Annotated in this window: 40 protein-coding genes; 11 read left to right on the forward strand and 29 right to left on the reverse strand. The window is 65.8% G+C overall.

Annotated elements, in window-relative coordinates:
• Window positions 1-124 precede the first annotated feature (124 nt).
• The 3 genes from K7I12_RS13765 to dkgB all read right to left on the reverse strand — a co-directional run bounded on the left by K7I12_RS13765 (window position 125) and on the right by dkgB (window position 3366).
• On the reverse strand, window positions 125-1411 hold the full coding sequence (locus tag K7I12_RS13765; protein ID WP_231664473.1) for an MATE family efflux transporter: 1287 nt from the start codon (window positions 1409-1411) through the stop codon (window positions 125-127).
• Window positions 1412-1620: 209 nt separating this feature from the next.
• On the reverse strand, window positions 1621-2511 hold the full coding sequence (locus K7I12_RS13770; RefSeq protein WP_031384424.1) for a prenyltransferase: 891 nt from the start codon (window positions 2509-2511) through the stop codon (window positions 1621-1623).
• A gap of 39 nt (window positions 2512-2550) precedes the next feature.
• Window positions 2551-3366, reverse strand: a complete 816-nt coding sequence (dkgB, locus tag K7I12_RS13775) for a 2,5-didehydrogluconate reductase DkgB (protein WP_031384425.1) — start codon at window positions 3364-3366, stop codon at window positions 2551-2553.
• 189 nt (window positions 3367-3555) lie between these two features.
• Between dkgB and K7I12_RS13780 the strand changes: the two genes are divergently transcribed.
• The gene (locus K7I12_RS13780) at window positions 3556-4677 is read left to right on the forward strand and encodes an NAD(P)/FAD-dependent oxidoreductase (RefSeq protein ID WP_231664467.1); all 1122 of its coding nucleotides are present in this window, start codon (window positions 3556-3558) and stop codon (window positions 4675-4677) included.
• Between the two features lie 45 nt (window positions 4678-4722).
• On the opposite strand, the gene K7I12_RS13785 is transcribed toward K7I12_RS13780, so the two are convergent.
• The 19 genes from K7I12_RS13785 to leuC form a co-directional block, all read right to left on the reverse strand.
• Window positions 4723-5574: an ABC transporter permease gene (locus K7I12_RS13785; protein ID WP_031384427.1), complete on the reverse strand. Its 852-nt coding sequence runs from the start codon at window positions 5572-5574 to the stop codon at window positions 4723-4725.
• A 4-nt stretch (window positions 5575-5578) separates the two neighbouring features.
• Window positions 5579-6832, reverse strand: a complete 1254-nt coding sequence (locus K7I12_RS13790) for an ABC transporter permease (protein ID WP_035575339.1) — start codon at window positions 6830-6832, stop codon at window positions 5579-5581.
• Between the two features lie 72 nt (window positions 6833-6904).
• Complete coding sequence (locus tag K7I12_RS13795) at window positions 6905-8035, reverse strand: extracellular solute-binding protein (RefSeq protein WP_051907495.1); 1131 nt, start codon at window positions 8033-8035, stop codon at window positions 6905-6907.
• 114 nt (window positions 8036-8149) lie between these two features.
• On the reverse strand, window positions 8150-9280 hold the full coding sequence (locus K7I12_RS13800; protein ID WP_031384430.1) for an ABC transporter ATP-binding protein: 1131 nt from the start codon (window positions 9278-9280) through the stop codon (window positions 8150-8152).
• Window positions 9281-9637: 357 nt separating this feature from the next.
• Window positions 9638-10834, reverse strand: coding sequence for an O-succinylhomoserine sulfhydrylase (locus K7I12_RS13805; protein WP_031384431.1), 1197 nt, complete (start codon window positions 10832-10834; stop codon window positions 9638-9640).
• Window positions 10835-10844: 10 nt separating this feature from the next.
• Window positions 10845-12362, reverse strand: coding sequence for an amidophosphoribosyltransferase (gene purF, locus K7I12_RS13810; protein WP_031384432.1), 1518 nt, complete (start codon window positions 12360-12362; stop codon window positions 10845-10847).
• A gap of 6 nt (window positions 12363-12368) precedes the next feature.
• Window positions 12369-12983 (reverse strand): CvpA family protein, encoded by a 615-nt coding sequence (locus K7I12_RS13815; protein WP_035575342.1) that lies wholly within the window; start codon window positions 12981-12983, stop codon window positions 12369-12371.
• Window positions 12980-13699: an SPOR domain-containing protein gene (locus tag K7I12_RS13820; protein ID WP_031384434.1), complete on the reverse strand. Its 720-nt coding sequence runs from the start codon at window positions 13697-13699 to the stop codon at window positions 12980-12982. The genes K7I12_RS13815 and K7I12_RS13820 overlap by 4 nt, the downstream gene beginning before the upstream one ends.
• A gap of 21 nt (window positions 13700-13720) precedes the next feature.
• Window positions 13721-15082 carry a bifunctional tetrahydrofolate synthase/dihydrofolate synthase gene (gene folC / locus K7I12_RS13825; protein ID WP_051907496.1) on the reverse strand — a complete coding sequence of 454 codons (1362 nt, stop codon included), beginning with the start codon at window positions 15080-15082 and terminating at the stop codon, window positions 13721-13723.
• Window positions 15083-16051, reverse strand: coding sequence for an acetyl-CoA carboxylase, carboxyltransferase subunit beta (accD, locus tag K7I12_RS13830; RefSeq protein WP_031384436.1), 969 nt, complete (start codon window positions 16049-16051; stop codon window positions 15083-15085). It abuts the gene before it with no gap.
• Between the two features lie 84 nt (window positions 16052-16135).
• Window positions 16136-16939 (reverse strand): tryptophan synthase subunit alpha, encoded by an 804-nt coding sequence (gene trpA, locus K7I12_RS13835; protein ID WP_031384437.1) that lies wholly within the window; start codon window positions 16937-16939, stop codon window positions 16136-16138.
• A gap of 171 nt (window positions 16940-17110) precedes the next feature.
• A complete protein-coding gene (gene trpB / locus K7I12_RS13840; protein WP_031384438.1) occupies window positions 17111-18325 on the reverse strand; it encodes a tryptophan synthase subunit beta in 1215 nt (404 codons plus the stop codon).
• A gap of 27 nt (window positions 18326-18352) precedes the next feature.
• Window positions 18353-18973, reverse strand: coding sequence for a phosphoribosylanthranilate isomerase (locus K7I12_RS13845; protein WP_031384439.1), 621 nt, complete (start codon window positions 18971-18973; stop codon window positions 18353-18355).
• A 63-nt stretch (window positions 18974-19036) separates the two neighbouring features.
• Window positions 19037-19972: a tRNA pseudouridine(38-40) synthase TruA gene (gene truA, locus K7I12_RS13850; protein ID WP_231664468.1), complete on the reverse strand. Its 936-nt coding sequence runs from the start codon at window positions 19970-19972 to the stop codon at window positions 19037-19039.
• Between the two features lie 44 nt (window positions 19973-20016).
• Complete coding sequence (locus tag K7I12_RS13855; RefSeq protein ID WP_031384441.1) at window positions 20017-22410, reverse strand: type IV pilus assembly protein FimV; 2394 nt, start codon at window positions 22408-22410, stop codon at window positions 20017-20019.
• Window positions 22411-22615: 205 nt separating this feature from the next.
• Complete coding sequence (gene asd, locus K7I12_RS13860; RefSeq protein WP_031384442.1) at window positions 22616-23728, reverse strand: aspartate-semialdehyde dehydrogenase; 1113 nt, start codon at window positions 23726-23728, stop codon at window positions 22616-22618.
• Between the two features lie 163 nt (window positions 23729-23891).
• On the reverse strand, window positions 23892-24971 hold the full coding sequence (leuB, locus tag K7I12_RS13865) for a 3-isopropylmalate dehydrogenase (protein ID WP_031384443.1): 1080 nt from the start codon (window positions 24969-24971) through the stop codon (window positions 23892-23894).
• Between the two features lie 403 nt (window positions 24972-25374).
• The gene (gene leuD, locus K7I12_RS13870) at window positions 25375-26022 is read right to left on the reverse strand and encodes a 3-isopropylmalate dehydratase small subunit (protein WP_031384444.1); all 648 of its coding nucleotides are present in this window, start codon (window positions 26020-26022) and stop codon (window positions 25375-25377) included.
• 3 nt (window positions 26023-26025) lie between these two features.
• Complete coding sequence (leuC, locus tag K7I12_RS13875) at window positions 26026-27465, reverse strand: 3-isopropylmalate dehydratase large subunit (RefSeq protein WP_231664469.1); 1440 nt, start codon at window positions 27463-27465, stop codon at window positions 26026-26028.
• 216 nt (window positions 27466-27681) lie between these two features.
• On the opposite strand from leuC, the gene K7I12_RS13880 reads away from it, so the two are divergent.
• Window positions 27682-28557 carry a LysR family transcriptional regulator gene (locus K7I12_RS13880; RefSeq protein WP_031384446.1) on the forward strand — a complete coding sequence of 292 codons (876 nt, stop codon included), beginning with the start codon at window positions 27682-27684 and terminating at the stop codon, window positions 28555-28557.
• A 14-nt stretch (window positions 28558-28571) separates the two neighbouring features.
• On the opposite strand, the gene phaC is transcribed toward K7I12_RS13880, so the two are convergent.
• The 5 genes from phaC to prmB form a co-directional block, all read right to left on the reverse strand.
• The gene (gene phaC / locus K7I12_RS13885; protein WP_422723646.1) at window positions 28572-30383 is read right to left on the reverse strand and encodes a class I poly(R)-hydroxyalkanoic acid synthase; all 1812 of its coding nucleotides are present in this window, start codon (window positions 30381-30383) and stop codon (window positions 28572-28574) included.
• 275 nt (window positions 30384-30658) lie between these two features.
• Window positions 30659-31132 (reverse strand): phasin family protein, encoded by a 474-nt coding sequence (locus tag K7I12_RS13890; protein ID WP_031384448.1) that lies wholly within the window; start codon window positions 31130-31132, stop codon window positions 30659-30661.
• Window positions 31133-31249: 117 nt separating this feature from the next.
• A complete protein-coding gene (locus tag K7I12_RS13895; protein ID WP_031384449.1) occupies window positions 31250-31600 on the reverse strand; it encodes a hypothetical protein in 351 nt (116 codons plus the stop codon).
• A gap of 146 nt (window positions 31601-31746) precedes the next feature.
• Complete coding sequence (gene aroC, locus K7I12_RS13900) at window positions 31747-32832, reverse strand: chorismate synthase (protein ID WP_031384450.1); 1086 nt, start codon at window positions 32830-32832, stop codon at window positions 31747-31749.
• A 36-nt stretch (window positions 32833-32868) separates the two neighbouring features.
• Entirely contained in the window at window positions 32869-33810 is a 942-nt protein-coding gene (prmB, locus tag K7I12_RS13905; RefSeq protein WP_031384451.1) for a 50S ribosomal protein L3 N(5)-glutamine methyltransferase, read from the reverse strand.
• A gap of 192 nt (window positions 33811-34002) precedes the next feature.
• Here prmB and K7I12_RS13910 point away from each other — a divergent pair, with 192 nt between their 5' ends.
• Entirely contained in the window at window positions 34003-34578 is a 576-nt protein-coding gene (locus tag K7I12_RS13910; RefSeq protein WP_031384452.1) for a Smr/MutS family protein, read from the forward strand.
• Between the two features lie 25 nt (window positions 34579-34603).
• On the opposite strand, the gene K7I12_RS13915 is transcribed toward K7I12_RS13910, so the two are convergent.
• Window positions 34604-35710, reverse strand: coding sequence for a patatin-like phospholipase family protein (locus K7I12_RS13915; RefSeq protein WP_084173556.1), 1107 nt, complete (start codon window positions 35708-35710; stop codon window positions 34604-34606).
• A gap of 11 nt (window positions 35711-35721) precedes the next feature.
• A complete protein-coding gene (locus K7I12_RS13920) occupies window positions 35722-36615 on the reverse strand; it encodes an alpha/beta fold hydrolase (protein WP_051907498.1) in 894 nt (297 codons plus the stop codon).
• Window positions 36616-36919: 304 nt separating this feature from the next.
• Between K7I12_RS13920 and K7I12_RS13925 the strand changes: the two genes are divergently transcribed.
• The 8 genes from K7I12_RS13925 (at window position 36920) to K7I12_RS13960 (ending at window position 45938) form a co-directional block, all read left to right on the forward strand.
• Window positions 36920-37867, forward strand: coding sequence for an AEC family transporter (locus tag K7I12_RS13925; protein ID WP_031384455.1), 948 nt, complete (start codon window positions 36920-36922; stop codon window positions 37865-37867).
• 237 nt (window positions 37868-38104) lie between these two features.
• Window positions 38105-38845 carry a GntR family transcriptional regulator gene (locus K7I12_RS13930; RefSeq protein ID WP_031384456.1) on the forward strand — a complete coding sequence of 247 codons (741 nt, stop codon included), beginning with the start codon at window positions 38105-38107 and terminating at the stop codon, window positions 38843-38845.
• A gap of 78 nt (window positions 38846-38923) precedes the next feature.
• On the forward strand, window positions 38924-39889 hold the full coding sequence (locus tag K7I12_RS13935; protein ID WP_231664470.1) for a C4-dicarboxylate TRAP transporter substrate-binding protein: 966 nt from the start codon (window positions 38924-38926) through the stop codon (window positions 39887-39889).
• 90 nt (window positions 39890-39979) lie between these two features.
• Window positions 39980-40471: a TRAP transporter small permease gene (locus tag K7I12_RS13940; protein ID WP_031384458.1), complete on the forward strand. Its 492-nt coding sequence runs from the start codon at window positions 39980-39982 to the stop codon at window positions 40469-40471.
• The gene (locus tag K7I12_RS13945; protein ID WP_031384459.1) at window positions 40468-41757 is read left to right on the forward strand and encodes a TRAP transporter large permease; all 1290 of its coding nucleotides are present in this window, start codon (window positions 40468-40470) and stop codon (window positions 41755-41757) included. The genes K7I12_RS13940 and K7I12_RS13945 overlap by 4 nt, the downstream gene beginning before the upstream one ends.
• Before the next feature lie 32 nt (window positions 41758-41789).
• The gene (uxaC, locus tag K7I12_RS13950; RefSeq protein ID WP_231664471.1) at window positions 41790-43211 is read left to right on the forward strand and encodes a glucuronate isomerase; all 1422 of its coding nucleotides are present in this window, start codon (window positions 41790-41792) and stop codon (window positions 43209-43211) included.
• A gap of 40 nt (window positions 43212-43251) precedes the next feature.
• A complete protein-coding gene (manD, locus tag K7I12_RS13955) occupies window positions 43252-44463 on the forward strand; it encodes a D-mannonate dehydratase ManD (RefSeq protein WP_231664472.1) in 1212 nt (403 codons plus the stop codon).
• Between the two features lie 11 nt (window positions 44464-44474).
• Window positions 44475-45938: a mannitol dehydrogenase family protein gene (locus K7I12_RS13960; protein ID WP_031384462.1), complete on the forward strand. Its 1464-nt coding sequence runs from the start codon at window positions 44475-44477 to the stop codon at window positions 45936-45938.
• The last annotated feature ends 233 nt before the right edge of the window (window positions 45939-46171 follow it).

The following is a 46171-nucleotide window of genomic DNA, read 5'->3' on the forward strand; positions in this document are numbered from 1 at the left end:
TTCAAGGCCCAGGCCAAGGGTCAGAATCTGCGTACTGTTCATGTCCTGCCTCCTGTCCATGTGGAGGTCATATCCTGGCCCAGTTCAAGGGACGAATTCCACACCCAACGACGAAGAGCCAATATCAGTTTATAACACTGGTACGCCTGCCGCGTTCGTCGATCGAGCGCCTGAACATCAAATAAGCCAGCCCGCCGGCCAGCCCATTGCCGATGGCCGCACCCAACGCCGTGCCGGCGATGCCACCCCATTGGGTACCCAGCCATAGACACGGCAGGTAGCAGGCAAACAACCGCGCGCAGGACAGCAGCATGGCCCGCAGCGGCCAGCCCAGCGCATTCGAGGCCGACACCACCAGCATGCACAGCCCGAGCAACGCATAGCTCGGCAACAGGCCGCGGATCAGCACACTCAGCTCGCCACGTACCTCAGGATTACCCGAGAGCGCCATCGCCACCCAGGGCGCGAACAGTGCCAGCACGCCGCCCAGCGCCAGTTGCCACAGAACCGCCACCTTGAACGCCAGCGCCATCAAGCGGCGAATCTGCGGCCAATCGCCGGCGCCGTAACAGCGCCCCAGCCAGGGCGGCAACGACATGGTCAGCGCCAGCACCACCATCAGCGAAACGGTTTCCAGGCGACTCGCCATGCCCCAGGCGGCCACGCTGGTTGGGCCCAGCGAGGCGACGATCGCCGTCGCCAGCATCGCCGCCAGCGGCGGCATCAGCTGGCTGACCATGGCCGGCCCGGCGATCGCCGTGAAGGGGCCCAGCGAACGCCGGGCCTCCCCGACCAGCCCGTGACGCGCCAGCCAATCGGTCTTGCCCAGCCGACGGCCCAGAATCACCAGCCCGGCGCCGAATGCCAGCGCCGTGGCCCAGGCGGCACCGGGCAGGCCCAGCCCCGGCCAGCCACCGATGCCGAAGATCAGCAATGGATCGAGCAGCAGGTTGATCAGGCTGGTGATCACCATCAGCTTGCCGGGCAAGCGGGTATCGCCGTGCGCACGGAACAGGCTGTAACCGAAATACAGCGCCGCCCCCAGCCAGGCGGCCAGCAACTGCGGCGCCCAGTAGCTGCGGATCAACGGCAGTAGTTCGGGCGCGGCGCCGAGTTGGCGAAACAGCGGCTCCTGGGCGCTCAACAGCACCAGTGCCAACAGCGCGATGATTGCACCACCACCCAGCAGTACCAGACTGCCCAGCCGCCTTGCGCGAGCCTGCTCATCGGCGCCCAGCGCCCGCGAGATCAACGCGGCGATGGCGATACCCAGCCCTACCTGCACGCCGATGATCAAGAACGACAAGGGAAAGGTGAACGACTGCGCGGCCAGCGGTGCGGTGCCCAATCGGGCGATGAAAGCGCTGTCGACCAATTGGAAACCGAGCAGCGACAATACCCCCAGCGCCATGGGCCAGGTCTGTTGCCAGAGTTGTCGAGGCAGCGTCGCGGCCACTGGAGCTCCTTGCGAATCAAGGGGAGCGCATTCTGGCATGGGAGCGAGGTCTTATCGATCTGCCACGGCGATTGCCGCGAGCGAGCGGCATCGCAAGCCGGCTCCGCGTGTCGACTGGCTATCGTTCCTTGCGAATCGGCGACCCGAGGCGGCTCTGCCCTTCGTCATTGCCACCATAATCCGACAGACAACAGTGCGAGCGTCGAGAGCAGCGTCGCCACATTGACGCCCATCACGCGCATCAGTGCCTCGCGATCTTCCAGCACGCAAGGTAGACGCAGGACCACCCACAGCGCCGCGGGAAGCGTGAGCCAGGCCAGCCAGACCCCCGCCGGCAGCAGTTGGCTTACCCGCCCCAGCGCGATCAGCGCGTAGCCGCCCAGCAGCAAGGCCCCAACCCACCGCGAGGCGCGGGGCAAGCCCAGCACGATGGGCAGATGGCGGCGACCGATACGCCGGTCGGCCTCCCTATCGGGAAACTGGTTGATCAGCAGTAGTTCACTGACCAGCAGCAGCGCGACCATCGAGGCAATCAGCGCCCCCCCATCGAGTTGCCCGCCTGACGCGACCAGGCTGCCCAGCACCATGCTCGGGCCGAAGCCCAGCCCCGGCGCCAGCAGGCATAACGGCGGCGAGCGGGTAATCCAGCGTGTATAGGCCACTATCAAGACCACGCCGCTCAGGCCCAGCACCAGCATCGGCCAGCCTCGCAGCCACAGGAAGTAGATACCGATCGCCACGACGACCGCCAGCATGCAGCATGCCGTGATCAATACGCCGGGTGCCGCCGAGGGCGTTTCTGGCAACGCACCGCTGCCGCCGGAGAACGGGGTTCGCCGGGTGAGCATGTCGAGGCCGGAGCGAAAATCGTCATACTCGTTGAGCAGGTTGACGGCTACATGAGCAAGCAGCCCGCCGATCAGCACCAGCACCACCTCGAGGGGGTCGAGGACGACCGACTGGCGAGCGGCGAGGCTCACCCCCAGCACTACGCAAAGCGGCGCCAATACTAGAAAGTCGGGGCGAGAGGCCCGCGCCACCGCGATGGTCGACATGCAGACCCCTTGATTGCCCCAGGTGAAGGCCCGGCTCGCTCAGGCGTCCCACTTGGGTGCGAAATCCGGGTTGGCGATCCGCTCGCCCACATCCAGACGCTCGATGCGCGCCATCTCGTCATCGCTCAGGGTCAGCTCGAGCGCCGCCAGGTTGGCTTGCTGATGCTCGGGCCGGGTGGACGAGGGAATCACCGCGATATCGCGCGACGCAACCCAGGCCAGCGCGACTTGGGCCGGCGTGGCGTCGTGATCGTCAGCGATCTGGCGGAGCACCGGTTCGTTCATCACCTTACCGACGGCGAGCGGCATGTAGCCGGTGACCTCAAGCCCCTTGGCCTGGCTGTGCTCGACCAGCGTTCGGTTGGCCAGGAATGGATGGACTTCGATCTGGTTGGTAATCAGATGCTCGCCTCCCGGTACCGACAGTGCCTCATCGAGATGCGCCAGGGTGAAGTTCGAGACGCCGATGTGCCGGGCCAGTCCCTTCTCGCGTGCCGCGTTGAGCGCGCCGATGTATTCCGCCATGGGTATCTCGTCATTGGGCGACGGCCAATGGATCAGCGCCAGATCGACCCGCTCGACGGCGAGCTTGCGACAGCTTTCCTCGAGGCTGGCGATCAGCTCATCGTGACGAAAGCGATCCCACCAGACCTTGGTGGTCAGGAATATCTCGTCGCGAGGCACGCCGCTTTGCTTGATGGCCTCGCCGACCGGCTGCTCGTTATCGTAGATCTGGGCGGTATCGATGTGTCGATAGCCGAGCGCAAGAGCCGACTTGACCGAATCGATGACCTGCTGGTCCTTGAGGCGATAGGTACCGAGACCGATGCGCGGAATGATGTTTGATTGGGCCATGCTAGCCTCCCTGCCTTTTTCGGAGCGTTCGTCGGCCAGCAGGACCGACATTATTGAAATTGAGGTCGGCGGCCGGGCATTTCAAGGCCGTTAGAGGTCTAGCGATCGCCGCGGAGCGAACTCGGCACGCCACTGCCAACTCGTGTCCGAAGGCATTAGACTGAAGTTTCCTGTCGAGTGGGGATGATGATGAGCGAAACCGCGAATGTCGTGCTGGTAGGCGCCGGGCATGCCCACCTGCACGTCGCCGGCCATGCCCGTCGCCTGATCGAGCGCGGTGCGCATGTGACGCTGATCTCTCCCGGCGACTTCTGGTACTCCGGCATGGCCACCGGCATGCTCGGCGGCGACTACGAGGCCAGCCAGGACCGGCTCGACCCGGCATCGCTGATCAGGGCCCAGGGCGGCGAATTCATCGCCGACCGGGTGAGCGGTATCGACCGCCAGCGGCGTCAGGTGCAGCTCGTCGGTTCGCCACCGCTCGCTTATGATCTGCTGTCGTTGAACCTGGGCAGTCGCGTCGATCCCTCAACGATCTTCGGCCTGTCGAGTGGTGACAACGTCTGGCCGGTGAAACCCATCGCAACTCTGTGGCGGCTGCGCCAGCAGCTCGAATCGGCGCTCGCCGGCAACGCCGAAGCGCCGCGCCTGGCGGTCATCGGTGGCGGACCCACCGGAGTCGAACTGACCGCCAACCTGGTCGCGCTCTACGCCCGCTACGGGCGCGAACCTGGCATCACCCTGGTCAGCGCCAGCGAAAGATTGCTGCCCAACGCACCACGCGCCGCCGGCGCGTGGATCGAGCGACGCCTGGAACGGCGTGGAGTGCGCCTCGAACTGGCCGCCTCGGCCGTGGGCTATCAAGCCGGCGAGCTGCGCCTCGACGACGGCATGCGTCTGAGCGTCGAGCATGTGGTGCTCGCCAACGGTTTGATCGCCCCTGAGCTTACCGGCGAGCTTGGCCTTGCCTGCGATTCGCGCCAAGGCCTGGCCATCACCCCGGCGCTGCACAGCCCCGACGACTCGCGCATCTTCGCCGTCGGCGACTGCGCCTGGCTCCGCCATGCACCTTGCCCCAAGCTCGGCGTATTCGGGGTCCGTCAGGCGCCGGTGCTGCTCGACAATCTCTGCGCCTGGCTCGCCGGCGAGCCGCTGCGCGACTACCAGCCGCAGCGCCGCTATCTATCGGTGCTCAATCTCGGCGATGGGCGCGGCCTGGCACTCTGGGACCGCTGGTGGTGGAAAGGCCGCCTGGCCCTGCAACTCAAGCAGCACCTGGATCGGCGCTTCATGGCCCGCTGCGGTGCGTGAAGACCGAGCCCGCGGCAGGGCCGGGCGCGCGGTAAGCGTATCGGGCTAGCCCGGCGTCATGCCGCGCATCCGCTCGCTGCGTCGGCGCAGCAGTTCCAGCGTGGTCAGCAGCAGCATCGACAGCAGCACCAGCATCGTCGCCACCGCGAGGATCGTCGGGCTTATCTGCTCGCGAATCCCCGACCACATCTGGATCGGCATGGTGCGCTGCTCGGGGCCGGCTATGAACAGCACCACCACCACCTCGTCGAACGAGGTGATGAAGGCGAACAGCGCCCCCGACACCACACCCGGGGTGACCAACGGCAAGACGACCTTGAAGAAGGTCCGGGTGGGGTTGGCGCCCAGGCTGTGCGCGGCACGGTTCAGGGTGGTATCGAAGCTCGACAGCGTGGCGGTCACCGTGATTACCACGAAGGGAATGCCCAGCACCGTGTGGGCGAGGATCACTCCCAGGTAGGTCTGCGCCAGATTGACCTTGGAAAAGAAGAAGAACATCGCCGCCGCCGAAATGATCAACGGCACGATCATCGGCGAGATCAGCAATGCCATCACCGCGCCACGTGCCGGCATGTGTCGGCTCGACAGACCCAGCGCGGCGATCGTACCGAGCATCGTGGCCAGCAACGTCGCAGCGATGCCGACGATGAAACTGTTCTTGATCGAATTGAGCCATTCGCTGGAGGTGAAGAAATCCTGGTACCAGCGCAGCGAATAGCCGTCCGGATCCAGCTGCAGCATAGCCTTGGTGAAGGTGAAATAGGGTTCGGCATTGAACGACAGGGGGATGACCAGCAGCAGCGGACCGATCAGGAACAGGAAGACCAATCCGCACAGCCCCAGGAAGACATAGTGCCAGATGCGTTCGCCACGCGTGGCGTAGGATGGAAGCGCCATTGCGTTACCCCAGCTTGACTTTGTCGACGCCAATCAGGCGATTGAAGACCAGGTAGCAGACCACCACCACGAACAGCAGGATCGAGGCGATCGCCGCCGCCAGCCCCCAGTTGAGCGAGGTCTGCATGTGGTAGGCGATGGAATTGGTGATGAAGCGCCCCGATTGCCCGCCGACCAGCGCCGGCGTGATGTAGTAGCCGATCGACAGGATGAACACCAGTATTCCGCCGGCGGCAATCCCGGGAATGGTCAGCGGAAAATACACCCGCCGGAAGCACAGCAAGGGCTTCCCGCCCAGCGAGCGGGCGGCGTGCATGTAACTCGGCGGAATGGTCTTCATCACCGAGTACAACGGCAGGATCATGAACGGCAGCAGGATATGGGTCATGGCGATGATCGTCCCCGTCTTGTTGTAGATCATCTGCCATCGCGCCTCGTCGGCGATGATCCCCAGCGCCACCATCAGATCGTTGAGCACTCCCTGCGACTGCAGGATGGCGATCCAGGTGGTGGTACGCACCAGCAACGAGGTCCAGAACGGCAACAGCACCAGGATCATCAACAGGTTGGAATGGCGCAGCGGCAAGTTGGCGAGCAGGAAGGCGACCGGGTAACCGAGTATCAGGGTCGTCAGCATGATGACGCCACTCATCCAGAACGTTCGCCAGAACAGCGTTCCGTAAACCTGCATGTAATCAGGCACCGCGACGATCTCGCCATCGGGGGAATACTGATGATCGACGGCTGCCAGGTAGTAGGACAGTGTATAGGGCGACGACTCGCGCTTGATCACCCGCCAGGTCGCGAGTTCGCCCCAGTCGTCGTTGATATCGATCAGGGCGGCTTTATAGGGTGCTTCCAGCTTGGCGACACGCCGCGCGGTACCCATCAGCGCCGACCGCATGCCGGATTTCTCGTAGTTGAGACGGCTCGCCACCAGCCCCAGGTTGCGCGCCTTGGCGCCCGCCTCGAGATCGGCGGCCAGCGCGGCGAAGGCCGGCTCGTCGGGTAGCGACTCGCCATCCCAGTCGGCCAGCGCCTGGCTGGTCTGCGGCAGCGCGGTGGAGACTTCGGGGTTGTCGACGCTGCGCCACAGCATGTCGAACAGCGGCATGACGAAAGCGATGATCAAGAACGCCAGCAGCGGCGACACCAGCAGCAGCGCCTTGAGCTTCGAACGCCGCACGGCACGGCGCAGACTGGTCTTAAGCGGTACGCCATCGGCGGTTTTCAGGGGAGCGGTGGGAGATTCGGACACGCGGGTCTCTCCGGAAAGGATTCGAGCCTACCAAGGAGCCACGCCACCCCGGCCGGGGTGGCGTGGCGGAACTTACTGGGCCAGCCAGGCGTTGAAGCGCTGGGTCAGTTCGTCGTTGTGGTCGGCCCAGAACTCGTTGTCCTTGGGGATAGCGGTTTCGAAGTTGGGACCGTAGGTGGGCATGTGCGGCTTCATCTCGATATCGGTACCGGCCAGGGTGGTTACCATCTTGGCCGATGACTTGCGCGCCGGGCCATAGGAAATGTACTTGGCCTGATCGGCCAGCCGCTGGGTATCGGTGGCGAAGTACAGGTAGTCCTTGACCTTGTCGAGCTTGCCGGTGGGCACCACCCAGCCATCGAGCTCGAACACCTGGGCGTCCCAGATGATCTCGAACGGCTGGCCCTCGTTGGCCGCGGCGTTGAAGATACGACCGTTATACGCCGAGCCGAAGGCAACTTCCTGGTCGGCCAGCAGTTGCGGCGGCTGGGCACCCTCTTCCCACCAGATCACCTGATCCTTGATGGTATCGAGCTTGGCGAACGCACGGGCCACGCCCTCTTCGGTCTCGAGCACGTCGTAGACATCTTCCGGCGCCACGCCGTCGGCGACCAATGCCCACTCGAGGTTGTTGATCGGCTTGCGCATCAGCGTGCGTTTGCCCGGATAGTTCTCGAGATCGAAGACGTCGGCGATGGTGCTGGGCTGCTTGTCCTCGGGGAACATCTCGGTATTGAAGGCGACGATGTTGGAATAGACGATCGAGGGTACGAAACACTCATCCAGCGAATTCTCGATGAAGTCTTCGCTGGGCGGCGTGCCGTCGGGTGCGTCGGCCAGCAGCGCATCGTGATCGAGCGGTTCGATCAGCCCCTCGGCGCAGGCGATCAGGGCATCCGCCGGCAACATGTCGACCAGATCCCAGGTCACGTTGCCCGCCTGCGACTGCGCGCGCAGCCCGGCCAGGGCATTGCCGCTACGGTCGATGTTGACGATCTCGTCGCCGGACTTTTTCATCCACGGCTCGTTATAGGCTTTCTGCTGGCTCATGCTGTAGGCCCCGCCCCAGGAGACGATATTCAGCGTCTCGGCCTGCGCGGATACCGCCAGCGTCAACGTGGACAGCCCGAAGGCACCCGCCACGGCGCCCTTGATCAACGTATCCTTGATCAACGTTCCCTTGAAGAGTCTTGTGTTGTTCATGCGGTGTTTCTCCAGTTGTTGTTATCACGCCATCCTGCAATGTCCGGCGAGCGGCAGCGCCACGCCGCCGGGCGACATCGCTTTCGGTTACCTCAGCTCGAAGCAGTGTTCGACTCAGGCATCCAGAGCCCGGCAATCGGCGCTCGACCAGCCGATCTCGACCGTTTCCCCCGGGCGCAGCACGCTGTGACCGTCGGCGTTGGGGGTCTTGATGATGAACTCGTCGTTGCCGCAGACCGACAGCCGTGTACGCAGATGGTCGCCGAGATAGATCACCTCCTGGACTTTCGCCGAGAAACGGTTCTCGAATTCACGACTGTCTTCGCGCAGCAGGCTGACCCGCTCGGGACGTAGCGACAACGTGGTCCGGACGCCAGTCTCGGCGACCGCGACCGGCGTGGCGATCACCGTCTCGCCGCTATCCAGGCGTACCTGGCAGCGCTCGCCAGCGAGCTCGGTGACTTCGCCGCGCAGGCGATTGTTCTCGCCGATGAAATAGGCGACGAAGGCGTTTTCAGGCTGCTCATAGAGGGTGTCCGGCGAAGCCAGCTGCTGGACCACGCCATCGTTGAACACGGCGATGCGATCGGACATGGTCAGCGCTTCGGTCTGATCGTGGGTGACGTAGAGCATGGTCACCCCCAGCTCGGCATGGATACGCTTGATTTCGTATTGCATCTCCTCGCGGAGATTCTTGTCCAGCGCCCCGAGCGGCTCGTCCATCAACACCAGCTCGGGCTCGAAGACCAGCGCGCGCGCCAGCGCCACACGCTGCTGCTGACCGCCGGACAGCTGCGCCGGGCGGCGGTCGCCGAACTCATCGAGCCGGACCATCGCCAGGGCACGCTGGACCTTCTGCTTGATCTCGGCCTTGCTCAGATGGCGCACCTCGAGGGGGAAGGCGAGATTCTCGGCCACCGTCATGTGCGGAAACAGCGCGTAGTTCTGGAAGACCATGCCGATGCCCCGCTTGTGCGGCGGCAAGCCATTGATCGGTTCGCCCTTGAGCAGGATCTCGCCATGAGTCGGCGTCTCGAACCCCGCCATCATCATCAGGCAGGTGGTCTTGCCGGAGCCCGACGGCCCCAGCAGGGTGACGAACTCGCCCTGCCGGACATCCAGGTTGAAGTCCTTGACCACCAGCTCGACGCCGTCATAGCTCTTCTGGACGCTGCGGAAGCGGGCAAAACACGTCTTGTCGGCCGCCGCTTGCGTTGGCGGCTCAGCTTCGAGGGTCTGGGTCATGCAGCATTACCTGTGCGTAGCGATTGTTGTCGTTTTGTCGCCTGGCGTGCGACCCGAGGCAGGTATCATTTTGTTACTGTTGTTGTTTTGACTTTGACATTAGAACCAATGCCGTCACGACTACAACCCCTTAAAGGGACAATAAGCGTTGAAAGTGATTTCCAGTGGCGATTGCAGAAACGACAAGGGCGCCCGTAGGCGCCCTGCGTCCGATTGACGATCGATCCCAACCCACTCCTTGTCAGCAAGATGCACTCATGGGGCATAGGGCGAGGAGCGCGGCTCCTAAGGTGGCATCGCACGCATAAAAACGCTCCGCGAGCGCAGCGTCGACGATCGGCCAGGCCCGACAGACTCCTAGGCGAGTCGATCGAGGCCGCGCGCCAGGTCCGCCTTGAGATCGGCCAACCCTTCCAGGCCCACGGCGATGCGAATCAACCCTTCGCTGATTCCCGAAGCGACCTTCTGCTCGTCGGAAAGACGCCCGTGGGTGGTGGTCGCCGGATGGGTAATGGTGGTCTTGGCGTCGCCCAGATTGCCGGTGATCGACATCAGCCGGGTGGCATCGATCACCGACCAGGCGCCCTCGCGACCGCCGGCGATCTCGACGCCGAGCACCGCGCCGAAGCCTGTCTGCTGCGCCCGGGCCAGCGCGTGCTGGGGATGACTCTTCAAACCGCTGTAGTGCACCCGGGCAACCGCCGGGTGCGCCTCTAGCCACTGCGCCAACGCCAGGGCGCTCTCGCAATGCGCGCGCATGCGCAGGCCCAGCGTCTCCAGCCCCTTGAGGAAGATCCAAGCGTTGAACGGGCTCATGCAAGGCCCGCAGGTGCGCACCACCCCGAACAACTCCTCGAGTTCGCGGTCAGCGCCCACCACCGCGCCGCCGATCGCCCGGCCCTGACCATCCAGATACTTGGTGGCGGAATGAATCACCAGATCGGCGCCGAGCTCCAGCGGACGCTGCAGAGCCGGCGTCAGGAAGCAGTTGTCGATCGCCAGCCAGGCGCCGTGGCGATGGGCGATCTCGGCCAGCGCGGCGATATCGACCACCTCGGAGAGCGGATTGGACGGCGTCTCGGCGAACAGCAACTTGGTGTCGGGAGTGATCGCCGCCTGCCACTCGTCGAGATTGCCCAGCTCCACGTAGCGGGTGGTGATGCCGAACTTGCCCAGATACTTGCTGAACAGGCTCACCGTGGAACCGAACAGCGAACGCGAAGCGACGATCTCGTCGCCGGCCTCGAGCAGCCCCAGCGCGGTCGCGAGAATCGCCGCCATCCCCGAACTGGTCGCCACGCAGCGCTCGCCGCCCTCCAGCGCCGCCAGGCGCTCCTCGAAGACGCGCACGGTGGGGTTGGTGAAGCGCGAGTAGATGTTGCCCGGCTCCTCGCCGGCGAACTTGCGCGCCGCTTCGGCGGCGCTGCCATAGACGAAGCTCGAGGTCGCGAAGATCGGCTCGCTGTGCTCCTGCTCGGCGCTGCGTACATGGCCGGCGCGTACCGCCAGGGTATCCAGCGACCAGGCGTCGCCGTCGAAATCGTGTTCGTGCATCAAGCCCCCATTAGTCGTAGTCCTCGACGTCATTGTGCAGATCGACCACCGCATGGCCGGTGCCGTCCTGGGTCTTGGCGGCATCGTTGCGCGAGGCCTCCAGCGCGGCCAGATATGCAGCGTCGATATCGCCGGTGATGTACTCGCCATCGAACACCGAGCAGTCGAAACGCTCGATCTGTGGGTTGACGTCGCGACAGGCCGTCTTGAGATCCTCGAGATCCTGATAGAAGATCCGGTCGGCGCCGATCAGCTCGCCGACCTCCGCCTCGCTGCGACCGTGGGCGATCAATTCGCTGGCCGCCGGCATGTCGATCCCGTAGACGTTGGGATAGCGCACCGGCGGCGCCGCCGAGGCGAAGTAGACCTTGTTGGCACCGGCTTCGCGGGCCATCTGGATGATCTGCTTGCAGGTCGTGCCGCGCACGATCGAGTCGTCGACCAGCAGCACGTTCTTGCCGGCGAACTCGATGTCGATGGCGTTGAGCTTCTGACGCACCGACTTCTTGCGCTGGGTCTGCCCCGGCATGATAAACGTCCGCCCGATATAGCGATTCTTCATGAAGCCTTCGCGGTACGTCACGCCCAGATGCTGAGCCAGTTCCAGCGCCGAAGTCCGCGAGGTGTCGGGGATCGGGATGACCACGTCGATGTCATGCTCCGGCCACTCCTTGAGGATGCGATCGCCGAGCTTGCGGCCCATCTGCATGCGCGTGCCGTAGACGTAGGCGCCATCGAGGATCGAGTCGGGCCGCGCCAGATAGACGTGTTCGAAGATGCATGGCGCCAGCACCGGCCGGTCGGCGCACAGCTGGGTATGCACCGCGCCCTGCAGGTCGACGAAGATCGCCTCGCCCGGTGCCAGGTCGCGGGCCAGTTCGAAGCCGCCGACGTCCAGCGCCACCGATTCGGAAGCGATCATCACGTCCTGGCCTTCCGGCGTCTGGCGCGAGCCGAACACCACCGGGCGGATGCCCTGCGGGTCGCGGAACGCCACCATGCCGAAGCCGTTGATCATCGCCACCGCGGCATAGCCGCCGCGGCAACGACGATGCACGCGACGCACCGCGTCGAAAATGTCCTCGGGGTTGAGGTGGTGGCCCTGCTTGCCCAGCTCATGGGCGAAGACGTTGAGCAGCACCTCCGAATCCGAGCTGGTGTTGATGTGGCGCAGGTCGGTGGTGTACAGCTCCTGCTTGAGCTGGTCCGAGTTGGTCAGGTTGCCGTTGTGCGCCAGCGCCAGACCATACGGAGAGTTGACGTAGAACGGCTGCGATTCGGCCTCGCTCGACGAGCCCGCGGTCGGGTAGCGCACATGGCCGATGCCCAGATTGCCCTTGAGACGCGTCATGTGGCGGGTATGGAATACGTCGCGCACCAGTCCATTGCTCTTGCGCAGCAGGAAGCGTCCTTCATGCCAGGTCATCATCCCGGCGGCGTCCTGCCCCCGGTGCTGAAGCACCGTCAGTGCATCATAAAGCGCCTGATTGACCGGCTGGGTGGCCATGAGGCCCACGATACCGCACATTCCGCCTTACCTCGTTTGCAATGGACCCGCCGCATTCGAACGCTCGGGTACCCGTGAAAAAGCGCCGGAATCCGCCGATCCCGGATTCGACACGTCGACCGGCAGCGACAGCGAACGAATCCCGTCGAGCTTCTCCGGATTGCGCTGCTGCCAGTCGACGAAGCGCGCCACCGCCCAGTCGCGCAGATTCTCGAAGGTCGGTCGCAGCTGTGCCTGCTGCCAGGATTGCAGTTGCATCAATGGCGTCAGGCTGATCAATACCGTCGCCAGCACCAGGATCGCGCCGCCGCGCAGGATTCCGAAACCGGCCCCGGCAAGGCGGTTGAAGAAGCCCATGCCGACCCACTCGATGGCCGCCTGGACGCCGCGGATCACCAGCCCGCAGAGCAGGATCACCACGAAGATCACCGCCACGAAGGCCACCACCAGACGCACGTCGGGACTGTCTATCCAGCCGCCGAGACGCTCGGCCAGCGGCGGCGCCAACCACCGCGAGGCCAGCAGCGCGACGATCCAGGCGCCCAGGCCCAGCGCCTCGCGGACCAGCCCGCGCAAAAAACCCGCCAGCATCGACGCGGCCAGAACGGCCAGGAACAGCCAGTCCAGCCAGGTGAAGGTCATTCGCTCTCCTGCACCCTGATCAGCAGCCCCTGAATATTGGCCTGCTCCTTGAGCGCGGTGCGGACCTTCTCGCCGTCGTCCGAACTGGCGAACGGCCCAACGTAGACCGTCGTCAGATTGTTGTCGCGCGGCCGGCTATACGCCGCGAACCCCTGCTCGTCGAGCTGTTTCTCGAGGCGCGCCGCGTTGTCCGGCTGACCGAAACTGCCCACCTGCACCGCCCAGTCGCCGTTCTCGGCGACCGCCGGTGTGCTGCTCTGCGCAGCGCCATTGGCCGCTTGCGTGCCGGCCTCGCCCTGCTGGCCGTCCTGCCCGGCACGCTGGGCCAGCGCGGCGATCGGATCGGGACGCGGCGCATCCGACTCGGCCTGCGAGGCGCTGCCTGGCGCGGGCTGGTTACCGGCGACCTGCTCGGCTGCGCTCCTGTCGGGCTCGGCATCGTCGGGCTGGGGAGCGTTGGCCCGGGCGGCGTCGGGTCGGGCCTGCCCCGCCGGCTGGCTCGGCGCCTGCGGCGACTGGATCTGGCCCAGGCTCGCGGGCCGCTCGGGGGCCTCGACGGGGGTCTGCTTGATATCGATCGGTTGCTCGATGGTAAGCACCGGCTCCGGGCGGTCTTCGCGCGTCGGCGGATCGTCGAACAGCATGGGAATGAAGATCACCCCCAGGGCCAGAAGAATCACGGCGCCGCTGACGCGTTCACGCATTCCGTACTTCATGTCACTCTCCTAGCGAATCTCCTAACGGCCATGCTGAGCGGTTCCGGCCCCGCCACGGCTCCCCTGTGCGGCGTGCCAGCCGAGCACCTCGGCCACGGTATAGAAGGAACCACAGACCAGCGCTTCGTCGTCGGCCGCGAGCCTTTCCGCCAGCCAGGCGGCACCGGCCGCCGGCGAGTCGGCACGATGCAGTAGCGTCGCGCCATGCGCAATCAACTGCTCGGCCAGCTCGTCGGCGCTACGCGCGCGCGGCCCTTCGAGGCTGACCGTGACCCAGGCGTCCACCTGCGAGGATAGCGCCTTAAATATGCCCTGCGCATCCTTGTCGCGCAGCATCCCGAGCAGCGCGATCCGGCGTGCCGGACGCGACCGTTCGGCGAGTCGCGCCGCCAGGTAGCTCGCGGCATGGGGATTGTGGGCGACGTCCAGGCACCAGTTGTCGAGCCACTGCATGCGCCCGGCCAGCGTCACTTCGGCCAGGGCCCGGCGACAGGCCGAAGGCTCAAGCTCGATACCCGCCAGCGCCAGCGCCTGGATCGCCAGTGCCGCGTTGTCCAGCGGCAGGCCCGGAACCGGCAGGTCGTCCAAATGCAACGCCTGGGCGTGGCGATCGACGCCCCGCCACTGCCAGCCCTCGCCAGCGGACGCGGATGGCCGATGAATGCGCTGGAAATCCCGTCCCAGACGCCAGGCCTGCGCCCCGCAGGCCTCGGCGGCCGCGAACACGCTGCCCGGCAGGTCATGGCCCAGCACCGCCGGCCGCGAGCCACGCAGGATGCCCGCCTTCTCTCGGCCGATGGCCTCCAGGTCGGTACCCAGGAAATCGGCATGATCGAGCGCCACGCTGGTCACCACGGCGACATCCGAATCGACGACGTTGACCGCATCGAGTCGCCCACCCAGCCCGACCTCGAGAATCGCCACCTCGGGGCGGCGCTGGGCGATCGCCCACAGCGCCGCCAGCGTGCCGACCTCGAAATAGGTCAGGCTCACCGGCTCGGACATCAGGCGAGCGGCCTCGACGCGTTCGAAACCGGCGACCAGCAGGCCATCGTCGGCCTCGCGGCCGTCGAGGCGCAGGCGCTCGTTGTAACGCAACAGATGAGGCGAGGTGTAGGCCGCCGTCGAGCGACCGTGAGCGCCGGCCAACGCCTCGAGCATGGCCACCGTCGAGCCCTTGCCGTTGGTCCCGGCGACAGTGATCAGCGCACCGGCAAGCGGCGACTCGGTCAAGCCCAGGCGTTCGGCGACGACGGCCACGCGCTCGAGGCCCAGATCGATGGCCACCGGGTGCTGACGCTCGAGGCGCGCCAGCCAGGCCTCGAGAGACAGCCCCCGGTCAGGCAGGGCATCATCGGGAGTGGCGGATGCAGTCCGGCTCATTCAGCGACGGTCATCCAGCGATTCGTCGTCGATCAGCGATTCGTCGATCAGCGAACTGGCCTCGACATCGGCTTCGTGATCGCTGGCAACCGGCTCCTCCTCAGGCATCGGCAAGGCGTGATGGGTCAGCTTGCGCAACACGCCGACCAGCCGCTCGCGCATCTCGGTGCGATGCACGATCATGTCGACGGTGCCGTGCTCGAGCAGGAACTCGCTGCGCTGGAAGCCTTCCGGCAATTGTTCGCGCACGGTCTGCTCGATGACCCGCGGGCCGGCGAAGCCGATCAGCGCGTTGGGCTCGGCCACGTTGAGATCGCCGAGCATCGCCAGCGACGCCGAGACCCCGCCGAACACCGGATCGGTGAGCACCGAGATGTAGGGAATGCCGGCCTGCTTCAAGCGCTCCAGCGCGGCCGAGGTCTTGGCCATCTGCATCAGCGAGAACAGCGCTTCCTGCATGCGCGCCCCGCCGGAGGCGGCAAAGCACACCAGCGGCACGCCCTCCTCAAGCGCCACGCTAGCGGCGCGCACGAACTTCTCGCCGACCACCGCGCCCATCGAGCCGCCCATGAACGTGAACTCGAAGGCCACCGCCACCACCGGCAGGCCATCGAGCGACCCGCGCATGGCGATCAGCGCATCGTTCTCGTCAGTCTCCTTCTGGGCCGTCGCCAGGCGGTCCTTGTATTTCTTGGAGTCGCGGAACTTGAGCCGATCGACGGGCTGCAAGCCGGCGGCGATCTCCTCGCGGCCTTCGCTGTCGAGAAACCAGTCAAGGCGCTTGCGGGCCGTCAGGCGCAAGTGATGGTCGCACTTGGGGCAGACGTTGTGGTGTTTTTCAAGCTCCGGGAGGTAGAGCACCCCATCACACTTGGGACACTTGCGCCACAGGCCGTCGGGCACGCTGGTGCGACGATCCTTGCGCTGAACGCGTCCCATGGACGGCACGATCTTGTCTAGCCAGCTCATGGTCGAAAGGTATCCATTCTGCTGCGGTCACTGGGCCCGGCATTCAACCGGACCCGACGAATGCGCGTGAAGGGCCGCTGCGGCTCAATCATCGAGCGCTTGACGCATCTCGCCGAGCACGTCCTTGAGCGCCTCGGCGATGGTCTCGGGCCGCTCGGCACGCTCGGCGATGCGCGAAACCAGGGCGCTACCGACGATCACGCCGTCGGCGATGCGCCCCACGGCGGCGGCCGATGCGCCATCGCGAATCCCGAAGCCGACGCATAGCGGCAGCTCGGTCAATTCGCGCAGGCCGCGCAACTGACGCTCGACGCCTTCGACGTCGAGCGTGGCGGCACCGGTCACCCCCTTGAGGGAAACGTAGTACAGGTACCCTTCACCGTGGGCGCATATTGTAGCGGCACGCGCACGCGAGGTGGTAGGGGCGACCAGAAAGATCGACTGCAGGCCGTGGGTCTTGAACAGCGGCGCGAGCTCGTCGCTCTCTTCCGGCGGCATGTCGACGACCAGCACGCCGTCGACGCCGGCGGCGGCGGCCTGTTCGGCGAAGCCGGCGTAACCGAGCCGCTCGATCGGGTTGAGATAGCCCATCAGCACCACCGGCGTATCGGCGTCGTCGCGGCGGAACTCGGCGACCATGGCGAAAATGTCGGTCAGCCGAGTACGGGCCTCGAGCGCCCGCTCGCAGGCCTTCTGTATCACCGGGCCATCGGCCATCGGGTCCGAGAACGGCATGCCCAGCTCGATGACGTCGGCGCCGGCCGCCACCAGCGCGTGCATGAAGCCCACCGTGTGCTGCGGCCCGGGGTCGCCGGCGGTGATGTAGGGAATCAGCGCGGTGCGGCCCTGTTCCTTGAGGGCGGCGAAACGTTGGTCGATACGGTTCATTAACTTTTTTCCCTCAAAGGCGAAAGTTCAAAGCAGCGAACGAAGGCCAGACAAGGCGAAAACAGCCAGGAACGCGCAGTGTACAAAGGCGTACAGAGCAGTTCGATCGGACTCGCGCACGAGGGTGTTTTCAACGCCGTATGGTCGAGTGCAGCCATTTGAACCCCGCCTTTAGAATTCGACGCCATCGATCTTGGCAACCGTCAGGATATCCTTGTCGCCACGCCCGGACAGGTTGACGACGATGTGCTGGTCGGGGCTCAGGGTCGGCGCCAGGAGCTTGGCGTAGGCCAGCGCATGCGCCGATTCCAGCGCCGGCATGATGCCTTCCATGTGGGTAAGCTCGCGAAACGCCTCGAGTACCTTGTCGTCGTTGGCGGCCACGTACTTGACGCGGCCGACGTCCTTCCACAGCGCATGCTCCGGCCCTACACCGGGGTAATCGAGCCCCGCCGAGATCGAATGCGTCTCGAGGACCTGGCCGCCCTCGTCCGACATCAGGTAGGTGCGGTTGCCGTGCAGCACGCCGGTCGGCGCATTGGCGGTCAGCGGCGCCGCATGACGCCCTGTGTCGACGCCGTCGCCGCCGGCTTCGACGCCGTACATCGCCACCTCGGCGTCTTCCGCGAACGGATAGAACAGCCCCATGGCGTTGGAGCCGCCGCCGACGCAGGCGATCAGCGCATCGGGCAGTCGGCCGATCTGCTCGAGCGACTGCGCGCGCGCCTCGCGGCCGATCACCGCGTTGAAGTCGCGCACCAGCATCGGGTACGGGTGCGGTCCGGCCACGGTGCCGATGATGTAGAAGGTGTCGTCGACATTGGTCACCCAGTCGCGCAGCGCCTCGTTCATGGCGTCCTTGAGGGTCCGCGAGCCGGACTCGACCGGAATCACGTTGGCGCCGAGCAGGTGCATGCGATAGACGTTGAGCTTCTGGCGCTGCACGTCCTCGGCGCCCATGTAGACGTCGCACTTAAGGCCCAGCCGCGCGGCGACCGTGGCCGTGGCGACGCCGTGCTGGCCGGCGCCGGTCTCGGCGATCACCCGCGGCTTGCCGCTCTTCTTGGCAAGCAACGCCTGACCGATGGTGTTGTTCACCTTGTGCGCGCCAGTGTGGTTGAGATCCTCGCGCTTGAGCCAGATCTGCGCGCCGCCGAGCTGGCGGGACCATCGCTGCGCGTGATACAGCGGAGACGGGCGGCCGACGTAGGTGGCCAGGTCACGATCGAATTCCGCCTGAAAATCGGGATCGTCGCGAAGGCTCGCATAAGCCTTCTCGAGATCTTCCAGCGCGAAGCTCAGGGTCTCCGAAACGAACCGGCCGCCGTACGGGCCGAAATGGCCGCGGGCATCGGGCAGTCGGGTCAGGTCGCTGAACGTGGTCACGAAAGACACCTCACAAGGTCGCTTGGCTTAGGATTCTGGGGTCAGGTTCACGTGTTCGATGAAAGCGCGCAGCTTGGCGGGATCCTTGATGCCACGGGTGGCCTCGACGCCGCCTGAAACGTCGACGGCAAAGGGCCGGACGCGGCGCACCGCCTCGCCGACATTGTCGGGCGTCAGACCTCCGGCGAGGATAACAGGTTTTGCCAGGCTTGCGGGGATCCGCGACCAGTCGAAGACCTCGCCGGTCCCGCCCGGCACGCCCGGCCGATAGGCATCGAGCAGCAGCGCGCGCGCCTCGCGATAGGCCTCGGCAGCAGCGTGCAGGTCGATGCTCTCGCGCATGCGCAGCGCCTTGATCCAGGCACGCGGCGCCTGGCGGCAAGCCTCCGGCGGCTCGTCGCCGTGGAACTGGATCAGATCCAGATACGGCGCGCAGCGGCGCACGAACTCGGGATCCTGATCGACGAACAGCCCGACCCGGGCGACGAAGGCCGGCACCCGCGCCGCCAGCTGCGCGAGGCGGTCGGGATCGATCGCCCGCTCGCTACCCGGCCAGAGCACGAAGCCCAGCGCATCGGCGCCCGCCGCCACGGCGACGTCGATGTCCGCTTCCCGCGTCAGGCCGCAGATCTTTATCCGTGTGCGCATGGTCGGTCTCCCTGGAATGCAACGGGCCAGCCGCTTCGGCGCTGACCGAGCCCGATTGCGAACTCAGCTGCTGGTGGCATCGATACTGGCCGGATGCCGCGCCCCCGGCAGGCCGCGCCGATAACGCACCATCGGCGAGTCCGGCAGCCCGCGCTCACCGCTCCATTCGCCGAGAAAGCCCAGCATGCTGGGGCCCAGTGGCTCGCGGGGCAGCTCGAAGCGCTCGTCATAGATCGAGTCGACGAAGTGCAGGCCGCACCCGGGCGCAGTGACATTGCCCTGGGCGCGATCGCGCAGCGTCAGCAGGTGCGCCAGGTAGCCGATACCCTCCTCGCCGCGCCCCACCGCGACCAGCGCTCCGGCGATATTGCGAATCATGTGATGGAGAAACGCGTTGGCCTGGATATCGATGACCACCAACGTGCCGTAACGTTTGACTTCGATGAAATGCACGTGGCGCGTCGCCGACTTCGACTGGCAACCGGCTGCGCGAAAGCTCGAGAAGTCATGCTCGCCGACCAATGCCTGGGCGGCTTCGTGCATGCGCCCGGCATTCAGCGGCTCGCGACACCAGGTCGCGTTGGCGCGCTCGAGCACCGGCCGACTGGGCTGATTGAGAATCACGTAGCGATAGCGGCGCGCCAGCGCCAAAAACCGGGCGTGGAAGTCAGCGGCTACCGGCGCCACCCAGCGCACCGCGATGTCGCGCGGCAGGTTGGCGTTGGCGCCATAGACCCAGGCCTTGGTCGAGCGCGGCGCCGGCGCATCGAAGTGCACGATCTGCCGCGTGGCGTGCACGCCACTATCGGTACGCCCGCTGCAATGTACCTGCACGGGCGCCGCCGCGACCCGGCCGAGCGCCGTTTCCAGCGTTTCCTGGACCGACGGCGCCTGTTTCAGACGCTGCCAGCCGCAATAATGCGTGCCGTCGTATTCGACCGCCATGGCCAGGCGGCCTGCGAGGCGCTGATAATCATCGAGAAACTCGAAAAGGGGCATCGACTTCCGTCAAGTTATGCCACCCCGACCACTAATCTACAAGTCTACAGGCGGTGGCGTTCGATCAACACCCGCGCTTCATCGGCGACCAGCGTTCCTTGCTCTTCCAGCAACGGATCAAGCAGCTCGCGAGCCGCCTCGCGCTCGCCGCGATCGAGACGCTGGCGGGCGTGATCCAATTGCTGTGCGGCGTTGGCGGGCGCCGAACCCGCCGGTGAAGCGTGGTTCGTGGAGCGCTCATTATCCAGATCGAGGGGATCGAATGCCACCTCTTCGACGATCCAGCCACTGGTATCGGTGATCGGCGACGACTCGCCGCGAACCACGGGGTCGACATCGTCGAGGGTGGCATGATCGTCGTCGATCTCCGACAACGAATCGCCGAGTCCCAGCGGATCGTCGGGAAAATCAACCACCGGCTGACCCAGTTCCGGCTCGCGCCGTTCGGGCTCGACGTCGAGACTCGGCGGCCGGTAATCGATGACCCGGCCGTCATCCAGATCCACGCCGCTGGCCACGGCCGCATCGGCCAGCCCCGACAGCGCCTCGCCCTGTGCCTCCTCTTGCAGCTCTTTCTGCACTTCTTCCTGCATCTCGGCATGAGGCCCGACGCGCGGACAAGTCGGCTGAAGCTCGCCGGAGCCCGGCGCACTCGCTGCACTGACGTCGGGCGCCTCGCTCTCGGAGGTGGCAGCCGAGGCTTCGGGCACCAGCCGTGCGAGGATCTCGCGCGCCTCGGCACGCTGCTGTGCGTCGCCGCGGGCATCGAGATAGGCGGCTTCCTGTTCGGCCGCGTCGTGATCGCCCAGCGCCACGCAGGCAGTAAGCAGCTTGAGACGCAGGTCGTGACGTTGGGGATCGGCGGCGAGGCTCTGTACCAGGCGCTCGCGAGCCTGGTCGTAACGGCCATAGGCGAGATAGATCTCGGCTTCGCTGATGGTTTCCGCTTCGGGGGCCGAGTCGAGCGGCGAGCCTGTCGGCGACGGCTCGGGCGGGGTCGCGGAAACCGCCGAGGCGGGCTCGGACGGCATCTGGCGAGCAGTCGGCGTCTCGACCATCGATGGCTCGTTGCGCCCCGGCGCTCCCCCACCCATGCCACCCATGCCACCCATGGCGGTATAACCCGAGGCCGAGTCGGTGGCCTCCTCGGCGCGCCGGGAACGCCGCCGCACAACCGCCCACAGCGCCAGCAGCAGCGCCAGTGCCGCGCCGGCCAGCAGCATCAGATTCTCGTTGAACCAACGCCAGGCAGCCTGACCGAACGATTCGGCGGACGGCTTTTCAGCCTGAACCCGTGGCATGGGCTCCGCCACCGGCTGAGCGCGGACGGTGGCCTGTCGAATCGCCACCAGCCCTTCCAGCTGCGCACGCAGGCCCTGGATATCCTCACGCAGCGTGCCGACCTGGCCGGCCAACTGGTCGCGTTGCTCGTTTGCCTGGGCCAGAGCCTGGCGGGTGTCGTCGAGCTGCGTCTCGAACTCGGCCAGCCGTTCGCGGGCCTCGACCGGCAGCACCGCCGGGGCCGCATCGGCCTCGCCCGAAACCTGCGGCGCGTCGAGCACGGTGTCGTTGAGCAAGGTCAGCCGCGATTGGCCGTCTTCCGGGCCATCCCCGCCAGTTGCCGCTGCCTCGGGCCTGGTGGCCTCCTCGCCCGCCGTCGCCGGCCGCTGATCGGTCTCGCCGCCGCGCTGGGCCTGCCATTGGCGATTCTGGGCCCGAACGCGCTGACCGGCATTCTCGCCGCTGGCGAGAATCGCCTGACGGTCGGGCACGTCGAGCGTCGCGCCGGCGCTCAACCGGTTGATGTTGCCGCCGGGAAACGCCTCGGGGTTGGCCCGCTGCAGGGCCAGCATCATGCGCTCGATGCTCACCCCTTCGGGGCGCACGCGATCGGCCAGTACCCACAGCGTGTCGCCGCTGGCGACCCGGATCTGCCCGGGCGCGGTGGGCTCGCGAGGCGCGAGCGTCGGCGGCGCTGACGATTCGTCCGCTTGCGCCTGGCGCAGCGGGCGAGTCGTTCCCGGTTGCAACGCCGGCATCTGCGCGTAGCCCGGCGGGTCGAGCAGCAGGTTGACCTCCTGGCGCTGCTGGCCGCCGGGCCACTCCAGCGTCAGCAGCAGGCTGAGATAGGGCTCGCGCACGGCCTGGGAAGTGCTCAGCACCACCGTCAAGCCACCGGACTCGCGGGCGATCGTGGCGTTCACGCTCTCCACCAGCGAGGTGCGCGGGATGCCGGCCCGGGCGAAGGCATCGGCGGTGGAAAGACGCGCCTTGATCAGCCCCGGATCGAGCTCGCCGATATCGGTGAGCGGCAACCTGGCCTGCAACGGCGCACCAAGAGTGGATTCGACCCGGGGTGCCGCCAGCCCCAGGGCCAACGCCATGGGGCTGGCCGTCAGCAACGACAACAGCGTGCCCCAGGATAATGTGCGTCTCACCGATGCTCCCCGCGCCAGGCGCCGCGCCACCTCCGCATGAGAGGTAACGTCATTTGTTTGTCTCAATTACCGCTCATTCTTAATTACCATAAATTTGCCCAATGCGGCAGAACATGGGGCAAACGGCAGCACGATCCACCCGCTTTCAACGCAACGACGCCTCCCGAAGGGGGCGTCGCGGTACGGTTCACCAAGCAACGCTAGCTTAGCGTTCGCGCAGAATCGCCAGCATCCGCTTGAGCGGTTCGGCGGCCCCCCACAGCAGCTGGTCGCCCACCGAGAAGGCGGTCAGGTACTCACCGCCCATCGCCAGCTTGCGCAGGCGCCCTACCGGCACGTTCATGGTGCCGGTGACCGCTGCCGGCGTCAGCTCGCGCAGGGTGGCTTGCTTGTCGTTGGGCACGACCTTGACCCAGTCGTTGTGCTTGGCGATGTGATCCTCTATCTCGTCTATCGGCACATCGCGCTTCAATTTGATCGTGAATGCCTGGCTATGCGAGCGCATCGCGCCGATCCGCACGCACAGACCGTCGATGGGGATCGGGTTGGCGCCGTGGCCGAGAATCTTGTTGGTCTCGACGCCGCCCTTCCACTCTTCCTTGCTCTGGCCGTTGTCCATCGCCTTGTCGATCCACGGCAGCAGGCCGCCGGCCAGCGGCGCGCCGAAGTTCTCGATCGGGAAATCGTCGCCGCGCATCGCCGCGGAGACCTTGCGATCGATGTCGAGGATCGCGCTGGCGGGATCGTCGAGCTCGTGCTGAACGCTGTCGCGCAGCGAACCCATCTGGCCGAGCAATTCGCGCATGTGCTTGGCGCCGGAGCCGGAGGCCGCCTGGTAGGTCATCGAGGTCATCCACTCGATCAGGTCGGCCTCGAACAGCCCGCCCAGGCCCATCAGCATCAGGCTGACGGTGCAGTTGCCGCCGACGAAGGTCCGCGTGCCGCGGTCGAGCTGAGCGTCGATCACGTGACGGTTGACCGGGTCGAGCACGATGGTCGCATCGTCGTGCATGCGCAGCGTGCTCGCGGCGTCGAGCCAGTAGCCCTTCCAGCCGGACTCGCGCAGCGGTTGGTAGACCTCGCCGGTGTAATCGCCGCCCTGGCAGGTGACGATGACGTCGAGCGCCTTGAGCGCGTCGAGATCGAAGGCGTCCTTGAGCGGCGGAACCTCGACGCCCACGTCGGGGCCCGGCTTGCCGACCTGCGACGTGGTGAAGAACACCGGCTCGATGCCGGTGAAGTCATCGGTCTCGCGCATGCGATGCATGAGCACGGAGCCGACCATGCCCCGCCATCCCACAAATCCGACTTTCAACATGAAAACGGTCCTCCTCGTGTTCGGTAACTTATGTTCGGTGACTTATGTGCGGTGACTGACCCGGGATTCCGGACAAAACGCTGGGCGAGCAGGCTTCATTCTAACAAATCGGCCCGACGCCCGCTTCGCCGGGGCGATCGCGTCCGGTTAGCCTGGTGATCGACTAGCCTTCGTGAAAGGCCGTCACCACGGCGTCGCCCATCTCGGCGGTGGTCACCTGACGCGTGCCCGGGTAGGCGATGTCGGCAGTGCGCAGGCCCTGGTCGAGCACCCGCCCCACGGCACGCTCGATACGCAACGCCAGGGCGTTCTCGTCGAGGCTGTAGCGCAGCAGCATGGCCACCGAGAGGATCGTCGCCAGCGGGTTGGCCAGCCCCTGGCCGGCGATGTCCGGCGCGCTGCCGTGGCACGGTTCGTACATGCCCTGGCCATGCTCGTTGAGCGACGCCGAGGGCAGCATGCCGATCGAGCCGGTGAGCATCGCCGCGGCATCGGAGAGGATGTCGCCGAACATGTTGCCGGTGACGATCACGTCGAACTGCTTCGGCGCGCGCACCAGCTGCATGGCGGCGTTGTCGACGTACATGTGCGAGAGCTCGACGTCGGGATACTCCGGCGCCAGACGATTGATCACCTCGCGCCACAGCATGGTGACCTCGAGCACGTTGGCCTTGTCGACGCTGCACAGCTTGTTGCCGCGCTTGCCGGCCATCTCGAAGGCCACCCGGCCGATGCGCTCGATCTCGGCCTCGGAATAGACGTAGGTATTGAAGCCCACGCGCTGGCCGTCACGTTCCTCGATGCCGCGCGGCTGACCGAAATAGATGCCGCCGGTGAGTTCGCGCACAATCATGATGTCGAGCCCCGAGACGATCTCGGGCTTGAGGCTCGAGGCCTCGGCGAGCTGCGGGTAGAGAATCGCCGGGCGCAGGTTGCCGAACAGGTTGAGCTCCTTGCGCAGGCCCAGCAGGCCCTGCTCGGGGCGCTTGCCGATATCTTCCAGGCCATCCCACTTGGGGCCGCCGACGGCGCCCAGCAGCACCGCGTCGGCGGTCCTGGCCTTGTCGAGAGTCGCCGCCGGTAGCGGCGCGCCGAAGGCGTCGTAGCCGGCGCCGCCGACCAGCCCCTCTTCGAGGGTCACATCGAGGCCCTGCACGCGGCAGACATCGAGCACCTTGACCGCCTCGGCGGTGATTTCCGGGCCGATGCCATCGCCCGGCAGAACGAGAATCTTGCGACTCATGAGCGTTTCCTAGCGTGCCCGGCGCTTCGCGAGCCCGGGCGTTCGTGAAAGAGGCGCTGTCCCTGCGCGACCGCCATGGCGGTGTCCTAGGACCTGTTGACGTTTCGGCGCGAGCCGCGTTGCTGCGCCAAAGGGCGCCAGGCAAGGCGCGGGGCGCAGGCAATGGTTGTTCCCTTGCCAAGGCCCGCAACGCCGCATGGCGTCCTTTGACGCGCAACCCGAAGGGACGGGGTCCATTGGGTGCAGCACTGCGTTGCTCGTCGCTCATTGGGAATAACCCAACCATGCTCCTCACGCCTTGTTCTGCACCCAATGGACCTCCGTCGCGACCGCGACGAAACGTCAACAGGCCCTAAGTGCGTCCAGCGTTGTGGTTATGTGCCGTCGTGCGGCGCGACAAGAGTCAGCCCGCCTGGCGAAACAGCCACGGCCGCTCGGCGCGATGACGCTGCTCGAAGTCGCGGATCGCGTCCTCGTGCTCGAGCGTCAGGCCGATGTCGTCGAGGCCGTTGAGCAGGCAATGCTTGCGGAAGGCATCGACCTCGAAGTGCAGCACCTCGCCGTCCGGCGTGGTGACGCTCTGTGCCTCGAGATCGACGGCCAGTCGATAGCCTTCGTTGGCTTCGACGGCCCGGAACAGCCGCTCGACGGTGGCTTCGTCGAGAGGAATCAACAGGATGCCGTTCTTGAAGGCGTTGTTGTAGAAGATGTCGGCGAAGCTCGGCGCGATGACCACCCGGAAGCCGAAGTCCTCGAGCGCCCAGGGCGCGTGCTCGCGGGAGCTGCCGCAACCGAAGTTGCGTCGGGCGAGCAGCACGCTGGCGCCCTGATAGCGCGACTGGTTGAGGACGAACTCCGGATTGAGCGGGCGCTGGCTCGCATCCTGACCCGGGTAGCCCTCGTCCAGGTAGCGCAGCTCGTCGAACAGGTTGGGGCCGAAACCGGTGCGCTTGATCGACTTGAGAAACTGCTTGGGAATGATCAGGTCGGTATCGACGTTGGCGCGATCGAGCGGCGCCACCAGGCCCTGGTGCTGTTTCAGTGCGTGCATGGTTCAGGCCTCCTGCGGCTGGGCGTGGAATTCGCGAACGTCGACGAAATGCCCGGCCAACGCGGCGGCGGCGGCCATCGCCGGGCTGACCAGATGGGTGCGCCCGCCGTAGCCCTGGCGGCCCTCGAAGTTGCGGTTCGAGGTCGAGGCGCAATGTTCGCCGGACTCGAGCTTGTCGGCGTTCATTGCCAGGCACATCGAGCAGCCCGGCTCGCGCCACTCGAAGCCGGCCTCGATGAAGATCCTGTCGAGCCCCTCGGCCTCGGCCTGGCGCTTGACCAGTCCCGATCCCGGCACGACCATCGCCAGCTTGATCGAATCGGCCACCTTGCCGCCGCGCGCCACACGGGCCGCCTCGCGCAGGTCCTCGATGCGCGAGTTGGTGCACGAGCCGATGAATACCTTGTCGAGGCGGATGTCGGCGATCTTCTGGCGCGGCGCCAGGCCCATGTAGGTCAATGCGCGGCGAATGCCGCCCTGCACGGTCTCGTCGGCCTCGGCGTCGGGGTCGGGGACCGTTCCGGTGATCGCCGCGACCATCTCGGGACTGGTGCCCCAGGTGACCTGCGGCGCGATTTCGGCGGCGTCGAGCACCACCTCCTTGTCGAACACCGCATCGTCGTCCGAGACCAGCGTGCGCCAGTCGGCCACCGCGGCGTCCCAGAGCTCGCCCGCGGGGGCGTAAGGACGCTTGCGCAGGTAGTCGATGGTAGTGTCGTCGACGCCCACCAGGCCGACCCGAGCGCCGGCCTCGATGGCCATGTTGCAGATGGTCATGCGGCCTTCCATCGACAACTCGCGGATCGCGCTGCCGGCGAACTCGATGGCGTAGCCGGTGCCGCCGGCGGTACCGATGCGCCCGATCACCGCGAGCACGATGTCCTTGGCGGTGACGCCGGTGCCCAACTGGCCCTCGACGCGCACCCGCAGGTTGTTCATCTTCTGCGCCAGCAGGCACTGGGTGGCCAGCACGTGCTCCACCTCGGAGGTGCCGATACCATGGGCCAGCGCCGCGAAGGCGCCGTGGGTGGCAGTGTGCGAATCGCCGCAGACCACCGTCATCCCCGGCAGCGTGGCGCCCTGCTCGGGGCCGACCACATGGACGATGCCCTGGCGGGCGTCGTTGATGCGGAACTCCTCGATGCCGAACGCCTCGCAGTTGTCGTCGAGGGTCTGGACCTGGATCAGCGACACCGGGTCCTTGATGCCGGCGTTGCCTTCGGCACGCTCGAGCAGCGTAGTCGGCACGTTGTGATCCGGCGTCGCCAGATTGGCGTCCAGCCGCCATGGCTTGCGCTTGGCCAGGCGCAGCCCCTCGAAGGCCTGCGGCGAGGTCACCTCGTGCAGCAGGTGACGATCGATGTAGATCAGCGCGCTGCCGTCGTCGCGCTGCTTGACCAGGTGCTGCGACCACAACTTGTCGTAAAGGGTCTGGCCTGCCATGGGTCTCCTCCAGCGTGCTCTTCGAGCCCGGGCGCCGCGGCGCCGTTAGTCGATCTGTTTGTCAGTCGGTCCTGATTCTGAGTAGCGGCACTCTTGCTTGATCTATTTCATGTACTTCACGGGGGCGGTGCCTTGCTGTACCCAAGGTTAATGGCCCCTTACCCATGAATGCAATTCATGTTATTTATTCCTTGAATTCCAAAATGGAATGGTGGCATGGATACTCAGAGTCTGCAGGCATTCGTCGCCGTGGCCGATCACGGCTCCTTCTCGCTGGCCGCCGAGACGCTCTACCTGACCCAGCCGGCAGTCAGCAAGCGCATTGCCACCCTCGAGGATCAGCTCGGCGTGCGGCTGTTCGATCGCATCGCCCGCCGCGTCTCGCTGACCGAGGCCGGCCGACTGCTGCTGCCGCGAGCGCGCGAGATCCTGGTGATGGTCGACGACAGCCGCCGCGCCCTGGCCAACCTGGCCGGCGACGTCGGCGGCAGCCTGACCATGGCCACCAGCCATCACATCGGCCTGCATCGCCTGCCGCCGCTGCTCAAGGCGTATACCCAGGCGCACCCCGACGTGCGCATGGACATGCGCTTTCTCGACTCGGAGCAGGCTTATCAAGGGGTGCTGGACGGCGAACTGGAGATTGCGGTGGTGACGCTGGCGCCGTCGCCGGATCCGCAGCTCACGGTGGTACCGGTATGGGTCGATCAGTTGCGCTTCGTGTGCGGCAACGATCATCCGCTCGCCGGGCAGCGCACGCTCTCGCTAGCGGCGCTGACCGGCTTCGATGCGGTGCTCCCGGGTCACCTGACCTTCACCCGCGGGATCGTGGTCGAGACCTTCGCCCGCGAGGGGCTCAAGGTCGACGTGGCGCTGTCCACCAACTATCTCGAGACCCTCAAGATGATGGTGGCCATCGGGCTGGGCTGGAGCGTGTTGCCGGAATCGCTGATCGATGACGAGGTCACCGTGCTGCCGATCGCGCACCGGCCGATCGAGCGCCCGCTGGGCTACATCGCGCACAAGAGCCGCACACTGTCCAACGCCGCCCGCTCGATGCTGGCCCTGCTCGACGAGGCGGCCGGAAGCTGATCCGGCTCGCCCGGTCACTGCGTTGCCTGGCCGAGTTCGGCGCCGCTGGATTCGGCGACGGCGTCCTCGTCGTGGGCCTCGGCGTCCGCGAGCATTCCCAGCACCTGGGGGATCGACTGGCGCACGTAACGCCCCGGCGCCGGCTCGATCGGCTTCAGCTCGCCATCGCCCGGATTCCGCGCGGGTACTTTCTTGCTGGCATTGGCATACCCGTTGTCGACCATCCACGCCTGCCAGTGCGGCCACCAGGAACCCTCGTTGTGGGTAGCGCCGGCGAACCATTCCTCGGGGGTCGGCGGAAGCTCGTCGTTGGTCCAGTAGCCATACTTGTTCTTGTGCGGCGGATTGACGATGCCGGCGATGTGCCCCGAGCCGCCCAGCACGAAGGTCACCGGCCCCTTGGGATATTGCGTGCCGTAGTAGGTCGAGTTCCACTTGGCGATATGATCGTCGCGCGCCGAAACGAAATAGCTCGGCGTGGAGATCTTGCGCAGGTCGATCCTGACGCCATCGAGCTCGATGCCACCCGGCTCGACCAGGCGGTTTTCCAGGTACATGGTGCGCAGGTACCAGCCGTGGGTCGCCGCCGTCAGGTTGGTGCCGTCGGTATTCCAGTACAGCAGGTCGAACGCCGCCGGCGTCTCGCCCTTGAGATAATTGTTGACAAAGAACGACCAGAACAGGTCGTTCTCGCGCAGCAGGTTGAAGGAGAACGCCATGACCCGGCCGTCGAGATAGCCATCGGCCTCGAGCTGGCGTTCAAGGCCCTGCAGTATCGGCTCGTTGATGAACACGCCGATCTCGCCGGGATCACGAAAATCCTGCAGCGTCGCCAGGTAGCTGACCGAGCGCACCTTGCGCGCCCGCCGGGTGCTGGTCAGGTAGGCCACCGTCGAGGCGGCGAGCGTGCCGCCCACACAGTAGCTCATGAGGTTCACCGATTTCTCGCCGCAGGCCTGCTCGATCGCGCCCATGGCGGCGATCGGCCCCAACTGCATGTAATCGGCCCAGGTCAGGTCGCGCTGCTCGGGGCCGGGATTGCGCCACGAGATCAAAAACACCGTATGGCCCTGATCGACCAGCCAGCGCATCAGCGAGTTGTCCGAGCGCAGATCGAGTATGTAGTACTTGTTGATCCACGGCGGAACCACCAGCAGCGGCGTCTTGAACACCTGCTCGGTGGTCGGCGCGTACTGGATCAACTGGATCAGTTCGTTCTCGTAGATCACGTCGCCGGGAGTGACGGCGATGTTCTCGCCGATATGAAAGGCCTCGCGATCGGTCATCGCCACGTTGAGCCCTTCGGCGGAATTGGCCAGGTCATCGCGCAGCCGCTTGAGTCCGTCGACCAGGTTCTGGCCCTGGGTCTCGCGGGTGATGCGCATCACCTCGGGGTTGGTGGTGACGAAATTGCTCGGCGACATGGCGCTGACATATTGTCGGGCGTAGAACGCCAGGTTCTGCTGCTGTTTGTCGTCGAGAGCGTCGACGCTCTCGACCAGCGACTCGACCCACTGGGCGAAAACCAGGTATTGCTGAAGCACGAAGCGATAGAAGGGATCCTGCCGCCAGGCGTCATCCTTGAAGCGACGATCCTTGGGGTCGGGCTCGACGACCAGCCGCCCGGTATCGCCATCGCCGGCCAAATCCCGCATGGCCTGCTGCCAGATCTGCCACTGCGCCTCGGCAGCATGCAGCTGTGCCTGATAGAGCGCTTCGGGCCTGCCGGCCAACGCTTCGGCGCCAGCACGAACGCTCTGCTGCATGTCCGCGTAGATGGCGGAGGCAGCCTCGCTCGGCCAGATCCGCTCGATCATCTCTCCCATCAGAGTCTGGTATTCCAAGCCGATCGCTTCCAACTGAGCCGTCAGCTGCGGGTCGGCCAATGCCTTCCACTCACTCGGCCACTCTCCACTCGACCACTCTGATGCCATGCAACCTCCTCGGGATTCTGTACGGCGTTTCTATAATGCTCATCGCCAGCGACGGGACGCGCATTGGTCGCCGATGCCGGCGAAGGACGCAGAGCCGACCGGTTGACGACAACGCCCACCAGGCTCGAACAAGCGGGCCGGGTACGAAACCCGGCCCGCTTGCAGCGTCAGCTGGACTTGCGTGACGAGCTGCTGCTGGAACTGCTGGAGGAGCCGGTAGCGGTCGACTTGGCGGATGCCGATTCGGTAGCCGACTTGGCCGACTCGCTCGCCGCCTTGGCGGTCTGGTTGGCCTGATCGGCGGCCTTCTGGCCGGCTTCGCTGAGGCTCTGTTCCAGTTCGTTCCTGAACGACATGCTCAACTCGGTCATGGCCCGCGCATCTTCGATCATCTGCTGGGAGAGCTCGTTCATCAGCTCGGCCTGGCGCGTCGTGAAGTCGCGCAGGTCATCGGCGCTCTGGATCTCCGAGGCGGCGCGCATGCGCTCGGTACCCATCTGAGTGTAGCGCTTCATCGACTCGAGCTGGTACTGGGTCATCTTTTCCATGTTATCCAGCATCATGCCGTTGATCTTGCGCATCGGCTCGAAGAAGCTCTTGGCCTGGTCGGCAAAGCTATTGAACATCTTGTCTTGCTGCATCTCGAATCCCTCCTGGAGGAACGGCGTAGACAGGTTGGCGCGGCTATAGAGCACAGGTCGTATGCTGCGCCGCACAAAGCGTAGCCGGCCACATGCCAACTTGCAATAGACCTACGCTCACGACTTGCGGTTCTGCCGCGAGCTCGCCGACGCAGTGGCGGAAGAGCGATTGGCCGAACCGCCCGCCTTGTCGTCGGTTGACGCCTTCTCGGCGGAAGACGGGCTGCCCGCCTTGCGCAACATATCCAGCATCATCTGCTGGTAATTGCCGAAGTGGGTCATGCCCTGAGTCATGCCCTGCTGCAGGAAGGGCTGCATCAGATTCCACGGGTCGTAACCTTCGACGCCGGCTTCCATCTGCTGCTGAATGCGCGACATCATCTCGCGCTGAAAGGCATCGACATCGGGCAACCCCAGCGCCTGACGAAACTCGGCCGGGGTCATGTCGAATTCGACGTTTATCTTCATGGCAGGACTCAAGTCGGAACGTGTCGATTTGAGTGTAGCAGGCAATCCGCCGTCGCCGGTCGGCAAAAGCAGTGCCAGGAAGTCGGGGCAATGAACGGCCATGGATAGCCAGGCGCCGGTGAGCACCGACGCATGGCCCGGTCAGCTCAGCTCAAGCGCGGCGTCGCCACCGAGACGCCGGTATTCTGGGCGCGATGGCGCAGCAGATGATCCATCAAAGTCAGCGCCATCATCGCTTCGGCAATCGGCGTGGCGCGAATGCCCACGCAGGGATCGTGACGGCCCTTGGTGACGACCTCGACGGGGTTGCCGTGAGTGTCGATCGAACGCCCCGGCCGGGTGATGCTCGAGGTCGGCTTGAGCGCCAGATGCGCGATCAATGCCTGGCCCGAGCTGATTCCCCCGAGCACGCCGCCGGCGTGATTGGAAAGGAAGCCCTCGGGCGTCATCTCGTCGCGATGTTCGCTGCCGCGCTGGGCGATGGCGGCGAAACCGTCGCCGATCTCCACGCCCTTGACCGCGTTGATGCTCATCAGGCCATGCGCCAGCTCGGCATCCAGGCGGTCGAAGACCGGCTCGCCCAGGCCCACCGGCATACCCTCGGCGACCACGCTGATCCTGGCGCCGACCGAATCCTGATCGCGGCGCAGCTGATCCATGAACGCCTCGAGCTCGGGCAGCTTGGCCGGGTCGGGACAGAAGAAGGGATTGTCGTCGACGCCGTCCCAGGACTTGAAGTCGATGACGATCCGGCCGAGCTGACTCATGTAGCCGCGCACCACGATGCCCTGGCTGGCCAGGTACTTTTTGGCGATCGCCCCGGCGGCGACCCGCATCGCGGTCTCGCGGGCGCTCGAGCGGCCGCCGCCGCGATAGTCGCGACGGCCGTACTTGTGGTGATAGGTATAGTCGGCATGCGCCGGACGGAACTGGTCCTTGATGTTCGAGTAGTCCTTGGAGCGCTGATCGGTATTCTCGATCATCAGACCGATCGGCGTGCCGGTGGTCTCGCCTTCGAACACCCCCGAGAGGATGCGTACCTGATCGGGCTCGCGGCGCTGAGTGGTATGCCGCGACGAGCCCGGACGCCGACGGTCGAGATCGCGCTGCAGGTCGGCTTCGCTCAAGGCCAGCCCCGGCGGGCAGCCGTCGACGATGGCGCCCAGCGCCGGGCCATGGCTCTCGCCGAAGGTGGTTACGGTGAACAGCTTGCCGAAGGTGTTGCCGGACATGCAGCGATCCTCGAAATGGAGTCGGGCGAAACGGAATCAGACGAAACGGGCGGCATGCTCATCGAGCTCGCCGGCGGTCAGCGCGAACACACCGTGACCGCCGCGCTCGAATTCCAGCCACAGGAACGGCACCTCGGGGTAGGCGGCTTCCAGATGACGATCGGAGTTGCCGACCTCGACGATCAGCACGCCGTCGTCGTTGAGGTGCCCGCGCGCCTCGCGCAGCAGGCGACGCACGATGTCCAGACCGTCGGCCCCGGCGCCCAGCGCCACGGCCGGCTCGTGACGGAACTCGGCGGGCATGCCCGCCAGATCGCGGGCATCGACATAGGGCGGATTGACGACGATCAGGTCATAGCGCCGGCCTTCGAGGCCATCGAACAGGTCGGAGAGTACCGCCCTGACGCGATCGCCGACCTCGTGACGGGTGATATTGATCTTGGCCACCGCCAGCGCCTCGGCGCTGACATCGGCCAGGTCGACCTCGGCGGTGGGCATGTACAGCGCGCTGGCGATGCCGATGCAGCCCGAGCCGGTGCACAGATCGAGGATGCGCGCCGGCGGCGTCTCGGGGAACCAGGCGGCGAAGTCGTGCTCGATCAGCTCGGCGATCGGCGAGCGCGGAATCAGCACCCGCTCGTCGACGGTGAACGGCTGACCGGCGAAGAACGCCTCGCCGAGCAGGTAGGGCAAGGGTTTTCGGGTCTCGATGCGCGCCCGTACCAGCGCGACGATCCGCTTGCGCTCGATGTCGAGCAGCCGCGCGTCGAGCACTGCCGGGTCGACGTCCCAGGGCAGGTGCAGCGCACCGAGCGTGAGCGCCACCGCCTCGTCCCAGGCGCTCGCCGTGCCATGCCCGAAGTGCAGGCGTTGCACATGAAATTCGCTGGTCGCCCAGCGCAGGCAGTCGCGCAGCGTATAAAGCTGCGCGGCGAGTTGCGCATCGTCGAGCGTCAGGGTGGTATCGGCCGAGCGGATTGCGGCCGGCGGGCCTTCGCCCGGATTGGGGGAGGCGTTACGGGGAGCGGTCACGCGTCGTCCTGTGCTGGTACTGGGTAAGGCTGGTTGACGACGATTGTACCTGCCCCGCGCCGCGCTTCACAGTCGCGCCTCAGCCGCTATACTGGGCGCTCGCTTCGCCCCATCACCCGCCATTGGAGAGAGTGTCGCATGAGCCGTCGGCGCAGCCCGCCCGAGGAGGAGGTCGCGCTGTTTCGCCAGGCCCTGAAGGAAGCCGGCGTGCAGCGCCTGATCAGCGATCGCGCCGACCCCGGCAAGCCGCGGCGCGACGACACCCAACGCTTGGCGGCGAGACGCGAAGCAGCTATCTCGGCGGCGGCCGACGCCCCGCAAAGCCGTACCAGCGACGGGCGCGTCGAACCGGTTCGCCCGAGTACGCCGCTGGATTTCGCCGTCGCCGATCTCCCCTACCGCACCCACAGCGCCCTCAAGCGCGGCCAGATCGACTGGCAGGCCGGGCTCGACCTGCATGGCTACACCCTCGACGAAGCCCGCGAGCAGCTCGAACGTTTCCTCCACGACGCACGCGCCGATCGGTTGCGCTGCGTGCTGGTGGTGCATGGCAAGGCCTGGAGCGGAATGGCCGACTACCCGGTGATCAAGAGTCACGTCAATGCCTGGCTGCGCGAGTGGCCCAGCGTACTGGCGTTCTGCTCGGCACGCGACGCCGACGGCGGCACCGGCGCGGTCTACGTGCTGCTGCGCCGGCGCGGCAAGGAGCTCTGAGCCCGCCGCCGGTACTCACGACTATCTATTGCTTATTTCGCTTGTTGCGCGCGTTCGGCACGCCTGCGGGACTCGCCTTCTCGGCCGGAGCCGTCGAAGGCTCGTGCGTCACGCTCGGATGACGTCGCGCTTCGAGCGCTTCGCCGGTCGCCACCGTCAGGTCGCGCTTGCCCTCGTAACGGTCCAGGGCCTGGGCGGCCAGATGACGGCCCAGACAGATCAACGCCTCGGCACGATGAAACTCGTAGGCGCTGCATACCGTCTTGGGAATCTCGACCAGTACGTCCGGCGGATAGCCGGCGATCTTGTACTTGGCCAACGCCGCCTGGGTGATCTCGAACGAGGTCAGCATGATGTCGAGCTTGCTCCAGGCACGCTCGGCGGCGCGGGTGCCGCCTTGGTTTTCACTGGCGTTCTCGCTGGCCGGCTCGTTGTCGTTGACGAACAGGCGCTGGGCGCGGCTGCGCATACCGTTGAGCCAGAACGAGAGGCCCTGCCCTCTAGCATCGCGCTCGGCTTCGCGCTGCTGCTCCTCGGCGGCCTCGGCGGGCGGCAGCAGTTCTTCCAGGGTCACCGGCTTGTGGGTCTGGGCAGTGGCATTGACCGCCAGGATCAGGTCGGCCTGGGCGGAAACGGTGGGAATGATCGGCAGTGGATTCAGCAAACCGCCGTCGACCAGCACCTGATCACCGATATGCACCGGGGTGATGATGCCGGGCACGGCGATGGAGGCGCGGATCGCCTGCAACAGCGGCCCGCTCTGGAACCATACTTCGCGCTGACGACCGATATCGGTGGCTACCGTGGTCAACGGGATCGGCAGGTCCTCGATCCGGGTATCGCCGACCAGTTTCGAGATGCGCATCATTACCTTGCTGGCGCGCATCGCGCCCATCGGGTTCCAGGTCACGTCGACCAGCCGCAGGACGTCGAAATAGTCGAGCTGGGTGACCCAGTCGCGATAGCCCTGGAGCTCGCCGGCAGCATACACGCCGCCGATCACCGCCCCCATCGAGCAGCCGGCGATCGCCACCACGTCGTAGCCGCGCGCCTCGAGCTCCTCGATGACACCGATGTGCGCATAGCCCCGGGCGCCTCCGCTGCCCAGTACCAGCGCGACCCGCTTGCTCATGACCGCCCCCTTCAGGCTCTTTCGGCGCTGTCGGCCGTGTTCGGTTCCTCGCTGTACGCACCGATCGCCGCGGCCACCGCGACCACCGCATCCGGCTCGAGATGCAGATGGTGCCCGCCGGGGAGCACGCGACGCTCGAGTGTGATCAGCGCCTGCCGGGCGCGGCGGGCGAAGCTGCGCTCGCCGAGGATGCCCTGCTCGCCCTCGATCAGCAGGGTCGGTGCCTGGATGGCCCCGAGCAGCGCCAGAGTCTGCTCGGGGCAAAAGCGTACCAGCGAAGGACGCAGCAGCCGGCCATCGGTGCGCAACCGGCAGCCACCCTGGGCATCCCGCTCCACGTTGCGCGCCACCAGCGGTTCGGCGGTCGCCGTGTCGATGGGCGTCACCCCACCGCCGACCCGCGCGGCGATGGCGCTCTCGATGTCGGCATAGCGGGGCGACGAGGAGGGCCGCCGCCGCTGGGCGACCAGCCCCTTGCGCAGTTGCGCCGCGGTGTCCTCGCTGGGCGTGGTCAACGTACCCAAGCCATCGATCAGCACCAGGCGTTCGACCCGCTCGGGCATGGCCGCGGCCACCAGGCAGGCGACCCCGGCGCCCATCGAATGGCCGAGCAGCGTGGCGCGCTCGAGGCCCAGCGAGGCGAGCGTGTCGAGCACGTCGTGGGTATAGTCCCAGATGGCATAGTCGACGCCCGCCGGATAGCGGGCCGAATGACCGTGACCGGCGAAATCGATCGCCACCAGGCGAATGTCCAGCGCCTCGACAAGTCGCGGCGCCAGGCGCGAAAAGCTCGCCGCATTGTCCAGCCAGCCGTGCAGCGCCAACCAGGTCGGCGCGCCGGCCTCGCCCCAGGCCAGCCCGGCCAGCCGGCCATCGGCCAATGAGATCTCCTCGGCTGCTTTCATCGTATTCCCTTCAGCAATTGATCGATGGTGGCGACGAGCGCCTCGCGCGCGGCCTGCGGCGGCTGGGCCTAGCAGGCTAACGGGTTTATCATGCCACAGTTGTCGCGGCCAGCCAGCGCCGCCGTTCCGGCCCATTGTGCCGGCAATCCTGGATTGCCGCCCAGCCCGGGCCCTATCCGACAGGAGCTTCCGTGTCCCGATCTTCCCGCCCCCGTAACACCCGCCTGCGCAACAACCTGTTCTTCGCCACCGTGGTCGCCGCGCTGATCGTCGGCTTCTGGCTGATTCGCTAGGAGCTACCAGCATGAACCTGCTGGATGTCTTCCTGCACACCCTGAACGTCACGCTGCCCGTCTTCGCGATGGTCTTCCTGGGCATTGTGTTCAAGCGCATCGGCTGGATCGACGCGCATTTCATCACCACCGCCTCGATGCTGGTCTTTCGGGCGACCATGCCCACGCTGATCTTCTTGAGCATCCTCCGCGCCGACCTGGACGTCGCCCTGCAGCCCGCGCTGATCGGCTATTTCCTGGGCTTCTCCGTGCTCAGCTTCTTCCTGGCCTGGGGCTGGGCGCAGTGGCGCTGCCCGTTCGAGGATCGCGGCGTCTTCGCCCAGGGTGCGTTTCGCGGCAACTGCGGGATCGTCGGGCTGGCGCTGGCCGCCAGCCAATATGGCGACTACGGCTTGTCGCTCGGCGGGATCATGGTCGGCGGGATCATCCTCATCTACAACGTGCTGTCGGCGGCGGTGCTGGCCTACCACAGCGCCAGCGCCAAGTCCGGCATGTTGGCGATCATCCGCCACGTGACCAAGAATCCGCTGATTCTCAGCGTACTGCTGGCCATTCCCTTCGCCTACTTCGCGATCGACTTGCCCGAGTGGGTAATGGCGTCGGGCAACTATTTCGGCGCCATGTCGTTGCCGCTGGCGCTGGTGTGCATCGGCGGCACGCTGTCGTTCACGTCGGTCAAGCGCAGCAGCAAGCTGGCCCTCGACGCCAGCCTGTGGAAGATAGTCTGGTTGCCGGCACTCGGCGTGCTCGGCGGTTTCGCGCTGGGCTTTCGCGGTGCGGAACTCGGCATCCTGTTTCTGTTTCTCGGCAGTCCCGGCGCCGCCGCCAGTTTCGTCATGACCAAGGCGGTCAACGGCAACGCTCAGCTGTCCGCCAACATCATCGTGATCACCACCTTCGCCTCGCTGTTCACGATCAGCGCCGGCGTGTTCCTCCTCACCGCGCTCGGCTTGATCTGACGCCACCCCTTTACAACGCCTGCAACGCCGCTGCCGTTCATGTGGCGCCTTCGCACCGTTGCATGAACGTCACGTTGGGAGCCGACCGCCGGGCTCTCGCTGCAGTCGCGCATCTTTCATCGAACCGATGACACTCGACCCTCGGCCATGCCCTTCATGCCTGACTAAAGTCGCATCGCCATATGCCGAACCATTCTACCATACTAGACTACAAGACAAGCTTCGGGCCGATCATCAATGACGACTTCACTACATGCGCTCTGGGAAGAAACATCGCCGGACGTCAACGTTCGCCAGCGCCTCTATCAAGCGCTGCGCCAGGCGATCATCCGCATGGTGCTGGCCCCCGGACGGGCGTTATCCGAAAAGGAGATTGCCGACACGTTCGACGTGAGCCGACAGCCGGTACGCGAAGCGTTTATTCGCCTTTCCGAGTCGGGGCTCCTGGAGGTACGCCCACAGCGAGGCACCTACGTGGTGCGCATTTCGGAGGGTGCGGTCATGGAGGCACGCTTCGTCCGGGAAGCCGTCGAGGCTGCCGTCGCCAGATCCGCCGCCGAAAACGGCTTGAGCGGGAACGTGCTCGGCGAACTCGACGAGCTGATCGAGCGCCAGCGTCGCTGTGCCGTGCCGCAGGACTACAGCCGGTTCTTTCAGCTCGACGAGGCCTTTCATCGGGCCCTGGCCCTGGGCGCGGGTCATACCTCGGCCTGGCGCGTCACCGAAGAGGTCAAGGCCCAACTGGATCGGGTGCGCTACTTGAGCATCCCCGAGTCGACGCCCATCCCCAAGCTCGTCGATCAGCACCAACTGATCGTCGATGCGATCGCCCGGCAAGACCCCAGCGCCGCAGAACAGGCCATGTGCATCCATCAGCGTGAAATTCTGCACTCCCTGCCTGAGCTGATGCGGCGCTTTCCCGCGATGTTCGATGCCTCGGCCCCGACGCGTACGCCCAGCAAACGCGAAACGGCATAACGCCGAGCTCGAACGCAAGGGGCTCGCTTTACGAACCCCTGCATTCAAACAAGCACAACATGCATGTCAGGAGAAATCATGAAATCACAGCTAGCCATACCCGCCCTCGCCCTCGCCTTTGCCAGTGGCCTGGCCCATGCCGATTACGAGCTGAACCTGTCCTCGGCCCTGAGCACGCAGGATCCCATCGTTCAGGCCATGCAGGACGCCAAGCAGTCGATCGAGCAGCGCACCGATGGCGAACTGACGCTCAACGTCTTCCCCAACAGCCAGCTGGGGTCCGACGAAGACGTCGTCGAGCAGATCCGCAGCGGCGCCAACATCGCCATCCTCATCGATGCCGGCCGACTGTCGGAGTATCAGCCGGAACTGGGCATCCTGAGTGCGCCCTACCTGGTGGAAGACTATACCCAGTACGAGGCCATTACCCAGTCCGATCTGTACAACCAATGGGTCGAAAGCCTCGCCGACAACAGCGGCCTGCGTTTGATGAACTACAACTGGTTCCAGGGCGCCCGCGAGATGCTGACCAAGGAACCCGTCGAAAAGCCCGAAGACCTGCAAGGCCTACGCATCCGCACCATCAACTCGCCGGTCTGGCTCAAGACCATCGAGGCCATGGGCGCCACTCCGACACCGCTGCCCTGGTCGGAGGTCTATTCGGCGTTGCAGCTGGGCTCGATCGATGGCGCCGAGGCGCAGTTGACCGCCGCCGATGGCCAGCGCCTGCAGGAGGTCATCAACAATGTCGCCCTGACCCACCACATCCAGCTGATGAGCGGCATCGTGACCTCGGAGCAGTGGTACCAGTCCCTGCCCGAGAACCTTCGCAGCATCCTCGACGAGGAGCTCAAGAAGGCCGGCGCCGAGGCCAGCCAGGCGACCGTCGACGCCCTGGATGCGACGCGCAAGCGCATGGAAGAAGCCGGCGTGACCTTCACCGAAGTGGATACCGAGCTGTTCCGTCAGCGCGTCGACAGCGTCTACAAGGAACTCGGTTACGACAAGTACCGCGAGCAACTGGTTTCCGGCACCGCCGACTGATCGCCCGTCAAGCCAATGCCGGGCCGGCCCGTGCCGGCCTGCGCGCTTTCAGGTTTAGACAGCCCTGTGCAAACGCTGCGAGGAACCGTTATGTGGCGCTGGTTCGACAAGCTCGAAGATATCCTGGCCATTGTACTGCTGGGGTGTACCTCACTCACGATTCTGGCCAGTGCCACCATGCGCGCGATCGGTCATCCGTTCGCCGGCGGTGCCGAACTGGCCCAATTCTTCTTCATCTGGACGGCCGTATTAGGCGCCGACATCATGCTGCGCCGCGGCGGCCAGGTGCGCATCGATGCCCTGGTCGTGCTTATGCCCCCCAGGGTGTTGCGTGCCATCACCGCGGTCATCCTGGCGATGATGCTGGCGTTTCTCGCGCTGCTGGCGTGGTACGGAATGCCGCTCGCGCTGTCCAACTGGCAGCGCCCGATGGGCTTTGCCGGATTGAGCTACGGCTACGTCACCCTGGCCCTGCCGGTGGGTGCCGCACTCATGTTCGTCTCGCTGCTTCGGCGCGTTCTCGACAAGGGCATCACCCGCAGTCTCGAGCCCGACGACGATGTCGTGGAGGAAACGCTATGATCACCGCCCTGCTGCTGGTGCTCGGGCTGGTGCTGATGGCCATCGGCATGCCCGTGGCCTTCGCGATCGGCATCGCCGGCTTTCTGTATTTCCTGTTGCCGGGAACGTTTCTTCCCGTCGGCATCGGTCCCCAGCGCATCGTCTCCGCTACCCAGTCCTTCCCCCTGTTGGCCGTTCCGCTGTTCATTTTCATCGGCCATCTGATGAATGCCAGCGGCATCACGCCGCGCCTGCTGCGCCTCTCGACCCTGCTGGCGGGCTGGATGAGTGGCGGTCTGGCCCAGGCCAGCCTGGTACTCAGCACCCTGATGGGCGGGGTGTCGGGTTCGGCGGTGGCGGATGCCGCCATGCAGTCGCGTGTGCTCGGCAAGGGCATGGTCGGCGAAGGCTATACGCCCGGTTTCGCCGGGGCCGTGCTTTCCATCGGCGGGTTGATCACTGCCACCATTCCCCCCAGCATCGGCCTGATCCTGTACGGCTATCTCGGCGAGGTCTCGATCGGCCGCCTGTTCATCGCCGGGGTGGTGCCGGGCGTGCTGTTGATGGTCGCGCTGATGATCACCACCTGGCTGGTTTCCCGCCGGCGGGGCTATACCCCGGTCCGCGACAGCCTGCCCAGGTTCGCCGAAGTGGCCAGCGCCACCCGCAGCAGCATCTGGGCCTTACTATTCCCGCTGTGGCTGTTGGTGGGTATCCGCTATGGCCTGTTCACGCCCTCCGAGGCCGGCGCCTTCGCGGTGGTCTACGCCCTCGTCGTGGGCTGCTTCATCCACCGCGAAATGGGCATAGCGGAAATCATCGAGGCGATGCGTGCCAGCGTGCGGGACATCGGCATGATCATGCTGATCATCATGTTCTCGGGGATCATCGGCTATGTGGTGTCCTTCGAGCGCGTGCCCCAGACCATCGCCGAGCTCACGCTGGGGGTATTCTCCAGCCAGACCGCCCTGCTGCTGACCCTGGCGGTCCTGCTGGTATTCCTCGGCATGCTGCTCGAGGCGACGGTGGTGGTCATGCTGCTGGCCCCGATCCTGGTACCGGTGATCAAGACCGCCGGGATCGATCCCGTGCACTTCGGGCTGCTGATGATGACCTTGGTGACCTTCGGCGGCATGACCCCACCGGTGGGGATTTCCATGTACACGGTATGCGGCATCCTGCGCTGCCCCTTCACCGATTACAGCCGCGAACTCGTACCCTTCGCCGTTGCCGTTTTAACCGTCGTGCTCGGCATCATCTTCTTCCCCACCATCGTGCTCTTCTTGCCCAACATGCTCATGGGCTAAGTGCTAAATGCAGCCATCCAAGGGTGAGTGACATGATTTTCAACGACAAGATCGACTTCATGGGGCCGGATTTTCTGCTGGAAACCAACGCGGCCCGGCGCCTTTACCACGACCATGCCGCGCCGATGCCGATCTGCGACTACCACTCGCACCTGAGCCCCGTGGAGATCGCCGACAACCGCCGCTTCGACAACCTCACCGAGCTGTGGCTCGACGGCGATCACTACAAGTGGCGGGCCATGCGCTTCACCGGCATCGACGAGCGGCGCATCACCGGCGACGCCGAGCCCCGCGAACGCTTCCAGGCCTGGGCCGAGAGCGTACCCGACTGCCTCGGCAATCCGCTCTACCACTGGACCCATCTGGAATTGCGCTTCCCGCTGGGCATCGAGAATACGCTGCTCTCCCCGACGACTGCCGAAGAGATCTGGACACGCTCGCGTCAACGCCTGGCGACGCCCAAACTTCACGCTCAAGGGATCCTGGACAGCTTCCAGGTGCGTACCGTGTGCACCACCGATGACCCCTGCGACGATCTCGATGCCCATCGCCGGCATGCCGAGAACGGCTCGCGACTCGCCCTGCTGCCGACGTTTCGCCCCGATGCCGTGCTCAAGATCGAACAGGCGGGCTACGCCGATTACCTGACCGCGCTGGAAGCCGCCAGCGGCGTCGCCATCCGGCGCTATGACGACCTGCTCGCGGCGCTGCATCAGCGCCTCGACTATTTCGCCGCCAATGGCTGCTGCCTGTCGGATCACAGCCTCGAGAAGCCGACCTTCGTCGCGCCGCCGTCGAGCGCCGCGCTCGATCGCATTCTTGACCGACGCAGGCGCAGCGAATCGCTCAGCGAGGAAGAATCCACCGGCTTCACCACGGCGCTATTGCTATGGCTGGGCCGGCAATACGCCGAACGCGGCTGGGTCATGCAGTTGCACCTGGGCGCGGCGCGTAGCGTCAGCCGCCGTGGCCTGGCCGAGATCGGCGCCAACAGCGGCTTCGACGCCATCGGCGATGTGGTCTATGGCGAGTCGCTGGCAATGATTCTCGATGCGCTGGACCAGCAACGGGCCCTGCCGCGCACCGTGCTCTACAACCTCAACCCGCGCGACAACGAGATGCTCGCCAGCCTGGCCGGCAGCTTCCCGAGCGACGGCATTCCCGGCAAGGTGCAGTTCGGCGCCGCCTGGTGGTTCAACGACCAGCGCGACGGCATCGAGCGCCAGCTGACCACGCAGATGCAGTTCGGACTGTTGCGTCACTTCGTCGGCATGCTCACCGATTCGCGCAGTCTGCTGTCGTTCTCCCGTCACGATTACTTTCGACGCATCTTCTGCAACATGCTCGGCCAGCAGATGGCGCGTGGCGAGCTGCCCAACGACATCGACCGCATCGGCCAGCTGGTGCGGGCCGTGTGTTACGACAATGTCCAGCGTTACCTGTTCGAGCGTTGAGCGACGCGCCCTCATTTTATCTATCAGCAATGGATTCATCATGAAAATCAGTGATGCCTACCTCATCGTCACCTCTCCCGGGCGCAATTTCGTCACGCTGAAGATCGTTACCGAGTCGGGCACCTACGGCATCGGCGACGCCACGCTCAACGGCCGCGAAATGGCCGTGGTCGCCTATCTCGAGGAGCACGTCGTGCCGGCACTGATCGGTCGCGATGCCGGTCGCATCGAGGACATCTGGCAATATCTGTATCGTGGCGCCTACTGGCGGCGCGGCCCGGTGACCATGGCGGCGATCGGCGCCGTCGACATGGCGCTGTGGGACATCAAGGCCAAGGCCGCCGGCATGCCGCTCTACCAGCTGCTGGGCGGCAAGAGCCGCGAGCGGGTGATGACCTATGCCCACTGCACCGGCAAGGACATCGACGCCTGCCTGGCCGAAGTCGACGCACACCTCAAGCTCGGCTATCGCGCCGTCCGGGTCCAGACCGGCGTACCCGGCATCGCCACCACCTACGGCGTCGCCAAGCGCGAAGGCGAGCGCTACGAGCCGGCCGACTCGGAGTTGCCCGCCGAGCACGTGTGGAGCACCGAGAAGTACCTCAACCATGTGCCCGCACTGTTCGCCGCGGTCCGCGAACGCTTCGGGCACGACATCCATGTGCTGCACGACGTTCACCACCGTCTGACCCCCATCGAGGCCGCCCGCCTGGGCAAGATGGTCGAGCCCTATCATCTGTTCTGGCTGGAGGACTGCGTGCCGGCCGAGAACCAGCAGAGCCTCAAGCTGATCCGCGAGCACACCACCACGCCGCTGGCCATCGGCGAAGTCTTCAACTCGATTCACGATTACCGCGAGCTGATCGAGAATCAGTGGATCGACTATATCCGCACCCCGCTCACCCACGGCGGCGGCATTACCCACCTGCGCCGGATCGCCGACCTGGCGGCGCTCTACCATATTCGCACCGGCTTTCACGGTCCCACCGATGTGTCGCCGGTGTGCCTGGGTGCGGCGGTTCACTTCGACACCTGGGTGCCCAACTTCGGCATTCAGGAACACATGCCCCACGAAGCGATCACCGACCAGGTCTTCCCCCACGACTATCGTTTCGAGGACGGCCATTTCCTGGTCGGCGAAACGCCGGGGCACGGCGTTGACATCGATGAAGAGCTGGCCAGACAGTATCCCTACAAGCGCGCCAGTCTTCCGGTCAACCGGCTCGAAGACGGCACGCTCTGGCACTGGTAGGAGGTGACGCGATGACCCAAGTGACAACACAGGCCAGCGACTACGCCGATGCCCCGGTCGGCATCGTCCACATCGGCCTGGGCGCGTTCCACCGCGCCCACCAGGCGGTCTTCGTCGAGCGCAACCTGGCGCGCCACGACGGCGGTGAGTGGGGCATCAGTAGCGCCAACATCCGTTCCAACCAGCGTCTGGTCGAGCTGCTGCGCGATCGGGGCCAGCGCTACCATGTCGCCGAATACGCCGACAGCCAGACGCTGACCCTGCGCGAGATCGCCGCCATCCGCGAGGCGCTGTACGCCGGCGAGAATGGTGAGGATCATGAAGCGCTGCTGGCGCGTCTGAGCGATCCCGCGGTGCGTATCGTCACCCTGACGGTCACCGAGAAGGGCTACTACCTGAGCCCCGCCGAAGGCACGCTGATGGTCGACGCGCCCGCCATCGCCCACGACATCGCCCAGCCGCACGCGCCCCGGACGGCGCCGGGCCTGCTGGTCGAGGCGCTGGCCCGGCGCCGCGCCGCGGGCATCGCACCGTTCACGGTGCTCTGCTGCGACAACATGCCGGACAACGGCAAACGCACCCGGCGGGCGGTCGTCGAGCTGGCTGGCGAGCGCGACCCGGCGCTGGCCGAGTGGATCGCCGCGTCGGTGGCCTTCCCTTCCAGCATGGTGGATCGCATCGTGCCGGCGATGACCGAGGCCGACTTCGCGCGTCTGCGCGAACTGGGCGTGGACGACCCCGCCGCGGTGACCTGCGAAGCCTTCATCCAGTGGGTCGTCGAGGACGACTTCCCGCAAGGACGTCCCGACTGGGAACATGAAGGAGTGGAGATGGTCGCCGACGTCGCGCCCTTCGAGACCATGAAGCTACGCATGCTCAACGGCAGTCATTCGCTGCTGGCCTACCTGGGCGCGCTGGATGGCGTCGAGACGGTCTTCGACGCCGTCAGCCGGGCCGACTTCAAAGCGTTGCTCAAGCGCTACATGCGCCAGGAGGCGGCGGCGACGCTGACCATGCCCGAAGACACCGATCTGACGACCTACGCCGACAGCCTGCTGGCGCGTTTCGCCAACGACAGCCTGCGCCATCGCCTGCATCAGATCGCCATGGACGGCTCGCAGAAGCTGCCCCAGCGTTGGCTCCAGGGGGCACGGATGCGGCTCGACGACGCCGGCGATATTTCCTGCACGGCACTCGGCGTGGCGGCGTGGATCCGCTATACCGCGGGCAGCGACCTGCACGGTCGTCCCCACGCTGTCGACGACCCCCTGGCCGACACCTTCGCCGCGCTGCATGCCCGCCATGGCGACGCGGAGGAGAGCCTGATCGGCGCCTTCCTGGCCGAGGACACCGTGTTTCCGCGCGGATTGGCCGACGACGCACGCTTCTCCCAGGCGGTGCTGGGGGCCTACCGCTCACTGCAGGCACGCGGTGTCACCGCCAGCTTGGCGGCGTTGAACGAGGGACAGGGTTGATCGTCGACACCAGGCTTCGTCTCGTTGACCTTGACCGGCCGCGAGCAAGAACAACACGATAAAACGATAACAGGGCGACTCTCGGGTCGCCCTGTTCGCGTGGCTGTCACGGCTCGCGCCGCTCAGCCTTCGCGCCTTCCGTCGTAAAGCCGCTTGAGGCCCAGCGGATTGGCCTCCTTGAGCGCTTCGGGACGCAGCGCGTCGGGCAGATTCTGATAGCACACCGGACGCAG

Source organism: Halomonas sp. IOP_31, assembly GCF_021151495.1.
Lineage (GTDB): Bacteria > Pseudomonadota > Gammaproteobacteria > Pseudomonadales > Halomonadaceae > Modicisalibacter > Modicisalibacter zincidurans.

Bases quoted from the DNA above. Each gene is read 5' to 3' on its own strand.
- truA (WP_231664468.1), bottom strand. From the start codon at position 19,972: ATGCCCCTTTTCGAGTTTCTCGATGATTATCAGCGCCTCGCAGGCCGC.
- K7I12_RS13930 (WP_031384456.1), top strand. From the start codon at position 38,105: ATGACGACTTCACTACATGCGCTCTGGGAAGAAACATCGCCGGACGTC.
- K7I12_RS13815 (WP_035575342.1), bottom strand. From the start codon at position 12,983: ATGACCTTCACCTGGCTGGACTGGCTGTTCCTGGCCGTTCTGGCCGCG.
- K7I12_RS13880 (WP_031384446.1), top strand. From the start codon at position 27,682: ATGGATACTCAGAGTCTGCAGGCATTCGTCGCCGTGGCCGATCACGGC.
- uxaC (WP_231664471.1), top strand. From the start codon at position 41,790: ATGATTTTCAACGACAAGATCGACTTCATGGGGCCGGATTTTCTGCTG.
- dkgB (WP_031384425.1), bottom strand. From the start codon at position 3,366: ATGGCCCAATCAAACATCATTCCGCGCATCGGTCTCGGTACCTATCGC.
- K7I12_RS13890 (WP_031384448.1), bottom strand. From the start codon at position 31,132: ATGCAGCAAGACAAGATGTTCAATAGCTTTGCCGACCAGGCCAAGAGC.
- leuB (WP_031384443.1), bottom strand. From the start codon at position 24,971: ATGAGTCGCAAGATTCTCGTTCTGCCGGGCGATGGCATCGGCCCGGAA.
- phaC (WP_422723646.1), bottom strand. From the start codon at position 30,383: ATGGGAGAGATGATCGAGCGGATCTGGCCGAGCGAGGCTGCCTCCGCC.
- K7I12_RS13845 (WP_031384439.1), bottom strand. From the start codon at position 18,973: ATGCGCACACGGATAAAGATCTGCGGCCTGACGCGGGAAGCGGACATC.
- K7I12_RS13945 (WP_031384459.1), top strand. From the start codon at position 40,468: ATGATCACCGCCCTGCTGCTGGTGCTCGGGCTGGTGCTGATGGCCATC.
- K7I12_RS13895 (WP_031384449.1), bottom strand. From the start codon at position 31,600: ATGAAGATAAACGTCGAATTCGACATGACCCCGGCCGAGTTTCGTCAG.
- K7I12_RS13925 (WP_031384455.1), top strand. From the start codon at position 36,920: ATGAACCTGCTGGATGTCTTCCTGCACACCCTGAACGTCACGCTGCCC.
- leuD (WP_031384444.1), bottom strand. From the start codon at position 26,022: ATGCACGCACTGAAACAGCACCAGGGCCTGGTGGCGCCGCTCGATCGC.
- accD (WP_031384436.1), bottom strand. From the start codon at position 16,051: ATGAGCTGGCTAGACAAGATCGTGCCGTCCATGGGACGCGTTCAGCGC.
- K7I12_RS13795 (WP_051907495.1), bottom strand. From the start codon at position 8,035: ATGAACAACACAAGACTCTTCAAGGGAACGTTGATCAAGGATACGTTG.
- K7I12_RS13805 (WP_031384431.1), bottom strand. From the start codon at position 10,834: ATGCACGAACACGATTTCGACGGCGACGCCTGGTCGCTGGATACCCTG.
- aroC (WP_031384450.1), bottom strand. From the start codon at position 32,832: ATGTCCGGCAACACCTTCGGCAAGCTGTTCACCGTAACCACCTTCGGC.
- leuC (WP_231664469.1), bottom strand. From the start codon at position 27,465: ATGGCAGGCCAGACCCTTTACGACAAGTTGTGGTCGCAGCACCTGGTC.
- K7I12_RS13765 (WP_231664473.1), bottom strand. From the start codon at position 1,411: ATGGCGCTGGGGGTATTGTCGCTGCTCGGTTTCCAATTGGTCGACAGC.
- purF (WP_031384432.1), bottom strand. From the start codon at position 12,362: ATGTGCGGTATCGTGGGCCTCATGGCCACCCAGCCGGTCAATCAGGCG.
- K7I12_RS13960 (WP_031384462.1), top strand. From the start codon at position 44,475: ATGACCCAAGTGACAACACAGGCCAGCGACTACGCCGATGCCCCGGTC.
- K7I12_RS13785 (WP_031384427.1), bottom strand. From the start codon at position 5,574: ATGGCGCTTCCATCCTACGCCACGCGTGGCGAACGCATCTGGCACTAT.
- K7I12_RS13820 (WP_031384434.1), bottom strand. From the start codon at position 13,699: ATGAAGTACGGAATGCGTGAACGCGTCAGCGGCGCCGTGATTCTTCTG.
- K7I12_RS13920 (WP_051907498.1), bottom strand. From the start codon at position 36,615: ATGAAAGCAGCCGAGGAGATCTCATTGGCCGATGGCCGGCTGGCCGGG.
- K7I12_RS13770 (WP_031384424.1), bottom strand. From the start codon at position 2,511: ATGTCGACCATCGCGGTGGCGCGGGCCTCTCGCCCCGACTTTCTAGTA.
- K7I12_RS13910 (WP_031384452.1), top strand. From the start codon at position 34,003: ATGAGCCGTCGGCGCAGCCCGCCCGAGGAGGAGGTCGCGCTGTTTCGC.
- K7I12_RS13800 (WP_031384430.1), bottom strand. From the start codon at position 9,280: ATGACCCAGACCCTCGAAGCTGAGCCGCCAACGCAAGCGGCGGCCGAC.
- K7I12_RS13935 (WP_231664470.1), top strand. From the start codon at position 38,924: ATGAAATCACAGCTAGCCATACCCGCCCTCGCCCTCGCCTTTGCCAGT.
- asd (WP_031384442.1), bottom strand. From the start codon at position 23,728: ATGTTGAAAGTCGGATTTGTGGGATGGCGGGGCATGGTCGGCTCCGTG.
- trpA (WP_031384437.1), bottom strand. From the start codon at position 16,939: ATGAACCGTATCGACCAACGTTTCGCCGCCCTCAAGGAACAGGGCCGC.
- folC (WP_051907496.1), bottom strand. From the start codon at position 15,082: ATGAGCCGGACTGCATCCGCCACTCCCGATGATGCCCTGCCTGACCGG.
- K7I12_RS13940 (WP_031384458.1), top strand. From the start codon at position 39,980: ATGTGGCGCTGGTTCGACAAGCTCGAAGATATCCTGGCCATTGTACTG.
- manD (WP_231664472.1), top strand. From the start codon at position 43,252: ATGAAAATCAGTGATGCCTACCTCATCGTCACCTCTCCCGGGCGCAAT.
- K7I12_RS13915 (WP_084173556.1), bottom strand. From the start codon at position 35,710: ATGAGCAAGCGGGTCGCGCTGGTACTGGGCAGCGGAGGCGCCCGGGGC.
- K7I12_RS13780 (WP_231664467.1), top strand. From the start codon at position 3,556: ATGAGCGAAACCGCGAATGTCGTGCTGGTAGGCGCCGGGCATGCCCAC.